The following is a 56951-nucleotide window of genomic DNA, read 5'->3' on the forward strand; positions in this document are numbered from 1 at the left end:
GGGACCCTTCTTCGTTGACCGTGCCATAAATCTCCCCTACCCTATTTTGCCCGGCGGCTGACGATGAATGCATCGGTCCGCTTGTTGTTACGCGTCTTGTAGCCACGTGTCGGCTGGCCCCATGGGGTCACCGGATGACGGCCGCCCGAGGTCTTGCCCTCGCCGCCGCCGTGCGGATGGTCGACCGGGTTCATCGAAACACCGCGGTTGGTAGGACGGATGCCCTTCCAGCGGTTACGTCCCGCCTTGCCGATGGCCACGTTCTCGTGATCGGTGTTGCCCACCTGGCCGATCGTCGCCATGCAATCCACGAGCACCTTGCGGGTCTCGCCGGAGGGCAGCTTGAGCAGCGCGTAATCGCCTTCCTTGGCGACCAATTGAGCCTGGGCTCCTGCCGAACGCGCCATCTGCGCGCCCTTGCCAGGGCGAAGCTCAATGTTGTGGACCGTGGTGCCGGAGGGAATGTTCTTGAGCGGCAACGCATTGCCGATCAGAATGTCCGCATCGGGACCGCTCATCACCTTCTGGCCGACCTTGAGGCCGACTGGCTGGATGATGTAACGCTTCTCGCCGTCCACGTAGTGAATCAGGGCGATGCGCGAAGAGCGGTTGGGGTCGTACTCGATCGTGGCTACCGTACCAGGGACGCCATACTTGTCCCGCTTGAAGTCGATCAGGCGTAGCTGCTTCTTATGTCCGCCGCCGTGATGACGCATGGTCAGATCGCCGGAATTGCGGCGTCCGCCACTGCGCTTGCGCGTAACTACCAGTGCCTTGTGCGGCTCGTTCGTGGTGATGTCATCATTCACCAGCGAAGTCTGGAAGCGAAGCGTCGGCGTAATCGGTCTGTATGTCTTGATTGCCATCGTCTGTTTCCCTTGGGCAACTGAGGCCGGCTCTCGCCTGACCCGTCTCCCACGTTTCTCCGGGGTTCAAATTTCGCCCCGATAATTCCTGCGACTTACCCGTCAGCACTACTTTTCCGTAATTCAACGGAACTAGTAGTTGGCCACGTACTCCGGCAGCTTTTCTCCGGACTTCAGGCGAACATACGCCTTCTTCCAGTCCGGTTTATAGCCGGAAAACTTGCCCCTGCGACGTTCTTTGCCGAGCACGTTGGCGGTGCGGACATTCTCCACCTTCACCTTGAACAGTGCTTCGACAGCCTGCTTGACTTCCGTCTTGGTCGCCTCGGGAGCCACGTCGAATACCAAAGTGCTCTCGGTTTCCTTGACCTGCAGGCCCTTTTCCGTGATCAGAGGGCGGCGAATAATCTCATAGAGTGTCGGCATTATGCGACCTCCTTCTGTGCGGCGGCTTGCGCTGCCAGCTTTCGCTTCGAGACTGTCTTCTTCAGCGATTCGCCGAGAAGCTCGATAGCAGCCTTCGAGAAGATCGCCCGCTCATAGCGCAACAGGTCGTAAGGATGAACCTCGTTATTGAGCATCAGCTCAACGCGATCAAGATTACGAACTCCGAGGAACAGTGCCTCCGAAAGCGTCTTGCCGCTCTCGACGATCAGCGTAGTCCGGTTCGCTCCGAGCTTATCCAGAGCGGCGCGATACAGCTTCGTCTTGGCTTCCTTGATCTCCAGGGAATCCACGATGGTCAGCTTGCCGTCGGCCAGCTTCGAAGCCAGAGCGGAACGCAATGCGCCCAGCAACTTCTTGCGCGGGAAAGCGTAATCGTAGCTGCGCGGCTGCGGTCCATGCACCGTGCCGCCATGACGCCACAGGGGAGAACGCACCGAACCGATACGTGCGCGGCCAGTCCCCTTCTGCTTCCAGAGCTTCTTGCCGGAGCCGGCCACGAGCTTGCGATTCTTGGTGGCGTGGGTGCCCTGGCGCATAGCGGCGCGATAGTGCTTTACCGCTTCCCACAGGAGAGCTTCGTTCACTTCTGAGGCTGCGAACACTTCGTCCGCCAGCTCCACAGTGCCGACCTTGTCCCCGTTCAGATTGACTACATCCACGTTTGCCATCTTCTTCTTCTTTCGGGCTCCTCGCCCTTTCAACTTGGTAATGCCGTACGGCCAGGACTACTTCTTCTTGCCGGCTGACGCCTTCTTGGAGGCCTTCAACGGATCGACCGTGCCGGCGCCTGCAAATCCACGGCGCTCACGCGGCGGAGCCTTGGCCTTCGAAATCAGCACGTAGCCATCACGCGGCCCCGGTACTGCTCCCTCGACCATGATCAGGTTCTCTTCAAGGTCGATGCCGCGAATGCGCAGATTGCGCACCGTGACCTGATCGACACCGAAGTGACCCGGCATCCGCTGCCCCGGAAATACACGGGACGGGAAGCTGGAAGCACCGATCGAACCCTGTACCTGGAACATGTGTCCATGCGACTTGGGGCCGCCGCCAAAACCATGACGACGAACGACACCGGCAAAGCCACGTCCCTTGGAGGTGCCAATCACATCCACAAACTTCTCGTCCGCGAAGATGTCTACGAGAACCCGGTCGCCTGCCTTGGCCGCACTCTCACCCTCAACCAGATTGTCGAGACCGACTTCGCGAATCTCCTTCACCGGAGGAGCATCGTGCTTGGCAAAGTGACCGGCCAGCGGCTTAGTGATGCGCGAAGCCTTGACGAACTCGACCAAGCCGATCTGTGCCGCCTCGTACCCGTCCTTTGCAGCCGTCTTCAACTGCGTGATCACGCATGGACCAGCCTGCAGGACGGTAATCGGGTGCACATCACCCTTCTCGTCGAAGACCTGCGTCATGCCGATTTTTTTACCTAGAATTCCAGTAACTGACATATTTTCCTTTCCTCATCATGCGAGGCTAATCTCAGAACCACGCACTGCCGGAGTTAGCGGCTTACTTTTCGAAAGCCTTGATTTCCACATCCACGCCGGCGGGCAGATCGAGCTTCATCAGCGCATCTACCGTTTGCTGGGTGGGTTCCAGAATGTCGATCAGGCGCTTGTGCGTCCGGATCTCAAATGCCTCGCGGGATTTCTTGTCCACGTGCGGCGAGCGCAGCACGCAATACTTGTTCTTGACCGTCGGCAGCGGGATCGGCCCGGCCACCTGTGCTCCGGTACGCTTGGCAGTCTCGACGATCTCGCCCGTCGAGGTGTCCAGTACCCGGTAGTCGTATGCCTTAAGCCGAATTCGAATTCTCTGTCCTACCATGCCCATCCATCTTTCCCGTACGGGGAGGGTTCTTGCAAACCCTCCCCGTACTAGCCCAACTCAATCGAACTACTAAGCGATAATCTCCGAGATGGCCCCGGCGCCGACTGTCCTGCCGCCTTCGCGGATGGCGAAACGCAGGCCCTTTTCCATCGCAACCGGCGTGTGCAGCTCGATCTCCAGCTGGATATTGTCGCCCGGCATCACCATCTCCGTACCGGCAGGAAGCTTCGCCGTGCCCGTCACGTCCGTGGTGCGGAAGTAGAACTGGGGACGGTAGCCGTTGAAGAACGGCGTATGACGGCCGCCTTCTTCCTTGCTCAGTACGTAAACCTCGCCCTTGAACTTGGTGTGCGGCGTAATCGAGCCGGTCTTGGCCAGAACCATGCCGCGCTCCACGTCGTCCTTGGCGATGCCGCGCAGCAGCAGGCCGGCGTTATCGCCCGCCAGACCTTCGTCCAGCTGCTTCTTGAACATTTCCACGCCGGTCACAACCGTCTTGCGCGTGTCGCGGAAGCCGACGATTTCAACTTCCTCGCCTACCTTCACCTTGCCGCGCTCGATGCGGCCCGTAACAACCGTGCCGCGTCCGGAGATCGAGAAGATATCTTCGATCGGCATCAGGAAGGGTAGGTCGACCATGCGGTCCGGCTGCGGAACGTACTTGTCGACCGCATCCATCAGCTCGTCAATCTTGGCTTCCCACTGCGCTTCGCCGTTCAAAGCTCCAAGTGCCGAGCCGCGGATGACCGGAACGTCGTCGCCCGGGAACTGATACTTGGAGAGCAGCTCGCGCACTTCCATTTCCACTAGCTCCACCAGCTCTTCGTCCTCGACCGCGTCGCACTTGTTCAGAAACACCACCAGTGAAGGTACGCCGACCTGGCGGGCCAGAAGCACGTGCTCCTTGGTCTGGGGCATCGGGCCGTCGGTGGCCGCAACCACCAGAATGCCGCCATCCATCTGCGCCGCGCCGGTGATCATGTTCTTGATGTAGTCGGCGTGGCCCGGGCAGTCGACGTGCGCGTAGTGACGGTTGGCCGTCTCATACTCCACGTGCGCTGTCGCGATCGTGATGCCCCGCTCCCGCTCTTCCGGCGCGTTGTCAATCGTGTCGAACGAACGGAACTGGATCTTCGGATTGTGCTTCGACAATACCTTCGTGATCGCCGCCGTCAACGTCGTCTTTCCGTGATCGATATGCCCGATCGTTCCCACGTTCACGTGCGGCTTAGACCGGTCAAATTTTTCCTTCGCCATAACTTCCCCGAATCCCTTTCGTAGCTTGTGTTGCCTGTTTCACCTGGGGGCGCCGGCGATCCGGCTCCAGCCCCCAAAACTATGCTGCCTGACCCGACTACTTACCCTGCGCGCGTCCGATGATTTCATCCGCGATCATCCGCGGCGCTTCTTCGTAGCGAGCGAACTGCATTGAATACGATGCCCGGCCCTGAGTCGACGAACGAATGTCATTCACGTAACCGAACATCTCCTTGAGCGGAACAATCGCCTTCACCAGCTGCGAACCCGCCGCATGCTCCAGGCTTTCGATCCGTCCGCGCCGGGAGTTGATGTCGCCAATGATCGTGCCGACGAATTCCTCGGGCACCGTGACTTCGACTGCCATCACCGGCTCAAGAAGCACGGGGCTGGCTTTCTTCGCGGCTTCCTTGAAGGCCATCGAACCGGCAATCTTGTAAGCCATTTCGTTCGAATCGACATCGTGGTAACTTCCGTCATAGAGCGTCACCGTCACATCGACCACTGGATAACCGGCCAGGATTCCACCATCCAGAGCTTCACGAATGCCCTGGTCGATCGGCTTGATGAATTCCTTCGGAATCGATCCACCCTTGATATCGTTGATGAACTCGTAGCCTTTGCCCGGTTCGCTCGGCTTCAAGCGAATCTTGCAATGCCCGTAGTTGCCCGAACCGCCGGTCTGACGAATGTACTTGCCTTCCGCCTCGGATTCCTTGCGGATCGTCTCACGGAACGCAACCTTAGGCTCGCCAACATTGGCCTCAACCTTGTGCTCGCGCTTCATACGGTCGACCAGAATTTCGAGGTGAAGCTCGCCCATGCCGCTGATGATTGTCTGTCCCGAATCCTCGTCCGTCCGAACCTTGAAGGTCGGATCCTCGTCCGAAAGCTTGCCAAGCGCCAAGCCCATCTTCTCCTGATCGGCCTTGGTCTTCGGCTCGATGGCGACCGAAATAACAGGCTCAGGGAAGGTAATCGCCGAAAGGGCAATCGGAGACGATGGCGCGCAGAGCGTATCGCCTGTCTTCAACTCCTTGAGACCCACGCAAGCACAAATGTCGCCAGCCATGATCTCGGTGATGTCTTCACGCTTGTTCGCGTGCATTTTCACCAGACGACCCACGCGTTCCGTCTTACCCGTGCGCGGATTCAAAATGGTGTCACCAGTCTTCAACTGCCCCGAGTACACGCGGATGAAGCCCAGCTTGCCGAACGGGTCATTGATCAGCTTGAAGCCGAGAGCCGAAAACGGCTCGCTGTCGTCCGAGTGGCGAATAAACACTTCTTCCGGATTCGAAGGGTTGATGCCTTCGATCGGCGGGATATCGAGCGGACTGGGGAGATAGTCCACCACCGCGTCCAGCAGTGTCTGAATGCCCTTGTTCTTGAAGGCCGATCCGCACATGACCGGAAAAAGCTTCAGACCGAGGGTTGCCTTGCGTAGACCAGCCTTGAGCTGGGCCGAGGTCGGCATCTCGCCATCGAGAAACTGCACCAGAATCTCGTCGTCGGTTTCGGCGACCATCTCAACCAACTGCATGCGAAAGGCTTCCGCCTTCTTGAGCAGGCTGGCAGGAATCTCTTCGACCGAATACTTCGCACCCATGGTTTCGTCGTGCCACAGAATGGCCTTCATATCCATGAGATCGATTACGCCCTTGAAATTAGCTTCCGCGCCAATCGGAATCTGGATGGCAACCGCGCGGGCACCGAGACGCTTGCGGATAGACTCCATCACGATCTCGAAATCTGCGCCGTTCTTATCCATCTTGTTCACGAAGCAGATACGCGGAACGCGATACTTGTCACCCTGACGCCAGACAGTCTCAGTTTGCGGCTGCACGCCCGACACCGAGTCAAACAGCGCAACGGCGCCGTCGAGCACCCGCAGCGAACGCTCGACCTCTGCCGTGAAATCGACGTGGCCCGGAGTATCGATGATATTGATACGGATGTTATTCCAGGTGCATGTGGTTGCAGCGGAAGTGATGGTAATTCCGCGCTCCTGCTCCTGCTCCATGTAGTCCATGGTCGCCGTGCCCTCATGCACCTCTCCGATACGGTGCGTGATGCCCGTATAGAAGAGGATGCGCTCGGTGGCAGTCGTCTTTCCGGCGTCAATGTGCGCCATGATTCCGATGTTCCGGCAACGATTTAACGGTACTGTGCGAGCCACGGATATTCTTCCCTGCGGACACCTTGGTCCGCTGTTATTGGTACTACTTGATTCGCTGCGGCCGAGCCCGAAAGCGCCCCGCCCTGCTACTCTTCTATCTGCAACCGGCTATCGCAAATTACCAGCGATAGTGCGCAAAAGCCTTATTGGCTTCCGCCATGCGGTGCACATCTTCCTTCTTCTTCATTGCCGCGCCGCGACCATTCGCCGCGTCAAGCAGCTCATTGGTCAGCTTGTCAATCATTCCCTTTTCGCCACGGGCGCGCCCATAGGTAATGAGCCAGCGAATCGCCAGAGACGTTCGGCGCTCCGGGTTCACTTCGATCGGAACCTGATAGTTTGCGCCGCCGACACGACGAGACTTCACCTCAAGGAGCGGCTTGCAGTTCTCGACCGCGCGCTTGAAGAGCTTGAGGGCTTCGTCGCCGCCTCGCTGCTCCAGGTTCGTCATCGACGTGTAGAAAATACCCTGAGCAGTCGACTTCTTTCCGCCCCACATTAATGAGTTCACAAACTTGGTGACCAGCGTCGAACCGTAAACCGGATCGGGAGCTACTTCCCGCTTCGCAATGTGACCTTTTCTCGGCATTCCTTAAATCCTTTTGCGCTCTGCTCGAGCCGCGTCAAAACCTGAGACTACTTCTTACCCTTGCCTGCCGGTGCCGCGCCGCCCTTGCCGCGCTTGGCTCCGTACTTCGACCGGCTCTGCTTACGATTGGCCACACCGACCGAATCCAGCGTGCCGCGCACAACGTGATAGCGAACGCCCGGCAGATCCTTCACACGGCCGCCGCGAATGAGCACAATCGAATGCTCCTGCAGATTGTGGCCAATGCCAGGAATGTAAGTCGTAACCTCGATCCCATTCGTGAGGCGCACACGGGCAACCTTACGCAGGGCCGAGTTCGGCTTCTTGGGGGTTTGCGTGTAAACGCGCGTGCAAACTCCACGCCGCTGCGGCGAAGCTTGCAGCGCCGGAGAGGCCGTCTTGTACCGTGGCGCCGTGCGCCCCTTGCGAACCAGCTGATTAAATGTGGGCAAACCGCAACTCCTTGAAACCGAACCGTTCAAAACCACTGCCGGGCAACATTCATTGCAACCGGCGAAAATCCTGTCATCGGCAAGCGCACACAGCCATATGGCTTCCCCGCGTTTTAAGCGCCCGAACACGGAGCGCAACAATGCGGAAGCCCAGGTTAGCTGCTTCGCGTCTGCCCTCGTACCAATACCAGACGAAAACCCGGACGGTGACCGTACGCTTCCTTCGATTCCAGAAAGGTCGATTCCGTTTCCTAAGTTTCGGCCTGCATAATCCTCCAAGGTGGAGGGGGTCGCAGGCACCGTAGCGAAAAGTCCAGCCCGCACAAGAGACGAGCTACTTCAGGACTATTGGGTGGCCCGATTTACCTTATTGAGCCTTTACCCTGGCGGCTTCTCAACCATCGGCTTTACCGACTTGAGGGCCGCTCTGCAAGATTTCCGCTTACAACACGCGGTTAACCCCGCTCTTGTGGAACCTTCTTACAATACCAAGAACCGTGGCCAAGGTCAATGGTTGCTTCCTTTGGAGAAGCCAAATGACAAGAAAATCTCATTACAATCGTTGGTGGAGTGTCTTCTGAAGATTAAATTTCTCTTTGTCGCTGAGCATGATTCTCTTTTTGAGCAGTGCTCGAAAGGCATCTTCGTCCGATTTCAAGCAAACCTGTGCATTCGGCGGACCTTCCACCTTGCGCGTAAAGCCTTTGTCATCAACCTCGATTCGAATCGGCTGCATCGGGCACAGCTCCGGCCGGAAGGTGTAAGCCGCCGCCACCGGATCGAACAATGTCGGGGTGGCGGAATGATTCGGCGTCTTCGCCACCCACTGGTGGTAGAGCAAGGTCAACTGATCGGTCAGCGGATAGCCGTCGGCAAATATGGCCTCTCGATCAGCAGCATCCAGGTGAATCTGGGTCGAATCCAACGGAGCCATAAAAATCGGGACTCCAACTGAGAAAAGCTTCGCCGCGCTTTTCGGATCGCACTTGATGTTCCACTCGGCGTCCGGCGGTTTCGGCGAACCATCCGCCGTAAGACCATAACCTCGCTCGACCGACCCGCCCATCATCACCACCCGTTTCAACTGGCGAAAAGTCTCTGGATCGCGGTCGATCGCGGCGCCAATATTGAAGAGCGGACCGATCGCGATCAGCGTAATCTCTCCCGGATGCCGCTTAATCTCCCCAAGCAACGCCGCAACCCCGTCTGGATGCTCCCGCGCCGGAAAACGCTCCGCGTAAGCCCGCTGGGTCATTACATTGTCTGTCTCGGTATGCACCCCCGCCGTCACCGGAATCGCCGACTCGCTGGTTGCAGCGAGAAAGCGGTCCACCAGCCGCGCGCGCGTCTCGGTATCTCCAAAGGCCGTTGAGATACCCAGAACATGCAACTCCGGGCTGCCGAGAATCAGCCCAAGCGCGAAGGCATCATCAATATCGTCCCCGATATCGGTGTCAACCCAGACCAATTGCGGCCTTTCCGTCTGAATTCCCTGTGCACCCACCTGCCCCCGCGCTCGGCTTGGCTCCATGGCAGCCAGAATAGCCAGAAAGGCAATCGCCGCAACCAGCTTTCCAACGGACAATTCATTTTTATAAAGTCGCATCAATGCGATCCTCGCAGCTTTTTGGATTCAACTCACACAAAGCAAAGACAAACAATCTCCCGTACAGTAGCATCATGGCAGGTTTCTAAGCCATAGATCGACGCGGCTTTTGAGCACCGCTCCGGGAACACCATACCGATGTCTGCGCCCCGAAAAATTCGCCGCTGGTTTTTCTGCGCGGTCGTCTGTCTCTCGCTTCTCGGCGGCATGAGTTCCCTGCCTGCCGTAGGTCAGTATGTGATCCCCCGCACGAGCCCCAAACTGACGGGAACGCCTGCAACCTTCGACCTGGACCGCGACCGTCAGTCTCTGGTCTCCCTAGATGGCCTCTGGCGCTTCCATCCCGGGGACGACCCGCACTGGTCGGAACCATCCTTCGACGATTCCAGTTGGCCGCTCCTGCACAGCGACAAACCGTGGTCCGTGCAGGGATACCCAGCCATGGGCGGATTCGCCTGGTATCGCTTCGCCATCCATGTACCGGCCACTCACCCGGCACTTTCGCTCGATCTTGCGCCGATCATGACCTCGTACGAGATCTTCGTCGACGGACACATCGCCGCTGCAGTCGGCCACATGCCGCCGAATATCTTCCCGACCGCGTCCTGGGACTATCGGACCGTTCCCCTCTCCGCTGCATCGTCCCAGGGCGACAACCGCGAGCAGACGATCCACGTCGCGATCCGTGTCTGGCACTCCAGCATCTGGGCCAGTTATATTGACGGCGGCCCGGCTTTTGGCGACAGCCTTGTCGGAGACTCCGAGCTGATCGCCGCCGAACAGAAGCATCATGAAGGCCGGCACCGCATGGTCTTCATCGACGTCTTTTCGTATTCAATCGCCGCCTCCATCATCGGCATCACCATCTTTGGCCTCTACCTGTTCCGGCCAAAGGAGCGTGAGTATCTCTGGTTCGCCATCCAACTGATGGCCACGTCTCTGGACGGAGCCCTGATCGTATCTAAGGAGCTGTTTGCCTTTCCGCCGATCCCTGTCTTCGATCTCCTCGACGGAATGCTCGTCGCCTGCGCTCAGATCGCATTTCTGCTCTTTCTCTCGAAGGTTCTCAAGGCTCGCCGCGGCTTGATCTGGCAGGCCGTTACCGCAATGGCCGCGCTCAGTTCCATCTTCGGAGTGCTTTACTGGCCCGGCTGGCTCTCCGCTCCGGCCGGTGCTCTTGTCCAGGTCTTTCTGCTTCTGCCCTCGTCCATCTGGATGCTCCTTACCCTGGCCGCAGGCGCGATTCGCCGCGATACGAACGCCCGCCTGCTTCTACTGCCCGTGCTTCTAGTTCAGGGCCTGTATGTAGCCGACAACATCACCATTGCGCTGAATCAGCTCGGCCTCGAAGCCGATCCCCGCCCGTTCGAGACACCATTCATCACCTCGCCCTATACCGTCCATCCCTACGTGCTGGCCGAATTGCTCTTTCTGCTCGCCATGCTGGCCTTTCTCATCCGCCGCTTCACCATCGCCCGCAGGCGGGAGGAGCGCTGGGAAGGTGCGCTCGAAGCCGCCCGCCAGGTGCAACACCTCCTGCTTCCTGAAGCAATTCCCCAGGTTCCAGGATTCTCCATCGACTGCATCTACCGTCCCGCGGACGCGGTCGGCGGCGATTTCTTCCAGATATTGCCTTGCGGAGACGGCGACCTCCTCATCGTCGTCGGCGACGTGGCAGGCAAAGGCCTGCCTGCGGCCATGATGGTCTCCATGATCGTTGGCGCCATCCGCACCGAGGCGGCCCACACCACCGACCCATCCGAGCTTGCGTCCACCCTGAATCACCGCATGACAGGCCGGAGCGCGAACGAGCTGGGTACCGGATTTACCACCTGCCTTTGCGCTCATCTCTCCGCGAGCGGGCGGCTAGTGCTGGCCAACGCAGGCCATCTCCCGCCCTATCGCAATGGCCGGGAGATGGCGATGCCCGGCGCCCTGCCGCTGGGAATGCTCGGCGGTATCACCTACGAGCTCGTAACCGCCCAGCTTCAGCCCAGCGACCGGCTCACCTTCGTCTCCGACGGCGTGGTCGAAGCGCAGAGCAAGTCCGGCGAGCTCCTCGGCTTCGACCGCACCCAGGACCTGAGCACGCGATCCGCCGCTGAAATCGCCGAAATCGCCAACCGCTTCGGTCAGGTCGACGACATCACCGTCGTAACCATCGATTTTCTGGGAATCCCCGCCTCCGTGGGCTCACTCCAGGAAAAGGAGGCAATGGCTCGCTGATGCACCAACCATTTGCCAATCCTACTGTTCACCTGCGCCAGCAGGACGCGAAGCTCATCCAGATCGTCGATGCAGCCCTGGCGGACGCAACCCTCCGCGCCGGCGCACATCTCGCCTGCCGTCCCGGCTGCACACAATGCTGTCACGGAGCCTTCGCCATCAACCCGCTCGATGCCCTTCGCCTGCGTTCGGCGATGGCCTCCATGGCTGAGACGCAGCCGGAACAGGCCGCCGCCATCGCCGCTCGCGCGCAAAAATTCCTGACTGAATTTGCTCCCGATTTCCCCGGAGACCCAGTAACCGGCATCCTGGGAACCAGCCCCGAAGAGGAAGCAGCCTTCGAGGACTTCGCCAACGAAGCTCCCTGCCCCGCGCTCAATCCCGAAACCGGCCTCTGCGACCTCTACGAAGCCCGCCCCATGACCTGCCGCGTCTTCGGACCACCCGTCCGGATGGCCGCCTCGTCGGATGGCGAACAACAGGAAAGCTCCAACGCCGGGAACGAAGATGGTTTCGCGATCTGCGAACTCTGCTTCACCACCGCCACTCCTGAAGAGATAGCCGCTGCCGAGATGACCATCCCTCACGCCGAAGAACAAACGTTACTCGACCAATTTGATCCCGTCGCCAAGGGCGAAACCATCGTCGCCTATTGCCTGGTTCCCGTGCCTCTCTCCCAACCCGACGCTACTGCCGCTTAAGCACCACCGTCGACTTCTCATCCGAGAGAATCGCCCCTTCGAGATGGCGAAACTCCGACGCCTTATCGGCAGGCAGTTGCACCTCCACTACCTTGAAGTCCCGCTCATAATGCAGCAGCCTGCCCTTCCCCGATGCCGGAACAGAGACCGAAGAATGGTAGCTGGCGAAGTTCATATCCACGTTGACGGGATCGGGCATCTCATCTACCACCCAGCCATCCGGCAATGCAATGTCGTAGCTGTCATGCCAGTGCCCCGTCGCCTGCAAATCAATCGGCACCGTGCGCGGCTTGTCATCATTAGGCAGCACATCCGAACCAACAACGCGAGGCCGCACCAGCAGCAGCGGACCAGCCGCATGGGCATACTGGCTGGCGGTCAGCTTGTAATGAAACTCCAATGGCTGATCCAGAGCCACCGGCTGCACGAACCGAAAGGAATCCAGCACCGCGCCGGGCACATCTCCCGCCACGCGCTTCTCCCAGTATTCGTGCCGCTCCTTTTCATCCGTGTATTTGAGCAGCATCCTCAATTCCCCGCCCTCGGGCCCGGAGTGGGAAGTATCGACCGAGCCGCTCAGCGTCCCGTCCGCCGAGAGCGTAAATGCCCCCTTGCGCTTCGTGCCATTGGTCTCAGGAGCAAGCACCGGCAGCGCGATAATCTGGCTCTCAGCGCCAGCCGCAAGAATCCCAAAGCTGCCCTGCTCATATGAAGGCAGATTCCCCACTGGCGTATGCTCATTCGTCGGGTCAAAGATCAGATACCGCTTGCCGCCCTTGCCCGTAACAACCGCCTTCAGGCGCGAATCGTGGACATCGGCGGGCAGCTCGATCGCTGCAATCATGTGATTCCCAAGCAACGACGGCTCAGCCGGATCGACAATGCCGCGATGATCGTCGACCGGCATATAATCGGCCCGAATGCCAGCCACCTGCAGCATGGAGACCAACAGCGTCGTCTTGTCCTTGCAGTCTCCGTAACGGTTGCGGAAAATGTCCGCCGCATGATTCGCCTGCAATCCGCCAATGCCACGCGAGACGACAAAATATCGAATCTCCCTTTGAATGGATTCTGTGATGCGGCTGAGCCTTGTATAGAAATCCGGCGCTCCCGCGATCAGTTCCTGAACCCTGGCGGTAATCTCCGGCGAAGGCTGGGGCCGGTCAGCCTCCAGCTTTGTCACCCACTCCCCGATCGCTCGCCACTGATTATCCCTGCCCTCGACCGCCGCATCGCCCCATTGCACCGACATGCGCGCCGCCAGAGCGCCCCATTCCGGGTGTGACGGAATATCCCGCAGCGTGAGATCGGGCATATCCCTGATCTCCCATCGCCAATGATTCGGCGATACCTCAACCGGCTTCACACCCGCATACTGATGCCATGCTTCCGCGTGGCTGCGACCAGCGGGCAGATCGACCTCCAATGCCTCGAACACCATGGGAATTTCGCTTTGTATATGCCAGACCTTCTCCTGCATATACGGCTTCAGCAACTCCTCGGACTCGCATACCACGACCGCGCCAACATCCACGGCAGGCGGATGCGCCACGCGGTACTTGTAGGTCGACAGCATCACCGGAATCCCCGTATCACCTTCGTCGGTGAAATCAGCTTCCTGCGCCTGATACTGCTTCTCATCCGCACCAATCGTCCAAACGCGGAAGTAGTTGATCTTCTCATCCACGTCGTAGGACACTCCGCACTCGTGGTGCCGCCCCTGCGGTTTGAGGATGCGAATTGCCTCGCGCTCCCGCTCCACCGCCCGGCCCTGTGTATCTACGGTTTCAACGTACTCATCGTAGAGAATGACCGCCGGTGAGTCCTTTGCGTAATACGGCGTATGTGTCTTGTAAGCATCGAGACCCCACTGCGGCACCGGCAGTTTTTCCTTGCCGAAGATCGAAGCCCCGCACGAGGCAGAGAGCAGCGGACCCCATAGCGACACAATTAACAAGCTTCGAACCGTTCGCATCCAAAATCCCCCACCTGGGCGTCCATCCATCAAATTCATCCCTCAGTTTCCGCCGTTTGCTGGAGCAACCTTCAACACCAACTGCTGCTGATCGGCTGTGGCCACCTTTTGATAGAAATCGCGCAGCGACGAGTAGTCCTTGGGCTCAAGCAGCGCAAAGGCTCGTGCGAAGGTCCGCGCAACAGTGATGTCGTTCTTCTTGGCAACCGACTTCAACTGAAACGCCGCATGGCCCGGCCAGGGGATCGAAGAATCAGGCGGCGCGCTTTCTACAGCAAATGTATCGGGCAGGTGGTAAGTCACCTCATCGCTGACGGTGTCCGCGTACTCCATATCCACCGGGGTCAACCGCTTCTCTTCGGCGACAAACGGGTGCTTTGCGCGTGATTCGAAAAACACACCCGGCAGGAAGACTCGCTTCCCAGTGGCCGTTCCCATGTTGCCGGAAACCTTCACAATCGCCATCAGCACGGAGTGATAATCGTCCAGTGCAAGAAAGTGATCCAGTTCCGCATCCACCCCATCGGGAACCATCCTGCGCAGTTCCTCATTGAATCGCTTCTTGACCTCATCTTCGTCGTTCTCAACTGCCGTCTCTCGCCACCGCAAGGCTGCCGGTCCATTCATCGTAATGCGGATGGTCCCTGTGATGCTGCCATCGCGGTCGATGGTCAGGTATCCGGTTCTCAGGGTCGACGCTTGTTTATACGAATTTCCGGGAGTGCCGCTTAACTCCGGCCCTTTTTCGCTCTGGCGCAGAGAAGACACCAGGGAGTGCCTCCAGTCCAGTTCGCCAAAGTCCGCAAATTTCGTGCCCGGATCAAGAGGCGTCTCCTTGCCGTCGATCGTCACCACCACCAGAACGTCCTGAAACTGCGAAAGCGATAGGAAGTAGGGGTTGAATATATCCCGATTCCTGTCGCAGACTGTCATCGCATAGGTCTTCAATCCCGCAATCCGCGCCATGGCCAGGTACAGCAACGCAATCTCATCACTTGTACCGCTCTTCCTGGTCCACACATCCTCGGCATCTTTGGCTTCCTTGAGATGCAGTTCCTTTAACTCCGATTCCGACTTGCGACGGGTGTAATCGGTGTTTTCGAGCGCCATCACCGCATCGTAGATTTTGTGCGCCTTTACATCTTCGCTATCTGCGGGCGCGACAATGGTTGCCACTGCGTCCTTCAGAGTCTTGGTCTCGCCGGCAAAGTGATCCATTTGTTTTGACCAGCGCTCACCCTCATGCTTCCAGAAGTCTTCCTTGGTGGAATACCCCGTGTAGTAAAACTGGACGCTCTCCATTAGAGCGGCCATAGGCGGCATGTATTCCTCATCCGGGACGGGCGCCACATCCGTGACATCCAGCGTGTACCTTCCGGACGCCTCATAGTTGACTTTGACGCCCTCCGGCAGCATCGAGCTATACAGTAGTTTGCTCGCCGCCTCCCCTCGGCTATTCACCACACGATGCAGGTATGCGAAAGGAAGAAAGGAGTAATGCGCCTTTCGCACAAAGTACTCTTGCTGGACCTCCCACTCCGGCGAGGAGAGTGTTTCATCGCCGTAGCGGAGCTGCCACCGGTACTCAAGAATGCTGCCCACCTCGACGCTTGGAAGAGTGAACACCATTTTGTTGATCTGGACTCCAGTCCCCTTGTGCTCTACCAAGTCCGACGGCTTCACGTCGAGCGGGATCACCGTCCCATCGGAATGGATCGTCCGCGCCTTGACGTCTTCCACCTTGAAAGCGCCCTTCGGATAAGGCACTCCGACAGTCGCAAGTTCCTTCCCCTTCTCGGTCAGCACTTTGATTCGCGCATAAAAGCTATGGAAATGCAGATTGTCATCCACCGTCTCTTCGCGATACAGGTAGATTGCTGCTGCTCCCGGAGCCTTCGGCTCTGCGGTCATTTTGAGCTCTTCGTCGGTAGGCGGTTGAAACTGGCCCCAGGAAGAAGCGGGAAATGCGAGAACCGCAGCCGCGAAGGCGACTTGCAGCCAAAGACGAAACCTCATCGTTACTCCAGTACCCAGCAATGAATAATTAACTTAAGGAACCGCTTTCCGCCGGCAGTCAGCCCGCGCAGATTCCAGTTTTGAGTTAGGGGATGCTATGCCAACTTAACCGGAGGATAGGGACTATGGCAAGCGCGAAACAAGAATGAGAGAGAATTTCGCACCGCGAGTGTTTTGAAGCGAGTTATCTCGATCAAAACTGTTTACTGCTTTCTATATACGAAAGTCTGCCCACTGAGTTATGCGGCCAATTCGATATCCTGGGAATTCTCTGTTCGAGACACCTGCGCCAGTCTGACCGGCATCGTCCGAAACAAAACGACTGGCTCGAGAACGAAGCTGAGCAGAAGCCGCGGAATCCGGCGGAAGTCATCGGCCATCGAGCGCCCCTGCTTGCCCGTTAGAAAGGTCCCATGCCGCATCACATGCCTGTGAAAAAGCGCCGAGATCAGTGTAAAGACACACACGCTCACCAGGGCCCGATGCGGAGCTGGCGCGCCGACCGTCCTGTGCAGCAGCCAATCCAGCAACTGTGCAAGCCCGGGCACACCCACCACGATTCCCAGGTCTCCAAGCCAGCGCCTGCGCAATCCCAATGCCGCCTGTTGCAACCCTGCGTAGACTCCCGAAGTCAGCGTCACATAAGCCATCTCAACCACGACGATTGCGAACCCATCTCGATTCCGACTGTGCGCCACCGCCGCGGCGTATACCACCGACCGCGCCGTCGCGCTCATCAGCGCGCATTTCCAATTCCAGGCAAAATTCCAGTTCCAGCGCGCCACTTCGCAATGGCTGACTTCAGTCGAGCAAATGGGATTCATGCCTTCATCTTGCCCTGTTCGCCCCAGAAGCAAATGAACGGCAGATTACATTGCCGCGAACTTCCGATCCCATCCGTTAATGAAACTGGTTCCTTTCCAGTGAGCCATACCGAAATCGGGATGACTTCAGGTTTGCCATTGCCTCAAGTAAATCAATTTAGTTATAGTCTTCTGGCATCCTTGATGCGGTGACAGGAGTCCTCCCCGTGAATCTGCAGCCCCGCCGAATCTTCTCCCGAATTGCCGTATTTTCTTCGCTAATTATTTTGCTTTCTATGGCTTGCGTGGCTCGCGCGCAGTGGAACCCGCCGAACCCAGTCACCAGCTTCACTCAGATTTCAGATGGGCTGGAAGTGCACCAGACAGCAGGCGTCCTGCGCATTCAGGTCACGTCCCCGGCGATCCTGCACATCACCTACGGTCCTGAGTCTGGCGCTCAGGAACATCCATCCGATGGCGTCCTGGCCAAACGGGACTGGCCGCCAGCGCAATTCACTGTCGAGTCCGACGCCAAAACGATCACGCTGACCACGGCTCAACTGAAGGCGATCATCGATCGCAGCACAGGCGCACTGGCCTATGAAACGCTCGCCGGACAGAGGCTCACGACCGACAGCTACCGCCAGTTGCATCCCGCCGAAGTGAACGGCGAAAGGACAAACCACGCCGAAGTCTTTTTCGCGATTTATGGTTCCAAAGAAGGCTTGTACGGCCTTGGACAGCACCAGGCGGGCGTCTGGAATTACCGCGGCGAAACCGTGGATCTGTCACAGGAAAACACGGATATAGCGATTCCGCTGCTCGTTTCGAGCAACGGTTACGGCATCTTCTGGAACAACCCTTCGCGTTCGCAGGTCAATAATCGCTTCGTTCACATGCTGTATCTGACCGCTGAAGTAGCCGACAAAGTCGACTACTACTTCCTCGCCGGACCGGAACCGGATCGCATCATTGCTCATTACCGCGAACTCACCGGCGATGCGCCCATGTTTGGCCGCTGGGCCTACGGCTTCTGGCAGTGCAAGAACAAGTACCAGTCGCAGGCGGAACTCGAGTCCGTTGCGGCCAAATATCGCGACCTGCACATCCCCGTCGACAACATCGTGCAGGACTGGTTCTGGTGGGTGAACATGGGCGAGATGAAATGGAACTCGAACTATCCCGACCCACCTGCGTTAATCAAGACCCTGCACGACGAGCACTTCCACCTGATGGTTTCGATCTGGCCGTACTTCCGTCCCGGTTCCAAGGAATACGAGACGATGGACAAGAACGGCTGGTTCATCGCCAAGACTCAGGTCGGCGGATTTCATCCAGTCGGTCAGGCATTGTATGACCCGACCAATCCTGAGGCTCGCAAGTACTACTGGGACAACGCCAACACCGCGCTCTTCAAGAACGGCGCGCCAGATGGCGTGGACGCATGGTGGCTGGACACGGATGAACCAGAGACCGAGGGCCGCGCCGACAACATCCTCGTCGACCACCAACTTCATCTCGGCAGCGGCGCGCGCTATGCCAACGTCTTTCCGAATTTCCACACAGCCGGTGTAGCCGACGGACAGCGTGCGGCTTCGGACAAGAAGCGTGTCTTCATCCTCTCGCGGTCAGCTTATGCGGGATCGCAGCGCAACGGTGTAACCGCCTGGTCCGGCGACGTGCTCTCGGACTTTGTGACCTTTCAGCGGCAGATCTCCGCCGGGCTCAACTACGCAATCTCAGGAATGCCTTACTGGACTACGGATATCGGCGGCTTCATCTCCGGCGGAGATCTGAATGATCCGAAGTTCCGCGAGCTGTTTGTTCGCTGGTTTCAGTTCGGTACGTTCTCGCCGATCTTCCGTGTACATGGAACGCGCAATCCCAGCGAAAACGAGCTTTGGTCTTACGGCCCTGAGACGCAGAAGATCCTGGTGGATTACGACACGCTGCGCTATCGGCTGATGCCCTATATCTACTCCGAAGCATGGCGCGTTACCAGCGAGCGCTATACGATCATGCGTCCGCTGGTGATGGATTGGCGCACCGATGTGAGAGCGCAGAACACGGGCGACGAGTTCATGTTCGGGCCTTCGATTCTGGTGAATCCGGTTTACATTCAGGGCGCAACGAGCCGCTCTGTCTATTTACCCAAGGCAACGTGGTATGACTTCTGGACCGGCGAAAAGCTGGAAGGCGAACAAACGTTGCAGGCCTCTGCGCCACTCGCCAGGCTGCCGCTGTATGTGCGTGCAGGTTCGATTTTGCCGCTTGGCCCGACGATGGAGTGGACAACGCAGAAGCCGGAAGATCCGACTGAGTTGCGTGTTTATCCTGGAGCCGATGGAGACTTTACGCTCTACGAAGATGAGAATGACAACTACAACTACGAAAAGGGCGCGCATGCAACAATCTCCATGCACTGGAACGATGCCTCGCAAACGCTCACGATTGGCGCTCGCGAGGGGAGTTTTCCGGGGATGCTGGAGAAGCGGACGTTTCGCGTAGTCCTTGTTAAATCCGCGCATGGAGCGGGAGTTGCGGCGAGTGAGACGGCGGAAAAGACTGTGGCTTACTCGGGCGAAAAGGTCCGCGTGAAGCCGTGATTGGACTGTGGAACACTCATTGTTCCACGTGGAACATTTCAGCGCTTCGTTCTTAGACAAAGCCTGTCAAGTGAATTTGTTGGATGTGGTTTGTTTTCGATGAGTTGAATTTGCGGCGAATATTGGCGTTATGTGTCTTGTTTCCTGACGCGCTTTTTCGATATAGCGTGGGCGCTATATGTGCATCAAAGCGCTGTGGGCTGAAGCGAGTATTCGTCGATCAACCACAAATCCAACGGACTGGAATGGAAGACGCGGGCGATACCGCTGTCATGCGGGTGAGGAAATTGCTTGGGGAAATGGCGGGGGTGTGGTTTGCTTAGGTTTATCTACCTATGCGGATTTTCCTGGAACGCTATTTTGAGTTTTCTCGTCTAGGCACGAACTGGCGCACGGAAGTACTGGCCGGGGTGACTACGTTCTTGACGATGGCCTACATCGTGCTGGTGAATCCTGCGATTCTGGCGCAGAGCGGGATGCCGTTGCCGGCGGTCACTGCGGCCACCTGTCTGTCGGCGGCGCTGGGATCGATTCTGATGGGAGTGGTGGCGCGGTATCCGATTGCGCTGGCGCCGGGAATGGGCCTGAACGCCTACTTCACCTATACGGTCTGCATCAAGATGCATATTCCATGGCAGACGGCGCTTGGAGCGGTCTTTCTGTCGGGAACGGTGTTTCTGCTGCTTACTGCGTTTGGGATTCGGCAGTTGATATTGCGGTCGATCCCGCAGGAGCTCTATGCGGCTGTTGCCTGCGGCATTGGGTTGTTTATTGCGTTCATCGGGCTGACCAAGGCGGGGCTTGTGGTGCAGAGTCCGGTGACTCTGGTGCAGCTCGGCAATATCAAGGATCCGACGACGGCGCTGTCGCTGCTTGGGCTGGGGCTGATGGTGGCGCTGGAGATCTGGAAGATCAAGGGGTCGATTCTGATTGGCGTGCTGACGGTGACGGCTGCTGCGTGGGCGCTGGGACTGACCCACTGGACCCGCGCCGGGGGCGGAGTGCAGAGCCTGACGGCCACTGCTTTCAAGCTGGACATCCCCGGGGCCTTTCGCGTGGGGCTGCTGGAGATTGTCTTTGTCTTCTTTTTTGTAGACCTCTTTGACAATCTCGGGACGCTTGTCGCGGTTACGAAGCGCGCGGGGTTGCTGGCGGCAGATCATTCGATTCCGCGGCTTAACCGGATTCTGTTTGCCGATGCCGCTGCCACGGTGGCGGGATCGCTCACGGGAACATCCACCGTCACGAGCTATGTTGAATCGACTGCTGGAGTGGCGGCGGGCGGGCGCAGCGGGATTACTGCGATTGTGACGGGATTGCTCTTTCTGGTTGCCATGGTGGCTGCGCCGTTTATCGGGATTGTGCCGTCGGCTGCGACTGCACCGGCGCTGATTCTGGTGGGCTCGATGATGCTCACGACGGTCACGGAGATTCGATGGACGGAGCCGCTGGTGGCTGTGCCGGCGTTTCTGACGGTGATTCTGATTCCGCTGACGTATTCGATCGCCAACGGGCTGGGGTTTGGGATTATCGCCTGGGCGGTGTTACATCTGGCTGCGGGGAAGCTGAGCCGCAGGGACTGGCTGCTGTATTTGCTGGCTGCTCTGTTTCTCGTGCGGTTTGTGTATCTTTCGGCAAGTTGAGGTGGTGCGGGAAATGGTTCGCCGCGTCGCTGTCGAGCTGGATGGAACTGGAGAAGCCGTTAAACTGGCAAGAGCCATTCCACATAGGATGAAGTCCCAGCGCAATTTGAGCGGTATGGCCGGGGAATGTTGGGCGTTAGGAATTCATGACGGAGCAGTTTATGCGTATCTCCGGTAGGATTTCGGGGATGATTTCCAGATTTCGATGGAGTGCGCAGACGAACCGGATGCAGGTTCCGGAGCGACCGACTGAGTTGTCGCTTGCGGCTTTGCTTGCGGCTGCCGTGGTTTCATTGGCTGGTTCGCTGCTGCTGGCTGGTTGCCAGACAATCTCCGGATCGACTGCGGTGAGCCAGCTGCGGATCATCGACGCGTCCTACAATGCTCCGTCGCTGAACTTGTATGTCGAGGGCACATTGTTGGCCGGGAACCTTGGCCAGGGCAGCATTACGAGCTATGCGAGCCTGCATCCGACGAATAATGCCGCGGTGAAGGTAACTGCGACGACCAGCACGAAGACGCTGGTGAGCGCGAATACCTCACTGCTGGCGGGGACGAGCCAGTCGGCGCTGATCTCGGACATTGGCGCGGTGTACCAGGTGACGGTTCTGCAGGATCAATCGACTGCCGCGCCTAGCGGGCACTCAGAGTTTCGACTTCTGAATCAGGCGCCATCGACGGGGCCGGTGGATGTGTACTTTCTGGCTGGAACTTCCAACACGGTGTTTGCGACCGCGAAGCCTGTGATTATCGGGCTGGCGGTAGGGGCGATTTCCGGCTACGTGACGATTCCTTCTTCGACGCTATACATGGTGATCGCGCCGACGGGAACTACGCTTGCCGACAACGTAACGACCATTTACACGTCGGCTGCGTTCCCGCTCGTCGGCGGCGAAGTGCGGACGGTGCTGATTGTCGATCCGCTGCTCGTCACGGAGCCGGTGCAGGTCTATATTGCCGACGATGTGGACTGAGTTTCGCGCTTAACACAAACTCTGACGCAAACTCAGTCAGAGACTTACTGCGCTTTGTCTCTCGGGTTCGGCGCAGTCCCGTGGCGTTGGCTACCTGGGAGTTTGATTGAACGCGCTTCCCTCAGACCGTCGCCTTTTCGTAGCACGCGCGGCATAGTACCGGGCGGCCCTGGTTTGGTCGAAATGGAACCGTGGTCGCCGTGCCGCACTCCGCGCAAGTCGTGCGAGTTTCGGGACGCGTGCGGGAGGAACTCGCGGCGCGGCGGGCCTTGCACTCCTTGCAGTGCTTGGGGTCGTTGGCGAACTGTTTTGCATGAAAGAATCGTTGCTCGTCGGCGGTGAAGACAAAGTCCTTCCCACAAACGACACACTTCAATACCCGATCAGAGAATTCCATCTCCGGCTTTCTGATGCAGGCGTCGCCGGAGGCCACAAAAAGCGCACAGGGGGCTCGTTGGCCGATCGCCAGAATCAAACACATGAATTCAAGACTGGGGCCCGAGCCGCACCAGATAAGTAGCGGCGATTCCAAGGACTGCGCTGTGTATGGGCAGCCCGGAATTGTTCATCGCGCGTTTTGTGGGGTTGCGCGATGGGTTAAACGTTCAATGAATTAGCGGTTGCAATCCGGCGTGAGAATCTCGATCTTACCTCGGCCAGTCAAATGAATTTGCCAGCCTTGGAACCGAAACCCCGGCTAAGAACTTGCGTAGCCAGGGGACGAGCCAGATGCAGCTTTGTTGCGCCTTCGTTGCTGGACCGGGTACCTGACTCCCTGGGGTTGAGAGTGAGGCACCCGACCGGAATGAAATTAGTCCTGCTCTTTACGAGCCTTCTTGCGATTCCGCTTGCGCGCCAGTGCTTCCTTGACGCGGCGCTTTTCACCGGGCTTCAGGTAGTAGGAGTGACGTTTGACTTCCTTGATGATGTCTTCCTGCTGAACCTTCCGCTTAAACCGGCGGAGCGCATTCTCAAGCGGCTCGCCTTCTTGTACGCGAACCTCTGCCAAAGGGGTTACACCTCCTGACCTGCCTAGTGGCTCTCACCAGAATACGGGATTTTTTCGTTTTGGGCCAATCGTGGGTGGAAATTCAACCCGACGACGAAAACGCTGGTTTGCAAACCGGGAACGAAGGTCTGGAGAGGGCCGACTTCGCCGCAGCCTGGCACGCAAGCTGGTACCGGCACGATATAATCCGCTGCGAGTTCATCGTTTACTTTTTGGAGTTCTTGCAGACTCCTGCTTTCTGGCAAGGAAAGAGGGATAGTGGGTCAGTTCGAAACAGGCCAACCCTCAGGGGCTGAAGCCCCCTGATATTGCGGAACTTAATGTACGGGCTGAAGCCCGTACCCTTCAAACTAACCCACCACGGAAAGAGGTTGGCCATGGATCGAAGTATGAATCGAAGGCATTTTCTGGCGGGCGCAGTTGCAGCAGGCGGCTCTGCGCTGGTATCCCAGGGGGCATTGGGGTATGCACTCTCAGCAGGCGTGGGAAGCGCCGAAATGGCGCAGCCGGCATTGAAGCCCATGGCGGTTGGATTGATGATCCCGGTTGGCAACGACCCGGAGGCCGTGATCTCCCGGGTCAAGAATCTGGGTATGTCGAACTGCTTTCTGCAACTGGATGCTTACGTCGGGAAATTTACGCCCGCACTGGTACAGGAATTTCGCAGTCTTCTGGAGAAGTATGAGGTCGTTGCGACGAGCGCGGAGGTGGTTGGTCCGGGACGGCTGGTTTGGGACTTCGTGGATGGACCTTCGACAATTGGACTTGTTCCGAAGGCGAGCCGGGCCGCAAGAATGGATGCGCTCAGGCAGACCTCGGATTTTGCGAAGCTGCTCGGGATAAGCCATGTGCAGACGCACTGCGGTTTTATTCCCGAGAACCCAAAGGACCCCTTTTACGAAGACACTGTGATTGCTATTCGCGAAGTTGCACAGCATTGCGCCGGAAATGGGCAGGAATTTCTGATGGAGACGGGGCAGGAGACGCCGACGGCGATGTTGCGGGCGCTCAAAGACGTCAATCTGCCCAATCTTGGCGTTGGACTGGATACGGCCAATCTCATTTTGTACGGCAAGGCGAACCCTTCGGACGCTCTGGAGATCCTTGGGCCTTACGTGCGGAGCGTTCATGCCAAGGATGGGAAGTGGCCGACGGACCCGATGCGTCTTGGAGAAGAGGTGTTGATTGGCTCCGGGGCAGTCGATTTTGAGCAGGTCTTTACCAAGCTGCATAAGCTCGGCTACACGGGTGCAGTCACCATCGAGCGCGAGACTTCGGGACCGCAGCAGATTGAGGACGTCAAAGCTGAAAAGGTTTATCTGGAACGAATCATTTCAAAGATTCTGCTGGCATAAAGGATACAGAGACATGAATCGAAGAGAATTCGTTGGCGGCCTGGCAGGAACCTCGGGCCTGATGATTTTGAACCCCAAGACGGCATTTGGCTACGAGGCGAACTCGGCGGTGCGTTGGGGCCTGCTGGGGTGCGGCAATCGGGGAACCTCGGTTGCAACCTCGTTTGCGCAAAACACTTCGGCGAGGATCGTGGCGCTGGCGGACATCTTCCCGGACAAGCTGGAAACGGGGAAGGCGCATTTCGACCAGGTGAATGAAAAGCTGGGAGTTCCGGCGATTGACTCGAAGCTGATGTTTCGCGGCCACAAGGCGTTTGAAGAGATTGCTTCCTCGTCCAGTGTGGATGCGGTGCAGATTTCGACTCCGCCGTGGTTTCATGTGCAGCATCTGGACGCTGTGGTGACGGCGGGCAAGCACGCGTATTGCGAAAAGCCCCTCGGCGTCGATGTGGCCCAGACTCGGCAGGCGCTGGAGATCGGCAAACGCGCGGAGGGACGGGTGAGCCTGGATGTCGGCTTCCAGGTGCGCAGTGCTCCGCCCATTGCCGAGGTAGTCCGGCGTATTCATGACGGAGCGCTGGGAAAGATCGCTGCCATTGCCGCACATTACTACGCGCCAGCTTCTTCTTATCCGGATCGGGGAAATGTTTCTGCCGACGAGCTTCGGCTGCGCAACTGGCTGTGGGATCGCGTGCTCTCGGGCGACATTCTGGTGGAGCAGAATATCCACGTCATCGATATCTGCAACTGGATACTCAAGAGCCATCCCATCAAAGCGACGGCTACCGGCGGACGAAATGTCCTGACGCATTTCGGCGATTGCTGGGACAACTACCAGGTGATCTACACCTATCCGGAAGACGTGCATCTGAGCTTTTCTTCGACCCAGTTCGGGACGGATGGATGGTTCAATGTCTCGGAGAGCATCTTTGGCTCGAAGGGCCACGCGGAGGCGCCTTATTCGGGGCCGGTGCGCATCATCGGCGAGAATGCGTGGGAGTGGAAGGATGTTGCGCAGGCTGCCCCGTCCAGCTCTGGAGGCGCGAACTTTGCCGCAAATGGCGCCTTCAGTGACAATCTTGCCTTTGCCGATCGCGAAAAAGACAGGAACTTTATCGAGAGCATTGTTTCCGGGAAGTTTCATAACCAGGCGGCGGACGGCGTACAGACCGCGCTCAGTTGCATGCTGGGACGGATGGCCGGAAAACTTGGGCGCGAAGTGACCTGGGAGGAACAACTGCAGCACGGCGAGGAGTATGCGATGACGATCGACATGAGCCAGTTCCGATAGGCTATAGGCAGGCTTTGCGCCGGTGGAGGCGAAGTAGATGATTCGGAGTTATCAGGGGCGGCATCCGGTGGTGCCGGAGAGCAGCTATGTCGACCTTTCGGCGCAGGTGATTGGGAACGTCGAGATCGGCGAGCACTCAAGCGTGTGGATGAATGCGGTACTGCGCGGCGATGTCAACTCGATCCGTGTCGGCGCAAACTCCAACGTGCAGGATTGCGCGGTGCTCCATGGGCAGCGTTATCTGTATTCGGTCACGGTAGGTGATTGGGTCACGATCGGCCATAATGCTACAGTCCACGGCTGTGTGGTCGAGGATGCAGTGCTGATCGGAATGGGCGTCGTGGTTCTGAACAATGCGCGGATAGGTGAGGGATCGATTATTGCAGCCGGTGCTGTCGTGCCCGAGGGAACGGTTGTTCCGCCTCGCACGCTATGGGCGGGAGTGCCGGCGAAGATGCGGCGGGAACTGGACGATAAAGACCGTGAGTTGATCCTGATGTATGCGAAGAATTATCTGGACTATACGGAGATCTACTTGCGGGAGACTGGGCGGTAAATTTTCTCCTCGCCCAGACTCAGCTAATTCAGATTAATGAGCACATTCGCTTACGACCTGAATGAGATGGCGGCAGAAGCTTGGCCAGTTCAGATCATTTTCGTAGGATTCTCTGGCGAGCCAGCTCAACCGTTCGTACTCGGCGCGGTTTCGAAATAGCGAGACAGCCCATTGTGCATAGATCGAGGGAGAAGTTCCGGGTGGAGGCACCAGGCTCCATTCGCCCCGCGCCGCTTCGCGAACTCCACCCGAATCGGATGCCATCACAGGAAGACCAAAGGCGGCAGACTCACCAAAGACAATTCCAAATGCGTCGGCGCGTGTGGGCATGATGAAGAAGTCGCTGGATTCAAAGAGGCCTCTTAATTTCTGCGCCTGCGCTTCCACATCCTTGCGCAGCGATCCGTGTGCCCTGACAAAGGGCGGAATCTCGCCTTCCGGCTGGCAACCGGCAACATGCAACTCGACGGGAACGCCGAGCCGCATGATCTCAGCGGCCACCTGGACCGCGATATCTCCTCCCTTGCGATGCCATTCCTTGCCCAGAAAGAAGAGCTTCATCGTGTCCTGGCCGCGCCGTTTCAGATAGGCAGCCACATCGGTGCGTGTCGGTGGATTGACGATGCTCGCTCCCAATGGCGCCACGCTCAGCTTGTGATCTGGTACGCCATAATCCTGACTCGCGCTCCGGGTCGCCCAGTGAGAGGAGTAGATGGCATGGGCGCAACGGCGCAGGGCTTCTCGATCTAGTTCGATGCCGCCGCGAACAGTCTCCGCTGCCAACCGGCTCCGTTCGTATCCCGGGTAGTAATCGAGCAGTTGGACCCAGGTTGCGTCGTGGAGCAGCACGACGGGATACTTACTCTCGAGATAAGCAGCGTCCGGCAGATAGCTGACCAGTATGGCGTCGACCGCGCCAAGCTGACTGAGCCGTTTATTCGCATCCGGTGTGCGAGCGCGGATGACGCTGGGGTCTCGGTTGATTACGTATACCTTCTTGAATAAGAACTTGTAAATGGCAGATTTAACCCGACTGAAAACCGGAACGTGAGGCTGAAGTGCCCCGATCAGAACCACTTCGTGGCCCAACTCACGCAATGTTCGCACAATGTTCAGCGGAATTCCCGACCAAAGGTCTTCGGACACGGGATCTCCATGGTGCAGACATGCAAATCGCATCATTTCTCTCCATCGCTAAAGAGCAACTACTCATCCAAGAGGCTCGCGACTCGTTTCCGAGAGGAGTCTGACAAGTAGTTGCTCGTGGGCGAACTCAATTGGAAGAACGGGTGGATATTTCTGGGCCGTCGACAACGGTTGGACGCGGACCGCGAACGAAAGCATTCTCGGCGATACTGCGGCCCCGATCAATTATTCGAGCGTGGCCGTTCCTTGATAGAACGGCCACGCAAATGGCTTTTGTTCGGACTACACCGTTACCGAAAATGCTATATGCGCCGAGCCTGCGATCTGGTCTAGTGCTGGGCCCCGGCAGGCTTGGGGTTGGCCTTGTCGAATCGGGCGACCTGAATCTTTCGGGCCAGGCCGAGTTTGCTGAGCATCCAGATGAGGTAGAAATTCGGGTCGAACTCATACCACGTAAGACCGTGGCGAGCCGAAACGGGATGAGCGTGGTGGTTGTTGTGCCATCCTTCGCCGCCGGTGACCAGCGCGACCCAGAAGCTGTTGCGCGAGTCGTCTCGGGTTTCAAAGCGGCGGCTGCCCCAGAGGTGTGTGGCTGAGTTCACCAGCCAGGTGGCATGCAGGCCGAGTGTGACGCGAAGGAAAACGCCCCAGAGAACCATCTTGACGCCGCCCATGATGCCGTGATCAATGTAGCTGCCGAGGCCGAGCAGGAACAATCCGCAGGCGACGAGAGTGAGCCAGTGGTACTTGCTCATCCAGACGTGGAAACGGTCACGCGAGAGATCGGGAACGTAGCGAGACAACGCAGTTGTCTTCGCGTGCATCGACTTGCCGAGAACCATCCAGCCGATGTGCGCCCACCAGGCGCCTTCCTTTGGCGTGTGTGGATCGCCCTCGATATCGCTGTGCTGATGGTGAACACGATGCACGGCAACCCAGAAGATCGGGCCGCCTTCCAACGCAAGCGTGGCGCAGACGGTGAGGCAATACTCAACCCACTTGGGGGTCTGAAAGCCGCGATGGGTGAGCAGGCGGTGGTAACAGACTCCAATTCCGAAGTTGATGGCCAGAATCCAGAGAACAGCTGCTACCGCAAGACGGCTCCAACTGAAGTAGAAAAGAGCAGCAACCGCGCCGATGTGAAAGGCTGCGATAAACCCGGCCGTGACCCAATTGATTCCCCCGCCGTTGGCTTTGCGGCCCATATGCACCTCTTTGCCAACGAGAACGCGGGCTGAAGATGCAGGCTTGGAGCTACGGCTTGCGGGCGATTCGACTTGTGTGACGACTGCAGAAGCTTGGTCTTGCAGAACGTTCGGTGAGACTGGGGGCATCCGTGTTATTCCCTTTCGGGGGTACTGAGTCAACGACAAGAAATTGACCGGTACTCCGATTGTATCGCTAGGGTTATCGGTTTTCGTGGAATGATCTGTATCATTTGGCACGTTTTGCTTCTATGTGGCAGGCGCTGGGGCCGTTTCCAGCCCCAAATCGGGAACGCCTGGAATCATCTTACTGTTCCTGAGCGGCAGCCGGCTCAGGGACCGGGAGCGGATTGCGCTCGGTGAATTGGCGCTGATGCCAATACGGGTAGGTCGGAGGTTGTTCGCTGGCGCGATCCAGACGCGCTACTTGATCAGATGTCAGATTCCAGCCTTCGGAGGCGAGATTCTGACGGAGTTGCTCTTCATTCCTGGCACCGATGATGATGGAGGAGACGGTTGGACGCTGGAGGAGCCAGTTCAGCGCGACCTGCGGTACGGTCTTGCCGGTTTCTTTCGCGACGGCGTCCAGCGCATCGACGACAGTGTAGAGATATTCGTCGGGAACCTGTGGGCCCATCTCTGCGGTCTTGTGGAGACGGCTTACCTCGGGGATTGGCTGACCGCGGCGGAGTTTGCCGGTGAGGCGTCCCCAGCCGAGCGGACTCCAGACCAATGCGCCGACTTTCTGGTCGAGACCGAGGGGCATCAGTTCCCACTCGTACTCGCGGCCAACCAGGGAGTAGTAGACCTGGTGAGCAACGTAGCGCGCCCAGCCGTAGCGTTCGGAGATGGCGAGCGACTTCATCAGGTGCCAGCCGGAGAAGTTGGAGCAGGCGATATAGCGGACTTTGCCCTCGCGAACGAACTTGTCGAGTGTATTCAGAGTTTCCTCGATCGGCGTAAGGGCGTCGAAGCCGTGGAGATGATAGATGTCGACGTAATCGGTGTTGAGGCGGCGAAGGCTGGCTTCGAGCGACCTGCGCAGATGATGCCGCGAGGAACCGACATCGTTGGGACCGTCGCCGAAGCGGAACGTGGCTTTGGTGGAGATCAGGGCCTTGTCGCGCTTGCCCTCAAGAGCCTTGCCTAGAACTTCCTCCGATTTGCCATAAGAATAAATATCGGCTGTGTCGAAGAGGTTGACGCCGGCTTCGAAACAGATGTCGAGGAGGCGACGGGCTTCGGCGACATCGGTGTCACCCCAGGCTTTGAAGAACTCGTTGCCGCCGCCAAATGTGGCGACGCCAAAACTCAGCGCGGATACTTTGAGGCCGGAGCCTCCGAGGATTCTATATTCCATGGGAATTTGGATGCACCTTGTGTGGGTTTCGGTTCCGACTGCGCTAACCAGTCTACACTTGCATGCAGAGCATATCGTATCTACAATTAAACCGTGTTTATCTGGGATGAGGCAAAGAGACTGTCCAACCTGAAAAAGCATGGGCTGGATTTTCGGGATGCTCATCTCATCTACGACAATCCGGATAAATGCACCTATGACGCCAGCCGCGAAGATGAGTATCGGCTGATGGATGTGGCGCTGGCGGTACTCAGGGGCAGGCTGCTGACGCTGGTTTACATGGAGATTGAGGACGATGTTCGCGTGATCTCGTTTCGCAATGCATCCCGGGAGGAGCGCAAAGCCTATGAAGAAGACAGAAGAGAAGCAGAATCAGGTCAGTGAGACGGATTGGGACCGGGTACTGGCGCATCGCGAGGGAGACGCTATCCCTTATGAGCCGGAAGACGGGCCTTATGACCCGAACGACGGGAAGGCTACGAGCGAGTGGCTGGCCAAGGCTGATTTGATTCGCAAAGGGAAGGTTGTGCGCAGGGGCAAGCGCGGACCGCAGAAGACTCCGACGAAGAAGCTGGTTTCGTTACGGTTGTCGCCGGAGGTGATTGAGCACTTCAAGGCGGGTGGGCCGGGATGGCAGACGCGGATTGAGCGCACTTTGCTGGAGTCGATCAAGCGTGGTGCTTGACAACGCCACATCTCTGCTGGGCGCAACGCTACGCCGCTGCATAGTTTGCCTAATCAAAACCCTCCATGATGAAACCATCCTTCCCTACTCTTTGATATATCCCAAGGTCTTTTTCGGCCCTCCCTCTCGCGGTCCTCACTAGGTGCAAGTATGTGTTCCTGAGCCCCTCGTACGCATCTTGTAATTTCAGCCGCCTTATTTTTCCAGTAAGTAAAACATACTCAATTTCCTCGGCAGTTTTTTTTGAAGAACGTACAAACTCCTCTATCGCTCGCTCCACATTTGAAACCGGCTGAGCAATGAATATAAATTGCATCGGAAGACTGCTGAGACGACGCTGAATATGTTGAAGATTGCTCACAAGTTCTTGAGCGGTTTCCTCGCCTTTGTAAGGTGGAAAGTGGTCCTTACCAATTTCGTAAAAGACAATAAGCAGTTCCCTCCACTCCGCTCGTTTTTGATCGAGAGCCCATCGCGCGTGATCCCTTTCACTCGTAGCTAGAAATGACCGCCAAGCAATCAATACCCCGGCTGCGATGGAAGCTAAGCTGACCACCGTCTGCACGACTGTCGGAAGTAGCCACTTCAACCACGATTCAGGCTCCGACTTTTGGACAAGCTGAACCACAACTGGGACTGGTGAAGCCGGGGTGAAGAAGAGAATTGCTGAGGTAGTAGCGTGAAGGACCATCGTTTGCACCCTGTATCCTTGAAGAGGAATCTTTTGCAGATAAGGCTAGCACTATGAGTACATTGAAGGCAGTGCGCGGAACGCGGGATCTTTTGCCGCCGGAAACGGCGCTTTGGAATCGGATTGAGGCCGTTGCCCGCTCCGTTTTTGAGCGATACAACTTCGGCGAGATTCGCACGCCGGTTTTTGAGGACACCGGGCTGTTTGCCCGTGGAGTGGGCGAAGAGACCGACATCGTTTCCAAGGAGATGTACACCTGGGAGGATCGGGCGCGGGCGCAGTCGGAGAAATCCCAATCTCTGACGCTGCGGCCCGAAAATACCGCCGGGGTGGTTCGTGCCTACATTGAGCACAAGCTGGGCGAGACGGGCCAGTTGCAGAAGCTGTATTACATCGGTCCGCAATTTCGGCGGGAGCGGCCGCAGAAAGGGCGTTACCGGCAGTTTTCGCAGATTGGCGCGGAGGTGATCGGGCCGGTTTCGGCGGGGAGCGAGTCTCCTGTGCGCGATGCCGAGGTGCTGGAGATGCTGGCCACGCTGCTGGATGAGCTTGGCATTTCAGGATGGACGCTCAAGATCAATTCCGTCGGTTCGGCGAGTGATCGCCCGGCGTATATCGCGAAGCTCAAGGCTGCGCTGGAGCCGGTTGTTGGCCAGATGTGCGAGGACTGTCAGCGGCGGGCGGTGACGAATCCGCTGCGCGTGCTGGACTGCAAGGTGCCGCATGACCAACCGTTTATTGACGCGCTGCCGAAGATTGCGGATTCGCTGGATGAAGCTTCGCGGACGCACTTTGCCGCGGTCTGCGCGGCTCTGGATGCGGCCGGGGTTCCCTATGAGCGCGATCACCGGCTGGTGCGCGGCCTCGACTATTACACGCGCACTACGTTTGAGTTCACGCATGGCGGACTGGGCGCACAGAATGCCCTGCTCGGCGGTGGACGGTATGACGGGCTGAGCGAGGCGATTGGCGGCCCGAAGGCGCCAGGGATTGGCTTTGCCATGGGCGAGGATCGGCTGGTGCTGACGTTGCAGGAGTTGGATGCCGCGAAGGCTGAGTTGGCGGACGCCTATATTGCTCCGCTTGGCGAGGCGCAAAACCCTGCGGCGCTGGGGCTGGCGCGGGAGCTGCGGCGTGGCGGATTGCGGATAGAGCTTGGCGACGGAAGCTTCCGGTTGAAGAAATCCTTTGAGGCAGCGGACAAGGTCGCTCGGACAATCGTTCTCTTCGGCGAAAATGAGGCGCAATCCGGTATTCTGACGGTCAAGAACTTCTCCAGCGGGATTCAAAGCAAGATTGCGCGGGTTGAGCTGGCGGCGCATCTTGTGGCAGCCCGGACAAAGTAAAGGACATCTGAAGTGCTCGATTTTATTGGCAAGCTGGAACGGACCCATGTGTGCGGAGAGCTGCGCGCGTCGGACGCGGGAAAACAGGTTGTGCTGATGGGCTGGGTGAACCGGCGGCGCGATCACGGAAATCTCATCTTTCTCGACCTGCGCGACCGGACCGGGATTACGCAGGTGGTGCTTGACCGCGATCTGACACCCGAAGGCCACGCCAAGGGCGAGGCGATTCGGCCCGAGTACGTCGTCGCGGCGATTGGCCGGGTGTGTCTGCGCGAGGAGCTGGCCATCAATCCCAAGATGCCGACCGGCGAGATCGAGATTGAGACCACCGAGTTGCTCGTCCTCAACGACGCTCGGCTTGCGCCGTTTTCGCCTGCCGAAGAGGCGATTGCCAATGAGGAAGTGCGGCTGAAGTACCGCTACGTCGACCTGCGCCGGGCGGAGATGCAGCGCAATTTTGCGGTGCGGCACCGGATTACGCTGGCGATCCGGCAGAGTTTGAGCGATCAGGGCTTTTTGGAGATTGAGACGCCGATTCTGACCAAATCGACGCCGGAAGGGGCGCGGGATTTTCTGGTGCCGAGCCGGGTGCATGCGGGGGAGTTCTATGCGCTGCCGCAGTCGCCGCAGATCTTTAAGCAGATCCTGATGATTTCAGGCTTTGACAAATATTTTCAGATTGCGCGGTGCTTCCGCGATGAGGATTTGCGTGCCGACCGGCAGTTGGAATTCACGCAGGTCGACCTGGAGATGAGTTTTCCGCAGCAGGAGACGGTATTCGAGGTGGTCGAGAAGTTCATGGTGGCGGGATTTGCGGCGGCTGGCGTTACGATCGCTGCGCCGTTTCCCCGGATCACTTATGACGAATCGATGCGGCAGTTTGGGAGCGACAAACCCGATCTTCGGCTGCCGGGGCTGATCGATGTTCGCGCTGCTTTCACGGAGGATGCGCTGACGGCGTTGCAGATCGACCCGGCGCTGCCGGTGGTGGCTCTGCGCATACCTAAGGTTGGTGAATTGAGCCGTAAGGAGCGTGAGGATAACCATCCGCTCTTTGATCAGAAAAAGGGTGCGAAGTTCATTGACGACTTCAAGCGGCTTGCCAAGGGATTCCCCGAGGCCGCGGCCAAGGTGCGAGAACTGGCTGTGGCGGCGGATGAGGACTTCGTCATTATCGTTGCTGGCGATCCGGCGCATCACATTCATGCCAGCGACACGAAGTTTCCGGGGCGGCTCTCGGAGCGCGAGATCAATGTCTATCTCGCGGCGGGTAACTTCCGCAGTGAGCTTGCGAAGAAATACGCCGCGCGGCATGGAGCTTTTGGCGTAACGGAAGATGTGGTGAGCGAGGCTAACTCGTATGCTCTCGGATCGGGCAGGTTAGCCGAGGGAACAAAGGCTTTTCAGCCTATCTGGGTTACTGATTTTCCAATGTTCGAGTATGACTCTGCGACGCATAAGTGGATGCCTGCGCATCATCCGTTCACTGCGCCGTTTGAAGCGGATATGGCGAACTTGATGAGCGATCCGGCCAGTGTTCGGGCTAACTGCTACGATCTTGCCATGAATGGACTGGAGCTTGGTTCTGGGTCGATTCGTATCCATCGCAAGGATGTGCAGCAACAGATCTTTCAGTCGCTTGGTATCACGGACGAAGAAGCGCGAGCGCGCTTTGGGTTCTTCCTGGATGCGCTGGAATATGGCACACCGCCGCATGGTGGCATCGCGCTCGGTCTTGACCGCATTGCGATGCTGCTGGCGGGCGCGCCGAGTCTGCGCGAAGTGATCGCGTTCCCCAAGACGGCGAAGGCTATCGATCTTATGGTGGATGCGCCGACTGGGGTGACGGAGCAGCAGTTGAGAGAGCTGCATATTCGAGTGGCCCTGAAAAGTTAGTCAGGGCAAAGGTAGTGGGTCAGTTTGAAAAAAAGACCAACCCTCAGGGGCTAAAGCCCTTTTATATTGCTGGGCTTAATGTACGGGCTAAAGCCCGCACCCTTCAGACTGCCCCACCAGGGCAAACGCTACAGACAAGAAAACGGGCCGTACATCGCATGGGGATGTACGGCCCGTTTGTTTGAATTGACTAACAGGCAGTGAGTTACTGTTTGCTCAGCCAGGATTTCAGACTGGGCTCCTGTGCGGCGCGAAGGTCGATGCAGTCGTTGATCTGATTCTTGGCGCGAGCGAGGGCTCGTTCTGAGGCTGCGACCTTGTGCGTGTTGAAGAACTCTGCGACCTGGCCAGCCCGATCGGCGCTGCAGAATGCGCCGGTTGCGCCGACTACATAGGAGCCGCCGAAGGTTGTGAACTGAGCGGTTACTTTGTCCCAGTTGTCCTGGATAAATTGCCAGGCGCTGTCCTGCGTATCTCGGATGCGCAGCTCGGTTGCGAGAAATGCGGCTGCGTCCTGATTGCGCACTTGACCGGAAACGGCGTATTCAAGGGCTCGCTTTTGAAGCGCAGGATCGCGGAAGAGTTCCAGAGCTCGCAAAGCATTCGCGCGGTCCTGGGCATTCAGTGCTTCCCTGCTGTTTTTTTGCAGTTGATTGAAGAGCGCTTCGTCGCCGTTGCGGGCTGCGATGTTCAGCGCAGCGCCGGCTATTGTCGGGTCAACGCTTGCCGGATCGGTGAGGTTGCGTGCGGTGATCGCTTTGGCCTCTGCGATGGCGTCGGGATCATTGCCGAGTTCGGCGACAAGAACGAGCAGTTCGGCGCGAAGTTCGCGCTTGTCCGCGGTGTCCGCTGGTTGAGGATCACCAAGATTCTTCAGTGCCGGGCCGAAGTTTGTTCGCACCCAGGCGGAGAATTGCGCGCGCTCTTCGGGAGTGCTCGCGATTTGCGAGTCAATCGAGTTAAGGCTTGCGAGCGCCTGCGAGATGACTTCGGCACTCTGATCATTGCGGATCGCAGTCACCAGGTCAAGATATGCGTCTACTGAGGATTTGCCTGAGCGGGTAAGCGCCCACTCGTCGCCGAGAAGGCTGATACGTTCTTCGGGAGACAGGTCGGATTCTACATGTGAGATGAGCTGGCGATAGACCGATTCCGGATAGCTGCTGCGGTAGTAGCCTTTTCCTTCTGCGTTTGCGAAGAGGAACGGCGCGGAGGGCGCGGATAGGGATTGCTGGCCGGAGGCTACGACTTCGCAATGCTCGTCGCCGGGGGTTTTGAAGCAGACGGGCAATGTCCAGGATTCTGACTTGTCGCTCTTCACGTTGGAGTTGAGAAAGAATCGCTGCTGGGCCACGGAAACGTTCGTGCCCTGTTCCGGGCTGAAGGTCAGGATCGGCACACCGGGTTGGGAGACGAGGCTGTCCATGATCTTATCGACCGGCTTATGGCTTACTTCCGCCTGGGTATTCCAGAAGTCTTCTGCCGTGGCGTTGCCGTATAAGTGCGCGGCAAGGTACTTATGCACACCCTGCCGGAAGGTCTCCTTGCCGAGATAGTTTTCGACCATCAGCAGCATAGCTCCAGCCTTGCCGTAGCTTATGCCGTCAAACATCTCGTTGATCTCGTCCGGAGTATCCGCTTTGGCTCGGATGGTGCGCGTTACACGCTGCGAGTCTAGGTTGAGTGTGCCCTGATTGTCATTGGCGACTTCCTGCTCCATTCGCCATTCCGGCTTCCAGGCTTCGAGGGGTTTTGCTTCCATCCAGGTCGCGAAGCCTTCGTTGAGCCAGGTGTTGTCCCACCACTTGAGCGTGACCATATCCCCAAACCATTGATGGGCCATTTCGTGGGCAACGACAAGGCCGACGCGGCGCTGCGCTCCGACGGAGGCATGGCTGGAATCGAGCAGCATGTCGGATTCGCGATAGGTGATGGCGCCGAAATTTTCCATCGCTCCGGCTTCGAAGTCGGGGATGGCGATCATATCCAGCTTGGGCATCGGGTACTTGATGCCGAAGTAAGTGTTGTAGTAATGGAGAACATACTCGGCGGTCTTGAGAGCAAATGCGCCGTACTGCACCTGATCGGGAGTTGCGCAGGCGCGGATGGGAACTCCGTCGCTCGATCCGGAAAGGCATTGAAAGTCGCCAACCAGAAACGCTACGAGATAGGTGGACATCTTGGGCGTCGTGGCAAAGGTGATGGCGTGCCTGTCGCCGGACTCCGGCACATCGTGAATGATGTTGGTGTTGGAGATCGCGGTGTCGCCCTTGTCGACAACGAGGGTCACAGCGAAGGTCGCCTTGAATGCCGGTTCGTCGAAGCTGGGGAAGGCGCGGCGCGCGTCGGTCGACTCGAACTGAGTGACAGCGTAGTTGCGCTTCGCGGTCTTCGAGAGATAGAAGCCGCGTAACTCGTTATTCAGGATGCCGGTATAGCGAATCTCGAGCTTGAGTTTGCCGGGCGCGAGTTTCTGGCCGAAGTCCAGGGTCGCCTGCTGTTTGTCGGCGTCTTCGGTGACCTTCGCTGTGAGCGTCTTCCCATTGAGCACGGTGGTTACGCTCTGAAATTTGATCTCGGCAGAGTTGAGGACGATGGCGTCAACCGGCTCCTCGACCGCAACATCGATCGACTCGCGCCCCGTAAACGTTGCGTTTTTGATGTCCGGCGCAAGGGTAAGCGTGTAATGTTCCGGCTTGACCGACTGCGGAAGGCGCTGGGCGCTCGCGTTTGGCGAGTGGGCAAGAAACAGAGACGTCAGGGCAACAGAAAGTGTGGCCGTGGAAATGCGAGGGAAGCAAAGGCGCATGGTTATCCTTAAATAAATGACTCATCTCTATTTTTGCACGTTAATAAAGAGTGAACGAAGTCCAGCGGAGCCGAAGTCTGGTCCCCGATCATGGTAATCCCACCCCGGGAAACTGGTCGATCCTCCGCTCGCTCTGGTAGCCTGAGCTGTTTTCATGCAGTTACGGAGGTGTTTCCTTGTCATCATCCCAAGCAGAGTCGATCTCGAAGTCCGCGGCAGCGAGACAATCTCTCACCGAACTCAGCGAAGATGAGTTGCTGCTGCAGTCGAGCGTGCGTCGATTTGCCGCAGAGGTGGTTGCCCCACAGGTACGGGCGATGGACGAGGCGCAGCAGTTCGCTCCTGGTCTTGTGGCGCAATTGGCGGAACTAGGGCTGATGGGCATTGAGGTTCCGGAGGAGTTGGGCGGTGCGGGCGGAAGTTTTTTCGAAGCGATTCTTGCCGTCGAGGCCCTTTCGGCTGTCGATGCATCGGTCGGGCTGGTGGTCGATATTCAGAACACGCTTTGCGTCAACTCATTTCGGCGCTGGGGAACGGATGCGCAGCGGCGTCAATGGCTGCCGAAACTGGCCGGGGGAATGATCTGCTCCTACGCGCTCAGCGAGGCTGGCTCCGGTTCGGATGCGTTTGCGATGGAGACGCGGGCCGTCAGGACAAACGCTGGCTATCGGCTGCGTGGGCGCAAGCTCTGGATCAGCAATGCGCGGGAGGCTGGGGTGTTTCTGGTTTTTGCCAATCTCAATCCCGAAGCCGGATATCGCGGGATAACCGCCTTTCTCGTTGAGGCAGGAACGCCTGGCCTCGCAATTGGACGCAAGGAAGACAAACTCGGAATTCGCGCTTCGAGCACCTGCGAGGTGATCCTTGAGGACTGCGAGATTCCAGCGACCAATCTGTTTGGGGAAGAGGGCAAGGGCTACAAGATCGCGATCGAGGTGTTGAACGAGGGCCGGATCGGCATTGGCGCTCAGATGCTCGGGCTTGCGCAGGGTGCGTGGAATCATGCGGCGCGGTATGCTCAGCAACGAAAGCAGTTCGGCAAGGCCATTGCGGAGTTTCAGGCGGTGCAGTTTTCGCTTGCGGAGATGGCGACTGAGATTGAGGCGGCACGGCTGATGGTCTACAACGCGGCGCGGCGCAAGGATGCAGGATTGGCCTTCGTGACCGAGGCAGCGATGACCAAGTACTTTGTTTCTCAGGTCGCGGAACGAGTCGCGAGTCAGTGTGTGGAGATCTTTGGCGGCAATGGCTACGTTCGCGACTATCCCGCTGAAAAGTATTTTCGCGATGCCAAGATCGGGAAGATTTACGAGGGCACATCCAACATGCAGTTGATGACGATTGCCAAGCAGCTTCTGTCGCATCCGGTAAGTCTGCAGGAGCGGTAAAGGCTAGACCGTGGCAGCGATCTGGCGGACGTGATCGGGCCGGGTACGGCAGCATCCGCCGACAAGCTGTGCACCTGCGGCTCGCCATTGCTGCGCGTGCTGGCCAAATTCTCCGGGATCGCTGGTCCCGGTCCAACAGCGAGCTTCCGCGTCCCAGTCTTCGCCGGAGTTGGGATAGACGACGATCGGTTTTGTGGTCGCTGCGCGCAATTCAGCTATCAGCGAAGGAATCCATTTCGGCTGCGTGCAGTTGACGCCTACGGCGACGGTTTGCGAAAAACTTGTGGCGAGCGCGGCGCAGTCTCGAAGCGCCTCGCCGTGAGCCACCTGAAGGCTGACTGCGCGATAGTCGGGACAAACGAAGGTGAACCAGGCTGCCAGATCCGGCCAATTCGTGAGAGCCTCACCGATTGCACGAGCTTCCTCGATCGAGGGCAGCGTCTCGAATGCGAGCAAATCAGCATTGCTATCGGCCAGTACCTCGATCCTCTCCCCGTGAAATCGGACCAGATCGGCAAAGCTGCAATCATAATTGCCGTGATATTCGGCGCCGTTGTGCAGCGCTGCACCGTACGGTCCGAGGGATGCCACCACGAGCACCCGGCGCGAGGGAAATTCTGCGCGAGCTTCGGAGGCGAGTTCGACGGAGCGCAGAAGCGCAGCGTCGGCTCGCCTGGAGTCGAGGCCAAATTCCGCGTAGCCCATGCGAGAGACCTGATAGCTGGCGGTGAGGAGCACATCTGCTCCCGCTTCGAGATAAGCGCGATGGACTGCAATCACCTTTTCGGGAGCATCTTCCAAGACGTGCGCGGACCAGAGAGGGCCACTGATGTTTGCGCCGAGGAATTCGAGTTCGGAGGCCATGCCGCCGTCAAGAACGTGAAACTGCGCAAACTCGATTTGGTCTCGGGACGTCATACATTGATGATAATTGCGATCTAGTTCGTTGATTGCGAGTAAGGCTTCGTTCAGGGCAAATCACAGCGCTGTCTTACGGAAGCTTGCGGCTGTCAGCAATGGAGGACGGCGTGTAGCTTTCCCATTCCCAAGGGGTTACCGTATCTCCGAGGATGGTTTCGAGCAGCGGCCGGAAGGTCAATTCGCCATTATCACTATTGGTCAGAATGATCATGCAGGCCTCGCGGCGCTCGAAGCAGATCATGTAGTTCTGCGCGCCATCGCCGTGGCCCTCCTTGAAAAAAGCAGGGCCGAAGCGTGTGTGTGTCAGCAGGCCCCAGCCCACGCCGTAGGCCAGACCCACCGCTGGTCCCTCAGTGCCTTCATGATTTGTGATCCCGAATTGATGCTCCGTGCGTATGCGGAAGGTCGGGGTGAGCATGGCCTTTTCCGTGGCCGGTTTGATGATCCTGCCGGCAAATAACGCGGCCGCGAAACGCGCCAGATCTTCGGCGCTGCTGGTCATGGAGCCAGCTCCGCGGGCGGGAAAGCGCTTGGTCTGGGAGCGAAAGACTTCATTCAGGTCGTAGCGGTCGGCAACGTCCGACGCAAATTCTTCGCGGTAGATGAGGCCAGTACGGGTCATACTGAGCGGGTTGAAGATCGCCTCCTGCATCAGCTGATCGAGCGGCTTGTGTTTTTGCTGTTCGATGACGAACTGGACCAGATTGATGCCCTCACCGGAATAAAGGAATTGCGTGCCAGGCTTGAAGCGCAGATGCATCTTCTTGTCCGGTTGGTTCGATATCAGCGAAGTTGGCGAGGCCGGAGGTGTGATTGAAGCACATGCGCGGGGTAACGGAGAGCCAGGTAGGGTCCTGCATCAATAGCGATGCCTTGTCGCGGTAAGGTTCGTAGGAGTCGAGCGGTTGCGGGAGTTGCTGGGCAATCGGCAGATCGAGGTTGAATTCACCGCGCTCGACCAGTTGCATCACATAGGTCGCGAAGACGCTCTTGGTGATTGGGGCAGCCCAGAGTGTTGTGTTGCATCCATGGGCAGGGCTGGAGACGAATCCGAACTGCGCCGGCGAAGACCGAAGGCTGCGCTCCAGACAAGTTTTCCGCGGTCAATCACGGCAATCTGCGCGCCCGTGACGTGATTTGCCTCCAGGTTTTTTTTTCGCGAAGGATTCTGCCTCGTCGATGGTAATTTTTGACCCGTCGAGCCTGCGGATAGAAGCTGGATTGGCTGGCGCCGCAGCGAAGGAAATCGTTGGCGCAAAGATGGCCAGTAGGAGCACAACGGGAGAAGAATTCATGCTGTGCATGGTATGCGATACGGGGAATCACCAGGGTCAGTTCCGTGCAGGTCAGTTCGCGCAAACGGAGGGGCAAAGCCCAGGCAACTTCTGATACACTCAAACGAGCGCATGCTTCGTGCCGATGACAGACCAGGCCGGTGCGGGATTGTATGTGGCTAATTCAATCGATGTTCGGGGAGTGGCTCAGCCTGGTAGAGCACCTGGTTCGGGACCAGGGGGTCGGAGGTTCGAATCCTCTCTCCCCGACCAAGTCTTTTATAATCAATATCCTATAGTTAATTTTGTGACGCCGATGCGGACTGCGGGGTATAAGGTCACTCAGGCGCCCTGCTATTAGAATCAATGAGTTACGATCCAAAGTGAACCCCTGGACGAAATTCAGGGGTTTATGCGCTATGTTTCGATGCAATGAAATCGTAAGTCATACCACACGTGTCGGTTAAGAGTGAACTCGCGTGAGTCCAGCAGTGTTTAAGTTGGCCTCTAATTGGACCCAAGTTTTTTCGCAAATCTAATTAATTGAAAGGCCTGGAGTTGCAGTGACGGACGCGAAGTGGACTGAGCTGCGGCACCGGCACCGGCGGATTGCCTTGTTCAGGCAATTTCCCCATAGAGCCACATCTTTCTGCTCGATCGGCTCCGCGCTACTCCATTTGTCCTGAGATTGGGACTATACAGACAAGTGGACTCCCCCTTGTCAATGCGTACATGGGCGGATAATGCATCAAATAACGCCGACTAGGTTCGCGTACTCATTCTGCTGAATGCCGAATCACGCGGCATCCACGGGAGGGTTCGTTCCGCGGGAGCCGCCGGCAATGTAAATGGAATGTCGCGCCGCGACCGCCGTTGCCGTGGGCCCAGATCCGGCCGCCATGCGACTCGACGATCGACTTACTGATTGCCAAGCCTATGCCGCTGCCTTGCGGCTTCGTCGTAAAGAATGCGTCGAATATCTGGTCGGCGTTGCCCACGGGCAGCCCGGGCCCTGTGTCTTTTACAGCGATCTCGATCCGGCCGTCCTCACCCAATTGCGACTTCACCGTAAGCACGCCGCCAGTGTCCTTCATCGCTTCGATGCCATTCAGCATCAGGTTCATGAGCACCTGCTGAAGTTGCACCAGATCTGCCACGGTCATGGGAAGATCGTCTTTCAGATCGGTGCGGATCGATACTCCATGCCCTCTGGCCTCACCTCTCATCATCCCGGCCATTTCGCCGACGACCTCATTGATCACTTGCTCGGGCAAACCGCGGCTGATTCCCAACTGCAAGCGGCCGACGGCGATGAGGTCCGCAACGCCGGCATCCTCTGCCATGTAATGCGGATTCTCATACCGCATGTCGATCACTGCCGTGGCAATTTCAATCTTTCGCGTTTTAGCACCGACTGCCGCGAGCGGCGGGAATGGGGATGCCAGTTGTCGGGCGAAGTGATGAACATGGAAGTAGGCTCCGTCCATCCCCAGGCAGGGACCGCCTCACGATTCTGTGGTACCGGCTTCCGGGATCAAAGACAATGCCCACGGCTTCCTTCGAACATTCCTCAATAAGGGCGAGAGCACTTCACCCCCCTTGAATAGCGAGACTGACCGAATTCACAATGGAGAGAAGATCAAGGAACGGGCGGCCTCCAACTCTTTGTCCACGATTGTGTGCGGTCTTCCGGCGTAGCGCATGAGTTCGACTCGAGCCCCCATTCGCCCGAGTTCACGAGCTGAAGCTTCGACACGGGACCGGGAAACGTGAGAATCGGGATCTCCTGAACTCAATAGCGCTCGCGTTCCCGTTAGCGAGCCTTCATGCTGGAGCTCAAGATCGGATGGACCAACGAGGCCACCGGTGAATGCAATGAGCGCCCCGTAATGCGCAGGATGCCGTGCGATGAACTCGGTGGCAAGACAAGCGCCCTGAGAGAATCCGCAAACCACGATACTGCTGCGCTGAATGCCTGCGGCCACGCAGCTATCAATGAGGCTCTCAACCCTCTCAATCGCTGAAGGGAGCCACGGCTCGTTTTCTTCGACCGGCGCGAGAAAAGAATATGGATACCATGTGCGGTTCGCGGCCTGAGGGGCGAGGAAGGCGATCCGTTCGTCATAGAAGGTCTCGGCAAGTCCGAGGATGTCCTCTTCTGAACTGCCGCGGCCATTCAGAAGAATCACCGCGCAACGCGCGCCATTGAGATCGTGGCCGGCGTAAGCAAGAGGCATGTTGGTGTGCGGGTCAGTCATCTGTCCGCTCTTTTCGCAGGTGCGGCAATTCTATTGGCAAAAGCACTTGTTCAATGTCTGCGCGGCGACTTTCAAGCCACGGCGGCAGTTTGAGCGCTGCGCCAAGATGTTCGACCGGCTCATCGAATGTGAATCCCGGTGGGTCGGTGGCAATTTCAAACAAAACGCCGCCAGACTCACGGAAGTAAATGGAGTGGAAGCAAGTTCGATCGAGCGCCTGTGTCACGTGCAGTGGCACTTTGGATAGCGCCTCACGCCATTCAATCTGCGCGCTGTCGTTCGGGCGCCCGGAATGCGATGTTGCGATGTGATGCACGGTTCCTGCACCCGTGCGTCGATCGACACCCTGCGACTGAACGAGGATGTCGATGCGGTTCCCCGGAGCAGTCGAAGGCGAGACAAACCGAATGCGATTGCCTTCCTGAGCAACCCCCGCAAAACCCATCTTCTCCAGAACCGATGCGGTCGATTCGTAATCCGCTCGAGCGAGAGTGACTCCATCGAATCCCCGGATCGCGTGCTCGGCGGAAATATCGCTTGTACGCGATTCAACTCCAGGTATCGATTTTCAATGATTGAATTGAGTCTCAAGAAATCGGGAGCTAGCAAAACAAAAGCTCCCTATTACCTGGTGCTGGCGACGGGGGCTACCCACAGCTACTTTGGACATGACGAGTACGCACACTTCGCTCCAGGATTGAAAAGTCTCGCGGATGCTGAATCCTTACGCAATCACATACTCACGGCCTTTGAAAACGCAGAGTCTGAGGAAAATCCTGAGCGCCGGAAAGCACTGATGACTTTCGTCATGGTGGGCGCTGGACCGACTGGCGTAGAGATGGCAAGCGCAATTGCCGTCATGGTCCGGACGACGTTACGGAAGAACTTCCGTCGAATCGACCCAAAGTCCGCACACATCATTCTAGTTGACATAGGAAAACGCCCTCTTGGAACGTTCGCCGAAAGTCTTTCGGAAGTGGCGAGGCTTCGTTTATTGCGATTGGGCGTAGATGTGCGTCTGGAGAAAGCAGTTCAAGCAATCGATGAAGAAGGCGCAGTGGTTGGCGATGAGCGAATTCCGAGCAGGACGGTGATATGGACAGCGGGAGTTGCCCCGTCGCCGGCCGGTAAATGGCTTGGCTGTGACGTAGACCGTGCAGGTCGTGTCCGCATCAGGCAGGATCTCACGGTCCAGGATCATCCTGACATATTCGTAATTGGCGATACCGCGTCCCTTGATCAAGATGGCCGGCCACTCCCTGGAGTCGCGCAGGTTGCCATGCAGCAAGGGCGTTACGCCGCAAAATCAATCTTTCGGCAGGTCGCCAAGAAATCACAGCTTCCTCCTTTTCGTTACTTCGACAAGGGCAACCTTGCCGTAGTCGGGAAGAATTTTGCCGTGTTGCAGAGCGGGCGTGTCACGATGAGCGGTTTCTTGGCCTGGTTCGTCTGGGCCTTGATCCACATACAGTTTCTGGCTGAGAGCAGCTTGCGATTCAGCGTTTTCCTGCAGTGGGTCTGGACTTACCTCAGTGCAAAGCGCGGTGACCGGTTGATTATTGTACAGCGCAAGAATAGCTGACGAGAGGTTCGCAATAGAGGTTGGGGAAGTAATCTACCTACGGTGGAATGATCTGCGGGACCTGCGGTGAGACCTTCGCCACGGAGTCGGACTATGGGATCTATGGGATCGACTGGCCGCTTGACGAGTTTGACCCGATCGCCGAGGCGCTAGACGCCTCCGCATAGGCTCCGCCAAAGTGAGGCAGGAAGTACAGCGCCGTGGCCTCGGTACGGTACCGGTTCCATACGGTTCGAAATCGTTCCCAGGCTTCGTACCTCGGAAGTCTGCGCACGCAGTTTTTCTAGATCGTCAAGGAACACTTTGGGTTGCTACCGAGGACACCCTGGTTTTTCTTCCGTCAGGCGCGAGGCGATTTCATCTGACGGGTATCGCGGTTGGCCAGATACTTCAAATCGCACAAGCAGCAAACGGGAAATTGTGGATCGCTAAAACGACGAGATCCGTCCGGACCATCCCTCTATCCGATCAGCAGCGGCCTGCTGACGAAACCGAAATCAAGGTCGGTTCCGCGGAAATTCTTTTTGATAGAGATGGCGCCCTGTGGATCACCACCATAGGCGACGGGCTTCGTCGTTCTCCGACTCCCGAGCTGCTGACGGGTCGGATCAAAGAATTCAGCACCGAGGTCGAGTCGTTCACCGCCAAGGATGGATTTGCGCCGATGTTGCCGCGCCATTCTTCAAGGTCGCGAAGGAAATATCTGGGTTGGAACCAACTACGGTGTGGATCGCTTTCCGCAAAACGAACTTGGTACCGGTCACTCTCCCCTTCAAGCCTTGGAATGCTGTTTTGGCTCCCGGAAATGACGGAGACATCTGGGTAGAAGACCTGGAATCCATGGTCCTGATTCACGGGGGATGCACGCATGGTGGTCAGCCGATGCACTGCAATGCCATATCGTGCAAACTTACAGTCTTGTTATAGTCGGTGTTGGCATCCCGTCCCAAATGAATTGGTACGTTGGCCCCTTGCGCACATTCGTAATGAGAGCCGGGCGGAAACAGCAGACGCAGATTCCCTTGGGTCGACGTACGCTCGCATACAAGATCCCATGGGATCCAGACTCCAGTAACTCGAGTGCCAGCGTTTGCGATGCGACGTAACTGTTCGGATCGAGACAGTCCTGTTTCTCAGAAGCACTCCTCAGATCGTGGAAATCGGAATTGAAGTCGGCCAGGTAGTCATCGTAGGTCACGTTGTCGACGAACCGGCTAATTTCTGCGAGAGCCACACTCTTATGAAAAGCCACCTCAGCCTGAGAAGTGCGGACGTCAAAGGCAGCGTACCAGGCACCACGATCCGGGCCATTGAACCTGCTACCTTCGGGTCGTGCATGGGTGTAGGCCGCGTTAACAACACTTGCGTATGGTACCTCGGCAACAAGCTCTTGGGCGCTGATGCCAGGAAGCAGCTGGTGCTCTGCCAGCAACCGGTCGTTCGTGGCATTGTCAAAATCGAAAATGTGAGCCAAGTGATCTCCGTTATTCGCAATGAGGGCGAGTACACTGTCTTCTCTTGGGCTGTACTTCGATTGGATAAGACGATGGGTGTTGTGGCGCCGAACACGCGTAAGAGGTAATGACATCGAGGCTCATCTCATTGTGCAGAGTAGGGGTAAGCGAAAAACCAACTCACAAACCACCCCGACGGGCATCGAGCAGGCGCCGCACAATCTGCATGGCGGGCACCCCACCTCTAGTCATGTATTCCAAAGGCGTGCGGCCTCCGAAAATCCGATTAGAATTTGGAAGCTTAACCCACTCGTCCGCAAGCTGCTCGCTGTGAAGGATGTGGAGAGCCTTAAAGATTCCGATCACGTAAGAGATGCGGAACATCTGATCAGCATCCAGAACCTTGCTCTCGGGATGCTTCTTCATCTCGAAATAAGAACCGTTCGCAACTCCGCCCAAGAGCTCGCGAACATCCTCCGCTCGCAGCTTCCATCGGTCCGCGATGTTGAAAAGCGCCTTCAGCCCCGAAGCGCTGAGCCTCTCGCGCTGCTCTCTAGAGCTCAAGTCGACTAATTCCGGAGGTGAGTACCGGGTGACGGGGTACGCTAGAGTGGCCATCGTCAACAACCTCGCACTACTTTTCTGGATTATTTATACTCCATTTCTGGAGAGGAGTCCAGCTTAATACCTAGGTCGCAGGCGAGTTGGCATCAGGGCGTGCTCGCTCGCATCCCAGGCGGTCAGGATGGAACCAGCGCTGCCAATTTGACGTCGACGACGCGTGACGCCCTAACGAAGAGCTTCTGACCTAACGCCCAGCGGCGGAAAACTTGGGTCCAACTTGGGTCCAATTGCTGCCGAATACCGTGTATTTGGGACTACTTAGACGCACTACCAGCCCAAAAGAATCAACAGCTTAGTACATCGGTTGTTATTTCGGGACCAGGGGGTCGGAGGTTCGAATCCCCTCTCCCCGACCAAGCATTTTATAATCAATAACTTACAAGGATTTCCTGCACGACATTGCTCACTTCTAAGCAAGGGCTGATCAATCTCTCATTCCTTTAGAGTCAATAGGTTACGGGCGAAGATGACTCCCTGGGCAATATCTAGGGGCTCATACGGTATTCTTCCATCCCACAAGCTCTTAAGTCATCTCTTATGAGACTCTTAAAGGCGAAGTTGGCGAAGTCGAAGACGTTTGGATTGCATTCTAATTGGACCCAACTTTTTCTCATGGCTAACTTATTGAAAAGCTTGGAATTACAGCGACACTCTAAAGACCGCGTCAGTTGCGGAATCAGCATAGGTGGATTTACCCTCCAGATGCAGATGTACGTTTTATGTTTCGTAGTTGCTCATGTGGTCTACTTTCTCGACGGTATTGGGGGTTATCCAAACAAAGCCGATGGGCCACTCGCCCACCAAGATCGTGTCCAGCTACCAGGAGGCGCTCGTGTCCGAGTTGTCGCGTAACTTGAACCTGATCAAGAGCCATGGCATGAAAGGAATAGCTGCCGTGGTCGTCGCTGTATCCAGGCTGTAAGCGTTGGCCAAGCTGTTCGATGTCTTTCAGATTGCCGCCTAAGCATCACCAAAGCAAAGATGAACTGTGCATCAGCAAGTTAATGCAACAGTGCCCCACAAACGTGTCGGGCCGCCGCAATGCCAAACATACAATCCACATACGTATTCCTCTATCCCGCCAATTCCCTTTCCGTTCCGCGTCGACGCGCGTCTCTACCGGTTGATCTACTCCCGGATGTACTCAGAGCAGTTCCTCAGCTTGACGCCGCGCGCCTGGTCCAGAACCTTTAAAGGACTGGCCGCGGCTCTGGTCCTTCGCATTCGGCGTGGAACCTTACGGAATGCGGTGGAACTGAAGAATGGAGGGAAAGCGGCTGCCGTATCTGCCCATTGCGCAGGGCTTGGAAGCAACAGAGAGAGCCGGCTCGCCGGCTCTCTCTGTTTGAGACCCCGGTTACGCTAGCTGCGCGTCGCCGTGATTGTCGCAGTGATTTCCGTGCAGATGATGTAAATGGCCGGCGACGAGATAATCGACATGATCGCCATGAGAAACCGCCTCGTGCCCGCAGCCAGGCCCGTGCTTGTGACCATCTTCATGACCTTCGCAGGTGTGATTGGGAGTACAGGCTTCGGGGTTCGAGACAGAGACTTCGATTGAGTGCTCGTCGAGATGTTTCTCGTGGAGCGAGTGTAGGTGCCCATCGTGGAGGGAATCAGTGTGGCGATTGTGCGTCACTGCCGTGTGACCGACATTCGAACCATCCTGATACGAATGCTGCTCGTGGATTGCGTGTGTCTCTGTCATTACATCTCTCCTTCGAATTGTTGGAGGAGCCGCTGACGCTCTCGGACCCAGCCGTGCAATGTCTGATTGCTGATGTGCACGAATTCGCTGTGCTCCTCTCAGTTATGGTTCACCAATAGAGTGGTGCAGACCGTGCGATTTATTCCCGCTCCTGCATTTTTCCCAGTACCGACACAGCCACGAATGCGGCAATTTGGATCTGAGTACTTACACTGAGGGGCCGCGCGTTGGCGGAATAGGCATTGGTGTAACGGCACAGGTTCGACTTTTAGCGGCGAAACGATCTAGGCAACCAAGGCATTCATTTGCGGGCTATCAAGGGGCAGCGGCTTACCAGCTTCGCTGCGAGAGAAGCATTCCCGAATCCTGTTCTGGAGGGAGATAGCGTGTCCTGCTCTCTTGTTGAACATGGGGAATAACCTCGCCATATCAATCATGGGCGCTGCGTATGCCGCTGTGCCGCTCTGAAAATGACACTCGTTGCAGAACAATTTGTTTCGCACGTATTCCTGAGTGTGTTTTGGCGTTTCATCTAAGATGACTTTTCCCTGATGAATCAGCGTTGCTTGTTACAGCGCCGCCGCATCTTCCGGTCTCCTTGCTGATGTGGTTTGCGCTCTTTGGCTGCCGGAGCAACCAGAAGCCAGCGCAAAAAGCAGTGCGGCCGCAAAAGCAATTACCGCTGTTGCTGCAGTGCACCATGTCGAGCGCATAGCAGCCCTCCTAATGGGACAATGCCGGTAGTGAGCGGAACCCATATTGGTGATAGACATCCTGCGCTTCCGGGCTCTTCAGAAAGGCCAGCCACTGCGCAGCGGCCATGGGGTGTGGAGCATTGTTCATGACGCCGCCAGCGTCAATTGCCGTAACATTCTGATTTTCCGGAATTTCGACACCCTGAATCGGATTTCCGATCCTCATCTGAAAGCGAACCTCAGAGGCCCAGGTCACACCCGCATCTACTTGCTTGCTCATGATGCGCATGGGAGTCTGCCGGTGATGGATTTCGGTCAGAATCGTCTGGCCGTTCTTGACCTTGTTCTGATAGACCGCCTGATACAGTTTTTCGCCTCCGACCTTGCGCAGCGAAGCGACAATCTGGTTTGTTACGCCTTCCCACTTTGGATTCGGCATGGAGAGACGGATATCGGGCCGCACCAGATCTTTTAGTGACTCGATGTGTTTAGGATTTCCAGCCGGAACCATGATCTCCAGATCATTGGTCGCGTATTCCACGACGCCGCTCAGTTTGCCGTTAAGCTCCATCTGGCGGACGGCGCGTACTCCGGCTTCATATACGTCGGGCTTCACCTGAATGGTGAGATTGTCCAGTGTGAGTGTGTCATCGGCAGCGATCTGCCGGCGCAGGATTCCGGGAGGCAGCGTCTCGTAGTAAATATGTCCCATCAGTTCTGGGTGCTGCCGCTCAAAAGCCGCAACCAGTTGAGGAAGCACAAAGAGCTGATTGCCTCCGATGAACATGAGCAGCCTCGTATTGCATGGATTGCCGTGCAGATCGGGCACATTGTCCACATCGGAAACATGGAAGACGTAACCTTTTTGCGTTGCTGGGTCGTTAGCTCCTTTGCTCCACGGAGGAGGCGCCTGCGCAAAAACGAGTGGCGCGCCGTGATTGCTAGAAAGATAGAAACAAACTGTGAGAATACTTTCATTGCAAATGCCTTTCCTGAGGACTACACGGTGACGTATGTGTAAGCACCTTCCTTCTGCAAAAAGGCAATCGCTGCAACCATGGAAGCGGCGACCATGACTCCGGGAATACTGGCGATGAATGTCAGGATTGCTGTCCGCAGCATCTTGCTCACTCTCAGATCGGAGACAGGCGACACCGGGGAGCTGCAGGTCGAGGGAACGCATGCGCTCCAGAGTATTGCCCCTCGCGAAGAAGCAGATAGGCCCGGCCCAAGCGCGATTTGACAGCCGATTCGGAGATGTCCATCTTCGCGGCAATCTGCTTGCCCGAGTATCCGTCCCGAATGCGCAGTTCGAGCACGGAACGAAGTAATGACGGCAACTGAGCGATGGCCTTTGCCAGAAGCTCCTCCTGCTGCGCCTGAATCAGTCGCCGCTCCGCGTCTAGCGCGCCATCCTGCAGAACAGAACTCAGCGCCAGCCCAGATTCTTCTCCGGCTTCGTCGATAGAGACCATTGTGCCCCTGCTTTTGCGCAACCGCGACAAAGCAGCATTGACTGCGACTCTTGTCATCCAGGTGGAAAGGCTGGATCGCCCCTGAAAATTTTTCAGGTGAGTAAACACACTCAGAAACGTCTCCTGGAGTGCATCCTCCGCATCACATCGGTCCTGCAAAAGCCGGCGGATGCTTCCCATCAGTCTGCTCGAATAGCGTCGGCATAGCTCATCAAAAGCATCGTGCCTTCCAGCCCTTGCCTCTGAAACCAGAACCGCCTCACAGATGGATTCGTTAACGATGACGTCTGTGGTGCTCATAACCTTCTCCTTCCCGATAGCAGCACCGGCACACCGCCGGCATTTTGTCTCTTTCACGTTCAGGAAACCCTGGAGAGCGCGATTTCAGGCTCAATAACCGCAATCCCCGATTTCACCTGGATAGAGATAAAGTCACGGTTCACGGCTTCACGTTTTCCCTTCACTCCAGAGTTCGGTGGGCGACTTGCGCGAATACTGCCATCGGAGCTATCTGTGCGGCAAAACAAACGCCTAATACGAGACGCAATTCAGGGTGTTTCATGTGGCGATCCTTCCGGTACTGAATGTCGAGCGGTTTGTGTGTTGCGCGAAATCCGCCCTCAGTAGTGAAGTGGCACAGGATGCGCGGATTATTCCGCGCCTGCTACTTTTTCTGCGAAAGAATGCAAAAGACGCGCCAATCAGGGATTTGGTTCCCCACTCAGTCATCAATTGTTCTTAGTCGATCCCTATAGTCGTCATGCAATACGAGACATGAGGTTTCATAACGCCGTGCTTAACGATGCTCGACGAGAACCGCCTGAAATACCGGCGCTGATTCATGACTCGTCCTTAATAAGACCTCATTTATCACTTACCCGCACTAAAACGGTAGGTAATACCGAAATACGAATACGTGAGGGGCGCCCCATGATCATTGGCCGACAGCAGGCTCCCCGGAAAGAGGTGTGCAACTCCGGCATTTACGACCCAGTAATGGTGGAACACATATTTTGCTGACGCATCAAAGGCGTCGCCAATTCCGCTGGTGGCAAAGCCATGGGTTGGAGCGTGCACTACAACTCCTGCTCCAGTGTTATAAACACTGTCAAACCGTGAAGCGACGCCAATGGCTTCCCCCTGGAACAACAGCGAGAGATTCTTTGTCGGCCCAAGGTCGAGATTGACTCTTCGCTGCTCGATGTTCTGGAAGCCAAAGAGATCAAAGAGGCCAAAAGCGTTGTGGTCACTGGGATATTGCTGATCGTAGGTGCCGATGCGGTTGGGGTTCCGATGAGGGTTGCCGGTGGCGTAGTCATACTCTCCGCCAAGCCGGGGCTTCCACGGAAGAGAATCAAACAGATGGGAGACCTTTACAATACCTGCGCCGGCATGAATAGAGTCGTTCGAGTAACTGCCGCGCTGCAGGTCTCCTAAAATGTCGTACTCAAACCCCGCAGGGAGACGGCCCTCCGTTTCAGCTCCGAATGTTGTCTCTACCTCTGAGCCGTAGATTCCCTGTTGGCTCTCCACACGCGGCAAGGCTCTGACCAGAACAAATGGCTGGAGCACGGTATTTGGAATCCACGAACCGATGGTTCCATAGACGCCGTGAAAGGTCAGCCCTGCCCCGTGCGTATCCAGCGAAGTAGGATTAATCTTAACGACCGAGGTACTGAAGATGTCGACGTTGTTCTTGTCCGTTCTGTCACCAAAATGTCCAAAGAATCCATCCCAGCTTCTACTGACATTGGTGAAGTCGCTGATTCCGACGACGCGTTCACTGCCGTACCGCAACTCCTTCCGGCCTGCGTACAGCCGAAAATTATTGTCTTCGTTGTGGTATTCAAGATAGCCCTGGCGCAGATCGAAGGCGTCGCGCATAGTCGGTCCGACAATGTTCACTGGCAACCCTAAAGCGTGTGCGTCAATGAACTGCGCATAGCCAGTGAGGTGGGAGGTAGGGCGAACTGTGAGTCCGCCATAAATGCGGGTCAGGTCGTAGATCCGGTCATTGCCTGGGGTATATTGATAGGAGGTAAAGTCCTCGGTGCGGAGCCTGATCTGCCCATCCAGACTCAGCCAGGAAGGAATGTCATCCTGTTTCCATTGCTCAACCCCGCCTCGGGTCCGCGGGTAATCCGCGTAGGTCTGTGTCTGGGCATATGACATCAAGCACGGCGCCATGCAGACGGCCAACAGGCCGAGCATGCGGAATCGCTTATAGAAATGCAGCCTGGCCGGGGTTGAAAAGTCCTTTGAGAAAAATGGCTCTGCCTCTTCCGTGGCAGCACTTCTGTCATTTGTCGAGATCGTGAATCGGGGGAAGTTCAACATACTTTACCTTTCATTGGATTAGTAAACGAATCGCGGTGGTCGTCATCACTGCCATTGAGACAGACGAAATCCTCCTCCACGGATAACTCCGGTGGACCAGCAGGGACGAGATGAAGGGTGGCGTAAACTTCTACTTGGCTCTCTTAGCTCCAGGCACGCATCTATTGCAGCCAGGAGCTATGTCATTGAAAGAGATACCTGCATTGGATTCGCCTAAATCCAGGCTTTGGCACCCAACGCCAGATCTACAGTCACCGCATAGGTGCAGTACATGAGCCAGACACCAGTAATAAGCTGAAACAAACCAATAATGCGATTACCTGAATTCCAAGACAATAAGCGGGTGGGAACTTCGGTGGCATAGATCAAGGTTAGGCCGACAAAGATGATCATCACGGGAATGTCTCCGGACCGCCAAAAAACGTCGACGCCCAGAATGCTGAGAAACAGGAATGCTATGGCCATCCAACCATCGAGCTGTGCGGCGGAGCCGATATATCGCCGATGGGCCATCGCGAACCAGTGAATGCCGTAAGCCGTGAACGCGAGGCCTGCCATATACAAAGGAGCCGCATTGCGGAAGACGTTAAACCACGTCAATCCGGTCAGCAGGTAGATGCCGGTGAGGAACTGCATGAAGCCCGGCATCCAGAAACCCCATAACCCCATGGATCGGTTGACCTCGGGACTGGTCTTAGGAAACCCAAGCAAGGCTTGGCCACCCCAGATAAAGTAGCCAGTACCCAAGCCGAAAAAGCCGATAGCGACCGGCACAAAGGGAGAACTTGCAAACGTGAGTGTTTGCGTTTCCATTCTGTAAGACCTCTTAAGAATTGTGAGTTAATAGTTGTGTCGATAACTGCGGTGCGGAATGACTACTGTGAGTCCTTCAGCATCGCCATAAGATGAGCGGCTATCCTGCAATCACCACCTGCTTCTCTGCAGGGAACTTCCGGATGGTTGCCTCATCGATGTTTAGGTGTGCAGTCACCATCTCAGGAGGGAGCCGTCTGATCCAGTTGTTCATGGAGAAGTCCATGTATTGGTCGGCCTTGAACATTTCGAGAAAGACGAGATCGGTATCGCCCGTATTCTCGATGTAATGACCGGCTACGGGCGGTATAAAACCAACGTCATTCGCGTTGAAGTCCATTGTGCGAGCCCTGTCTGGAGGCATGAATACAGTCATACGGCCCTTGCCTGCCAGATAGAACTGCCATTCAGAGGCATTTGGATGCCAATGCAATTCGCGCAATGCTCCTGGCTTGAGGGTGACCAGTCCGGCCGCTATGTTCTTCGAGACTGGAAAGTTGCGGGAGTCGACGATACGGACCTCGCCTCCAGATGTTTTCTTTGTTGGTGGCATCGCCGCCATTTTGAAGGTGTACTGGATGGGAGACTCGACACTCCTCCCGCCAATGGCCGCTTTATCCCGCGCCAACGATGCCGGAAGATCGGCGGGAAAGATATAGAGTTCTTCTTTTGGGAGCTTTGCGATGGCGCTTTGATCGAGATTGGAATTCTTTTGCAGGATTTCTGGCGGTGTGTGTGCGACCCACGAAGAGATTAGGAAAGTGTTGTCTTCCGAGAACAGACCTTGATCAAAGACAAGAAGGAATTCGCAACCATCATCCGGACCCAGCCCCTGAATGGAATGGGGATACCCGGCAGGGAAGTACCAGAGGTCGCCCCTGGTCACATCGTCAATGAATATGGTTCCGTCTGGGTTCAGAACAGTGACGCGGGCGTTGCCATAGAGCATGATGGCCCACTCATCTGCCGTGTGCCAATGCAATTCGCGGAAGCTGCCTCGAGTAAGACGCATGTTGACGCCGGTGAGTTCTGTTGAAGGAGGCAGTTCGCGCTGCGTTACCTGGTGCGTCCAGCCCCCCTCTTCCAGGCGTTTCCTCGCTATGTCAAAGGAATACCAGATGGGGCCGATGTCCCCATGATCGGTCGGAGGTGGCGTGTTCGAATTTGGATTCTCATCAAGAAGTGGCTTGTTTTCCTGCCCTGGATCGCTCGAGGAATGATCCCCTTCAGCATTGCGAGTGTCCTCTCGCTGCTGTGCATTCGCCGCTACTCCCGCAAACGCCACTGCTGCGATTGCAGCAGAACCAACCTCCAGAAAACTCCGTCGCGATGGACTCTCTACGAACTCACTCTCCTTCTCCTTATCAATCATTGGTCTTCTCTCCTGTTCTCGACCCGATAACTCGCGGAGCCGTTGGTCGTTCTGCTGTGCTTTAATGCAGCGTGTTTCATGTGGCTATCCCTCCGGTGCTGAATGTCGAGCGGCTTATGTGTTGCGCGGAATCCGCTTTCAATAGTGAAGTGGCACAGGGTGCGCGGATTATTCCGCGTCTGCTTGCAAAAGAAGCGCCAGGTAGGGATTCGCGCCCTCTTCCTATTTGAGCGTTGCGAGCGCAACACGGTATTGGTAGCGGGCATTCGCACTGTCTATCTCCGCGCTGGATTGCTGAAGCAGCGCCTGACTGAGTTTAGCGATCGAGCTGAGACCAGTACGATCGCGCGCCTGCGCGAGTTGAACGCTAAGGTTTGCCTCTGCTATTAGCTGAGCCGTGACTTTCATATGTTTTGCTCCCTTATGGAAAGTGACGAGGAGGGAATGAAATATCCCAAGCGATCAATGTTTTTCCAAGATTACTTGCGATGCCCATCTTCGCCATGTAGGTGCGCATCTCGCGGTCTCTGCGGTTGAACAGCAGGACATGGGTCCGCCTTCCATCAGACCAAAGACTCGCGCTGCCAGACGTCTTGTGCACCGAATGAAATCCATTCTGTTGCGTCGAACGGGCATCAACGATCGAAGGCCGCACTCATGGGGTAAGTTGACCTCGGGCGTAGTCGAGTGATCTCAATGCAAGGAGGTAATCGAACCGGGTATTGACGGCTTCGACTGTGGCCTGGGTGCTTTGTAACTGAGCCTGGCTAAGTTCCACAATCGAGCTCAGGCCTAACTTGTACCGCGTCTGAGCGAGGTTCAGAGCCTGGGTCGTCTGCTTCTGGAATGCCTCGGCGACCCCAATCCGCCGGAAGGCGGTTTGTGCCGATAGGGTTGCGATACGAACGTCGCGTGCGATGGCGTCTGAAAGTTCCTGGGTTTGCTTCTCCGATGCTCTTTCGCGAAGACGAGCTTCCTGCGCCTGCGCATTGATGCGAAATCCCGTGAAGACAGGCAGTGTCAGATTCACGCCTGCTGCGCCATACCAGTTTGGTGTAAAGATTCCGCCGTCCGGTCTCACGGGGGTTACGCCGCCTATAGCGAGCGCAGAGATGCTGGGCAGGCGTTGCAACTCCTGCGCACGAGCGAACTTCTGGTCGGCCTGGGTATCGAGACGTAGTGCCTGCAGATCCGGCCTCTGCGACTGGGCGTCTTTAATGAGTGCCGAGGAATTGTCAGGCGGCAGAGGAGGTGCTGCGGTCCCATCATCGACGGCGCGATATTGTGTTGCAGGGGGAGCGGCGAGAAGTTCGGCTAACGCGGCTCTGGCCGAAGCGACCGAGTTTTCGGCATCGAGCTGAAGCAGCTGTGCCTGCGAAAGATCAGCGGAGGAGATATTCAGATCGAGGTCACTCTTGAGGGCGTTCTTCGTCAGTGCCAGCGTCAGGTTTTGGACGTCGCCTCTTGCCTTCACTGTGGCAACGGCAACGTCGAGGAGGGATTGCGCATCCAGCAAGCGATAAAA

General features: G+C 57.0%; 53 protein-coding genes, 1 tRNA gene and 2 pseudogenes (2 of these 56 only partly in view). 17 read left to right on the top strand and 39 right to left on the bottom strand.

Features of this window, described 5'->3' with window-relative positions; translation table 11 throughout:
• The 11 genes from rpsS to OHL23_RS21760 form a co-directional block, all read right to left on the bottom strand.
• A protein-coding gene (rpsS, locus tag OHL23_RS21710; RefSeq protein ID WP_263354059.1) for a 30S ribosomal protein S19 crosses the window boundary here: on the bottom strand, positions 1 to 27 show its 5' end (the start). It extends 261 nt beyond the left edge of the window; 27 of the gene's 288 nt are visible here — the first part of the coding sequence; its start codon is at positions 25 to 27; its stop codon lies beyond the left edge, outside the window.
• A gap of 14 nt (positions 28 to 41) precedes the next feature.
• Positions 42 to 866 (bottom strand): 50S ribosomal protein L2, encoded by an 825-nt coding sequence (gene rplB, locus OHL23_RS21715; protein WP_263354060.1) that lies wholly within the window; start codon positions 864 to 866, stop codon positions 42 to 44.
• A gap of 132 nt (positions 867 to 998) precedes the next feature.
• Entirely contained in the window at positions 999 to 1292 is a 294-nt protein-coding gene (locus OHL23_RS21720) for a 50S ribosomal protein L23 (protein ID WP_263354061.1), read from the bottom strand.
• Positions 1292 to 1981, bottom strand: a complete 690-nt coding sequence (gene rplD, locus OHL23_RS21725; RefSeq protein WP_263354062.1) for a 50S ribosomal protein L4 — start codon at positions 1979 to 1981, stop codon at positions 1292 to 1294. Before rplD ends, OHL23_RS21720 begins: the two co-directional genes overlap by 1 nt.
• Positions 1982 to 2038: 57 nt before the next feature.
• Entirely contained in the window at positions 2039 to 2767 is a 729-nt protein-coding gene (gene rplC / locus OHL23_RS21730; protein WP_263354063.1) for a 50S ribosomal protein L3, read from the bottom strand.
• A 61-nt stretch (positions 2768 to 2828) separates the two neighbouring features.
• Positions 2829 to 3146 (bottom strand): 30S ribosomal protein S10, encoded by a 318-nt coding sequence (rpsJ, locus tag OHL23_RS21735; RefSeq protein ID WP_263354137.1) that lies wholly within the window; start codon positions 3144 to 3146, stop codon positions 2829 to 2831.
• Positions 3147 to 3218: 72 nt separating this feature from the next.
• Positions 3219 to 4406: an elongation factor Tu gene (gene tuf, locus OHL23_RS21740; protein ID WP_263354064.1), complete on the bottom strand. Its 1188-nt coding sequence runs from the start codon at positions 4404 to 4406 to the stop codon at positions 3219 to 3221.
• 97 nt (positions 4407 to 4503) lie between these two features.
• Positions 4504 to 6585 (bottom strand): elongation factor G, encoded by a 2082-nt coding sequence (gene fusA / locus OHL23_RS21745; RefSeq protein ID WP_263354065.1) that lies wholly within the window; start codon positions 6583 to 6585, stop codon positions 4504 to 4506.
• Between the two features lie 118 nt (positions 6586 to 6703).
• Positions 6704 to 7174, bottom strand: coding sequence for a 30S ribosomal protein S7 (gene rpsG / locus OHL23_RS21750; RefSeq protein WP_263354066.1), 471 nt, complete (start codon positions 7172 to 7174; stop codon positions 6704 to 6706).
• Between the two features lie 47 nt (positions 7175 to 7221).
• Positions 7222 to 7626, bottom strand: a complete 405-nt coding sequence (rpsL, locus tag OHL23_RS21755) for a 30S ribosomal protein S12 (protein ID WP_263354067.1) — start codon at positions 7624 to 7626, stop codon at positions 7222 to 7224.
• A gap of 553 nt (positions 7627 to 8179) precedes the next feature.
• A complete protein-coding gene (locus OHL23_RS21760; RefSeq protein ID WP_263354068.1) occupies positions 8180 to 9232 on the bottom strand; it encodes a nucleoside hydrolase in 1053 nt (350 codons plus the stop codon).
• 138 nt (positions 9233 to 9370) lie between these two features.
• Here OHL23_RS21760 and OHL23_RS21765 point away from each other — a divergent pair, with 138 nt between their 5' ends.
• Both OHL23_RS21765 and OHL23_RS21770 read left to right on the top strand, forming a co-directional pair.
• Positions 9371 to 11458, top strand: a complete 2088-nt coding sequence (locus OHL23_RS21765) for a PP2C family protein-serine/threonine phosphatase (protein WP_263354069.1) — start codon at positions 9371 to 9373, stop codon at positions 11456 to 11458.
• Entirely contained in the window at positions 11458 to 12159 is a 702-nt protein-coding gene (locus OHL23_RS21770; protein WP_263354070.1) for a YkgJ family cysteine cluster protein, read from the top strand. Before OHL23_RS21765 ends, OHL23_RS21770 begins: the two co-directional genes overlap by 1 nt.
• On the opposite strand, the gene OHL23_RS21775 is transcribed toward OHL23_RS21770, so the two are convergent.
• The 3 genes from OHL23_RS21775 to OHL23_RS21785 all read right to left on the bottom strand — a co-directional run bounded on the left by OHL23_RS21775 (position 12146) and on the right by OHL23_RS21785 (position 16974).
• The gene (locus OHL23_RS21775) at positions 12146 to 14134 is read right to left on the bottom strand and encodes a DUF3857 domain-containing transglutaminase family protein (RefSeq protein WP_263354071.1); all 1989 of its coding nucleotides are present in this window, start codon (positions 14132 to 14134) and stop codon (positions 12146 to 12148) included. The two genes, OHL23_RS21770 and OHL23_RS21775, sit on opposite strands and share 14 nt — an antisense overlap.
• Before the next feature lie 42 nt (positions 14135 to 14176).
• Complete coding sequence (locus OHL23_RS21780; RefSeq protein ID WP_263354072.1) at positions 14177 to 16150, bottom strand: DUF3857 domain-containing protein; 1974 nt, start codon at positions 16148 to 16150, stop codon at positions 14177 to 14179.
• A gap of 239 nt (positions 16151 to 16389) precedes the next feature.
• Positions 16390 to 16974, bottom strand: a complete 585-nt coding sequence (locus OHL23_RS21785; protein ID WP_263354073.1) for a hypothetical protein — start codon at positions 16972 to 16974, stop codon at positions 16390 to 16392.
• Positions 16975 to 17180: 206 nt separating this feature from the next.
• On the opposite strand from OHL23_RS21785, the gene OHL23_RS21790 reads away from it, so the two are divergent.
• The 3 genes from OHL23_RS21790 to OHL23_RS21800 all read left to right on the top strand — a co-directional run bounded on the left by OHL23_RS21790 (position 17181) and on the right by OHL23_RS21800 (position 22176).
• The gene (locus OHL23_RS21790; RefSeq protein ID WP_263354074.1) at positions 17181 to 19559 is read left to right on the top strand and encodes a glycoside hydrolase family 31 protein; all 2379 of its coding nucleotides are present in this window, start codon (positions 17181 to 17183) and stop codon (positions 19557 to 19559) included.
• Between the two features lie 335 nt (positions 19560 to 19894).
• Positions 19895 to 21202, top strand: a complete 1308-nt coding sequence (locus OHL23_RS21795; protein ID WP_263354075.1) for an NCS2 family permease — start codon at positions 19895 to 19897, stop codon at positions 21200 to 21202.
• A gap of 188 nt (positions 21203 to 21390) precedes the next feature.
• Positions 21391 to 22176 carry a DUF4397 domain-containing protein gene (locus tag OHL23_RS21800; protein WP_263354076.1) on the top strand — a complete coding sequence of 262 codons (786 nt, stop codon included), beginning with the start codon at positions 21391 to 21393 and terminating at the stop codon, positions 22174 to 22176.
• A 121-nt stretch (positions 22177 to 22297) separates the two neighbouring features.
• Here OHL23_RS21800 and OHL23_RS21805 read toward each other — a convergent pair whose 3' ends face one another.
• Positions 22298 to 22657, bottom strand: coding sequence for a zinc-ribbon domain containing protein (locus OHL23_RS21805; protein WP_317891715.1), 360 nt, complete (start codon positions 22655 to 22657; stop codon positions 22298 to 22300).
• Between the two features lie 330 nt (positions 22658 to 22987).
• Positions 22988 to 23185 (bottom strand): 30S ribosomal protein S21, encoded by a 198-nt coding sequence (gene rpsU / locus OHL23_RS21810; RefSeq protein ID WP_263338703.1) that lies wholly within the window; start codon positions 23183 to 23185, stop codon positions 22988 to 22990.
• 389 nt (positions 23186 to 23574) lie between these two features.
• Between rpsU and OHL23_RS21815 the strand changes: the two genes are divergently transcribed.
• From OHL23_RS21815 to OHL23_RS21825, 3 genes are read left to right on the top strand one after another with little or no spacing between them, the layout of a single operon-like run.
• Positions 23575 to 24540, top strand: coding sequence for a sugar phosphate isomerase/epimerase family protein (locus tag OHL23_RS21815; protein ID WP_263354078.1), 966 nt, complete (start codon positions 23575 to 23577; stop codon positions 24538 to 24540).
• Positions 24541 to 24553: 13 nt separating this feature from the next.
• A complete protein-coding gene (locus OHL23_RS21820; RefSeq protein WP_263354079.1) occupies positions 24554 to 25831 on the top strand; it encodes a Gfo/Idh/MocA family protein in 1278 nt (425 codons plus the stop codon).
• A gap of 37 nt (positions 25832 to 25868) precedes the next feature.
• Positions 25869 to 26387, top strand: a complete 519-nt coding sequence (locus OHL23_RS21825; protein WP_263354080.1) for a gamma carbonic anhydrase family protein — start codon at positions 25869 to 25871, stop codon at positions 26385 to 26387.
• Positions 26388 to 26420: 33 nt separating this feature from the next.
• Here OHL23_RS21825 and OHL23_RS21830 read toward each other — a convergent pair whose 3' ends face one another.
• From OHL23_RS21830 to OHL23_RS21840, 3 genes are all read right to left on the bottom strand, one after another.
• A complete protein-coding gene (locus OHL23_RS21830) occupies positions 26421 to 27533 on the bottom strand; it encodes a glycosyltransferase family 4 protein (protein WP_263354081.1) in 1113 nt (370 codons plus the stop codon).
• 329 nt (positions 27534 to 27862) lie between these two features.
• Positions 27863 to 28867 carry an acyl-CoA desaturase gene (locus tag OHL23_RS21835; RefSeq protein ID WP_396127394.1) on the bottom strand — a complete coding sequence of 335 codons (1005 nt, stop codon included), beginning with the start codon at positions 28865 to 28867 and terminating at the stop codon, positions 27863 to 27865.
• Positions 28868 to 29045: 178 nt separating this feature from the next.
• A complete protein-coding gene (locus tag OHL23_RS21840) occupies positions 29046 to 30098 on the bottom strand; it encodes an aldo/keto reductase (protein ID WP_263354082.1) in 1053 nt (350 codons plus the stop codon).
• Positions 30099 to 30191: 93 nt separating this feature from the next.
• Here OHL23_RS21840 and OHL23_RS21845 point away from each other — a divergent pair, with 93 nt between their 5' ends.
• Positions 30192 to 30482: a BrnT family toxin gene (locus tag OHL23_RS21845; RefSeq protein ID WP_263354083.1), complete on the top strand. Its 291-nt coding sequence runs from the start codon at positions 30192 to 30194 to the stop codon at positions 30480 to 30482.
• A complete protein-coding gene (locus tag OHL23_RS21850) occupies positions 30445 to 30783 on the top strand; it encodes a BrnA antitoxin family protein (RefSeq protein WP_263354084.1) in 339 nt (112 codons plus the stop codon). Before OHL23_RS21845 ends, OHL23_RS21850 begins: the two co-directional genes overlap by 38 nt.
• 49 nt (positions 30784 to 30832) lie before the next feature.
• On the opposite strand, the gene OHL23_RS21855 is transcribed toward OHL23_RS21850, so the two are convergent.
• Complete coding sequence (locus OHL23_RS21855; protein WP_263354085.1) at positions 30833 to 31483, bottom strand: hypothetical protein; 651 nt, start codon at positions 31481 to 31483, stop codon at positions 30833 to 30835.
• Between the two features lie 44 nt (positions 31484 to 31527).
• Between OHL23_RS21855 and hisS the strand changes: the two genes are divergently transcribed.
• Positions 31528 to 32820: a histidine--tRNA ligase gene (hisS, locus tag OHL23_RS21860; protein WP_263354086.1), complete on the top strand. Its 1293-nt coding sequence runs from the start codon at positions 31528 to 31530 to the stop codon at positions 32818 to 32820.
• Positions 32821 to 32832: 12 nt separating this feature from the next.
• Positions 32833 to 34716, top strand: a complete 1884-nt coding sequence (gene aspS / locus OHL23_RS21865; RefSeq protein WP_263354087.1) for an aspartate--tRNA ligase — start codon at positions 32833 to 32835, stop codon at positions 34714 to 34716.
• Positions 34717 to 34921: 205 nt separating this feature from the next.
• Here the strand turns inward: aspS and OHL23_RS21870 are convergent, their stop codons facing one another.
• Complete coding sequence (locus OHL23_RS21870) at positions 34922 to 37525, bottom strand: M1 family metallopeptidase (RefSeq protein ID WP_263354088.1); 2604 nt, start codon at positions 37523 to 37525, stop codon at positions 34922 to 34924.
• Between the two features lie 176 nt (positions 37526 to 37701).
• On the opposite strand from OHL23_RS21870, the gene OHL23_RS21875 reads away from it, so the two are divergent.
• Complete coding sequence (locus OHL23_RS21875; protein WP_263354089.1) at positions 37702 to 38913, top strand: acyl-CoA dehydrogenase; 1212 nt, start codon at positions 37702 to 37704, stop codon at positions 38911 to 38913.
• A gap of 3 nt (positions 38914 to 38916) precedes the next feature.
• Here OHL23_RS21875 and mmuM read toward each other — a convergent pair whose 3' ends face one another.
• Together mmuM and OHL23_RS21885 are read right to left on the bottom strand one after the other, a co-directional pair.
• Positions 38917 to 39831: a homocysteine S-methyltransferase gene (mmuM, locus tag OHL23_RS21880; RefSeq protein WP_263354090.1), complete on the bottom strand. Its 915-nt coding sequence runs from the start codon at positions 39829 to 39831 to the stop codon at positions 38917 to 38919.
• Between the two features lie 73 nt (positions 39832 to 39904).
• Positions 39905 to 40802 (bottom strand): annotated as a pseudogene (locus OHL23_RS21885) (serine hydrolase domain-containing protein).
• A gap of 502 nt (positions 40803 to 41304) precedes the next feature.
• On the opposite strand from OHL23_RS21885, the gene OHL23_RS21895 reads away from it, so the two are divergent.
• Positions 41305 to 41381: transfer RNA gene (locus OHL23_RS21895), tRNA-Pro, on the top strand.
• Between the two features lie 503 nt (positions 41382 to 41884).
• Here OHL23_RS21895 and OHL23_RS21900 read toward each other — a convergent pair.
• From OHL23_RS21900 to OHL23_RS21910, 3 genes are all read right to left on the bottom strand, one after another.
• The gene (locus OHL23_RS21900; protein ID WP_263354092.1) at positions 41885 to 42595 is read right to left on the bottom strand and encodes an LLM class flavin-dependent oxidoreductase; all 711 of its coding nucleotides are present in this window, start codon (positions 42593 to 42595) and stop codon (positions 41885 to 41887) included.
• A 135-nt stretch (positions 42596 to 42730) separates the two neighbouring features.
• Entirely contained in the window at positions 42731 to 43366 is a 636-nt protein-coding gene (locus OHL23_RS21905) for an alpha/beta hydrolase (protein WP_263354093.1), read from the bottom strand.
• Entirely contained in the window at positions 43359 to 43811 is a 453-nt protein-coding gene (locus tag OHL23_RS21910; protein WP_263354094.1) for a VOC family protein, read from the bottom strand. The genes OHL23_RS21905 and OHL23_RS21910 overlap by 8 nt, the downstream gene beginning before the upstream one ends.
• 126 nt (positions 43812 to 43937) lie before the next feature.
• On the opposite strand from OHL23_RS21910, the gene OHL23_RS21915 reads away from it, so the two are divergent.
• Positions 43938 to 44948 (top strand): NAD(P)/FAD-dependent oxidoreductase, encoded by a 1011-nt coding sequence (locus OHL23_RS21915; protein WP_263354095.1) that lies wholly within the window; start codon positions 43938 to 43940, stop codon positions 44946 to 44948.
• A 178-nt stretch (positions 44949 to 45126) separates the two neighbouring features.
• Positions 45127 to 45246, top strand: a pseudogene (locus OHL23_RS21920) (hypothetical protein); the annotation flags it as partial.
• A 162-nt stretch (positions 45247 to 45408) separates the two neighbouring features.
• Here the strand turns inward: OHL23_RS21920 and OHL23_RS21925 are convergent.
• From OHL23_RS21925 to OHL23_RS21935, 3 genes are all read right to left on the bottom strand, one after another.
• Positions 45409 to 45627: a hypothetical protein gene (locus tag OHL23_RS21925; protein WP_263354141.1), complete on the bottom strand. Its 219-nt coding sequence runs from the start codon at positions 45625 to 45627 to the stop codon at positions 45409 to 45411.
• Positions 45628 to 45858: 231 nt separating this feature from the next.
• Positions 45859 to 46536, bottom strand: coding sequence for an RES family NAD+ phosphorylase (locus OHL23_RS28980; RefSeq protein WP_396127395.1), 678 nt, complete (start codon positions 46534 to 46536; stop codon positions 45859 to 45861).
• Positions 46537 to 46582: 46 nt separating this feature from the next.
• The gene (locus OHL23_RS21935; RefSeq protein WP_263354097.1) at positions 46583 to 47020 is read right to left on the bottom strand and encodes an MbcA/ParS/Xre antitoxin family protein; all 438 of its coding nucleotides are present in this window, start codon (positions 47018 to 47020) and stop codon (positions 46583 to 46585) included.
• 742 nt (positions 47021 to 47762) lie between these two features.
• Between OHL23_RS21935 and OHL23_RS21940 the strand changes: the two genes are divergently transcribed.
• A complete protein-coding gene (locus tag OHL23_RS21940) occupies positions 47763 to 47948 on the top strand; it encodes a hypothetical protein (protein ID WP_263354098.1) in 186 nt (61 codons plus the stop codon).
• A gap of 435 nt (positions 47949 to 48383) precedes the next feature.
• On the opposite strand, the gene OHL23_RS21945 is transcribed toward OHL23_RS21940, so the two are convergent.
• The 10 genes from OHL23_RS21945 to OHL23_RS21985 all read right to left on the bottom strand — a co-directional run.
• The gene (locus tag OHL23_RS21945; RefSeq protein WP_263354099.1) at positions 48384 to 48734 is read right to left on the bottom strand and encodes a hypothetical protein; all 351 of its coding nucleotides are present in this window, start codon (positions 48732 to 48734) and stop codon (positions 48384 to 48386) included.
• Between the two features lie 284 nt (positions 48735 to 49018).
• Positions 49019 to 49237: a c-type cytochrome gene (locus OHL23_RS28985; RefSeq protein WP_396127396.1), complete on the bottom strand. Its 219-nt coding sequence runs from the start codon at positions 49235 to 49237 to the stop codon at positions 49019 to 49021.
• A gap of 220 nt (positions 49238 to 49457) precedes the next feature.
• Positions 49458 to 50216, bottom strand: coding sequence for a substrate-binding domain-containing protein (locus tag OHL23_RS21950; RefSeq protein WP_263354100.1), 759 nt, complete (start codon positions 50214 to 50216; stop codon positions 49458 to 49460).
• 212 nt (positions 50217 to 50428) lie between these two features.
• Positions 50429 to 50551 (bottom strand): hypothetical protein, encoded by a 123-nt coding sequence (locus OHL23_RS21955; protein WP_263354101.1) that lies wholly within the window; start codon positions 50549 to 50551, stop codon positions 50429 to 50431.
• Positions 50552 to 50562: 11 nt separating this feature from the next.
• Positions 50563 to 51204, bottom strand: a complete 642-nt coding sequence (locus OHL23_RS21960; protein ID WP_263354102.1) for an RNA polymerase sigma factor — start codon at positions 51202 to 51204, stop codon at positions 50563 to 50565.
• 570 nt (positions 51205 to 51774) lie between these two features.
• Positions 51775 to 53241 (bottom strand): alginate export family protein, encoded by a 1467-nt coding sequence (locus OHL23_RS21965; protein ID WP_263354103.1) that lies wholly within the window; start codon positions 53239 to 53241, stop codon positions 51775 to 51777.
• Positions 53242 to 53454: 213 nt separating this feature from the next.
• A complete protein-coding gene (locus OHL23_RS21970; protein ID WP_263354104.1) occupies positions 53455 to 54054 on the bottom strand; it encodes a hypothetical protein in 600 nt (199 codons plus the stop codon).
• A gap of 100 nt (positions 54055 to 54154) precedes the next feature.
• Complete coding sequence (locus OHL23_RS21975) at positions 54155 to 55426, bottom strand: cupin domain-containing protein (RefSeq protein ID WP_263354105.1); 1272 nt, start codon at positions 55424 to 55426, stop codon at positions 54155 to 54157.
• A 222-nt stretch (positions 55427 to 55648) separates the two neighbouring features.
• The gene (locus OHL23_RS21980) at positions 55649 to 55834 is read right to left on the bottom strand and encodes a TolC family protein (RefSeq protein WP_263354106.1); all 186 of its coding nucleotides are present in this window, start codon (positions 55832 to 55834) and stop codon (positions 55649 to 55651) included.
• Positions 55835 to 56081: 247 nt separating this feature from the next.
• A protein-coding gene (locus OHL23_RS21985; RefSeq protein ID WP_263354107.1) for a TolC family protein crosses the window boundary here: on the bottom strand, positions 56082 to 56951 show its 3' portion. It continues 501 nt past the right edge of the window; only the last 870 of its 1371 coding nucleotides appear in the window; the start codon falls outside the window, past its right edge — the gene reads right to left on this strand; it ends in the stop codon at positions 56082 to 56084.

Origin of the sequence: Acidicapsa acidisoli (genome assembly GCF_025685625.1) — a bacterium.
Classification (GTDB): domain Bacteria; phylum Acidobacteriota; class Terriglobia; order Terriglobales; family Acidobacteriaceae; genus Acidicapsa; species Acidicapsa acidisoli.

Excerpts from the sequence above, each read along its gene's own strand:
- OHL23_RS28980 (WP_396127395.1), bottom strand. The coding sequence starts at position 46,536 with ATGTCATTACCTCTTACGCGTGTTCGGCGCCACAACACCCATCGTCTT.
- tuf (WP_263354064.1), bottom strand. The coding sequence starts at position 4,406 with ATGGCGAAGGAAAAATTTGACCGGTCTAAGCCGCACGTGAACGTGGGA.
- OHL23_RS21820 (WP_263354079.1), top strand. The coding sequence starts at position 24,554 with ATGAATCGAAGAGAATTCGTTGGCGGCCTGGCAGGAACCTCGGGCCTG.
- OHL23_RS21935 (WP_263354097.1), bottom strand. The coding sequence starts at position 47,020 with ATGGCCACTCTAGCGTACCCCGTCACCCGGTACTCACCTCCGGAATTA.
- OHL23_RS21850 (WP_263354084.1), top strand. The coding sequence starts at position 30,445 with ATGAAGAAGACAGAAGAGAAGCAGAATCAGGTCAGTGAGACGGATTGG.
- OHL23_RS21815 (WP_263354078.1), top strand. The coding sequence starts at position 23,575 with ATGAATCGAAGGCATTTTCTGGCGGGCGCAGTTGCAGCAGGCGGCTCT.
- rpsJ (WP_263354137.1), bottom strand. The coding sequence starts at position 3,146 with ATGGTAGGACAGAGAATTCGAATTCGGCTTAAGGCATACGACTACCGG.
- OHL23_RS21940 (WP_263354098.1), top strand. The coding sequence starts at position 47,763 with ATGTGGTCTACTTTCTCGACGGTATTGGGGGTTATCCAAACAAAGCCG.
- OHL23_RS21835 (WP_396127394.1), bottom strand. The coding sequence starts at position 28,867 with ATGCCCCCAGTCTCACCGAACGTTCTGCAAGACCAAGCTTCTGCAGTC.
- OHL23_RS21970 (WP_263354104.1), bottom strand. The coding sequence starts at position 54,054 with ATGGAAACGCAAACACTCACGTTTGCAAGTTCTCCCTTTGTGCCGGTC.
- OHL23_RS21780 (WP_263354072.1), bottom strand. The coding sequence starts at position 16,150 with ATGAGGTTTCGTCTTTGGCTGCAAGTCGCCTTCGCGGCTGCGGTTCTC.
- OHL23_RS21925 (WP_263354141.1), bottom strand. The coding sequence starts at position 45,627 with ATGGCGCGGCAACATCGGCGCAAATCCATCCTTGGCGGTGAACGACTC.
- OHL23_RS21760 (WP_263354068.1), bottom strand. The coding sequence starts at position 9,232 with ATGCGACTTTATAAAAATGAATTGTCCGTTGGAAAGCTGGTTGCGGCG.
- rpsG (WP_263354066.1), bottom strand. The coding sequence starts at position 7,174 with ATGCCGAGAAAAGGTCACATTGCGAAGCGGGAAGTAGCTCCCGATCCG.
- OHL23_RS21955 (WP_263354101.1), bottom strand. The coding sequence starts at position 50,551 with ATGCTGCGGACAGCAATCCTGACATTCATCGCCAGTATTCCCGGAGTC.
- OHL23_RS21805 (WP_317891715.1), bottom strand. The coding sequence starts at position 22,657 with ATGTGTTTGATTCTGGCGATCGGCCAACGAGCCCCCTGTGCGCTTTTT.
- OHL23_RS21960 (WP_263354102.1), bottom strand. The coding sequence starts at position 51,204 with ATGAGCACCACAGACGTCATCGTTAACGAATCCATCTGTGAGGCGGTT.
- OHL23_RS21785 (WP_263354073.1), bottom strand. The coding sequence starts at position 16,974 with ATGAATCCCATTTGCTCGACTGAAGTCAGCCATTGCGAAGTGGCGCGC.
- OHL23_RS21870 (WP_263354088.1), bottom strand. The coding sequence starts at position 37,525 with ATGCGCCTTTGCTTCCCTCGCATTTCCACGGCCACACTTTCTGTTGCC.
- OHL23_RS21910 (WP_263354094.1), bottom strand. The coding sequence starts at position 43,811 with ATGGGTTTTGCGGGGGTTGCTCAGGAAGGCAATCGCATTCGGTTTGTC.
- OHL23_RS21975 (WP_263354105.1), bottom strand. The coding sequence starts at position 55,426 with ATGATTGATAAGGAGAAGGAGAGTGAGTTCGTAGAGAGTCCATCGCGA.
- OHL23_RS21950 (WP_263354100.1), bottom strand. The coding sequence starts at position 50,216 with ATGTTCATCGGAGGCAATCAGCTCTTTGTGCTTCCTCAACTGGTTGCG.
- OHL23_RS21980 (WP_263354106.1), bottom strand. The coding sequence starts at position 55,834 with ATGAAAGTCACGGCTCAGCTAATAGCAGAGGCAAACCTTAGCGTTCAA.
- OHL23_RS21720 (WP_263354061.1), bottom strand. The coding sequence starts at position 1,292 with ATGCCGACACTCTATGAGATTATTCGCCGCCCTCTGATCACGGAAAAG.
- rplC (WP_263354063.1), bottom strand. The coding sequence starts at position 2,767 with ATGTCAGTTACTGGAATTCTAGGTAAAAAAATCGGCATGACGCAGGTC.
- OHL23_RS21965 (WP_263354103.1), bottom strand. The coding sequence starts at position 53,241 with ATGTTGAACTTCCCCCGATTCACGATCTCGACAAATGACAGAAGTGCT.
- OHL23_RS21825 (WP_263354080.1), top strand. The coding sequence starts at position 25,869 with ATGATTCGGAGTTATCAGGGGCGGCATCCGGTGGTGCCGGAGAGCAGC.
- rplB (WP_263354060.1), bottom strand. The coding sequence starts at position 866 with ATGGCAATCAAGACATACAGACCGATTACGCCGACGCTTCGCTTCCAG.
- OHL23_RS21900 (WP_263354092.1), bottom strand. The coding sequence starts at position 42,595 with ATGGACGGAGCCTACTTCCATGTTCATCACTTCGCCCGACAACTGGCA.
- OHL23_RS21945 (WP_263354099.1), bottom strand. The coding sequence starts at position 48,734 with ATGACAGAGACACACGCAATCCACGAGCAGCATTCGTATCAGGATGGT.
- OHL23_RS21765 (WP_263354069.1), top strand. The coding sequence starts at position 9,371 with ATGTCTGCGCCCCGAAAAATTCGCCGCTGGTTTTTCTGCGCGGTCGTC.
- OHL23_RS21800 (WP_263354076.1), top strand. The coding sequence starts at position 21,391 with ATGATTTCCAGATTTCGATGGAGTGCGCAGACGAACCGGATGCAGGTT.
- OHL23_RS21775 (WP_263354071.1), bottom strand. The coding sequence starts at position 14,134 with ATGCGAACGGTTCGAAGCTTGTTAATTGTGTCGCTATGGGGTCCGCTG.
- OHL23_RS21915 (WP_263354095.1), top strand. The coding sequence starts at position 43,938 with ATGATTGAATTGAGTCTCAAGAAATCGGGAGCTAGCAAAACAAAAGCT.
- OHL23_RS21770 (WP_263354070.1), top strand. The coding sequence starts at position 11,458 with ATGCACCAACCATTTGCCAATCCTACTGTTCACCTGCGCCAGCAGGAC.
- OHL23_RS21840 (WP_263354082.1), bottom strand. The coding sequence starts at position 30,098 with ATGGAATATAGAATCCTCGGAGGCTCCGGCCTCAAAGTATCCGCGCTG.
- mmuM (WP_263354090.1), bottom strand. The coding sequence starts at position 39,831 with ATGACGTCCCGAGACCAAATCGAGTTTGCGCAGTTTCACGTTCTTGAC.
- OHL23_RS21795 (WP_263354075.1), top strand. The coding sequence starts at position 19,895 with ATGCGGATTTTCCTGGAACGCTATTTTGAGTTTTCTCGTCTAGGCACG.
- OHL23_RS21905 (WP_263354093.1), bottom strand. The coding sequence starts at position 43,366 with ATGACTGACCCGCACACCAACATGCCTCTTGCTTACGCCGGCCACGAT.
- hisS (WP_263354086.1), top strand. The coding sequence starts at position 31,528 with ATGAGTACATTGAAGGCAGTGCGCGGAACGCGGGATCTTTTGCCGCCG.
- rplD (WP_263354062.1), bottom strand. The coding sequence starts at position 1,981 with ATGGCAAACGTGGATGTAGTCAATCTGAACGGGGACAAGGTCGGCACT.